We start from the raw sequence: 55156 nt of genomic DNA, 5'->3' as shown, positions 1-55156 counted from the left end.
CAATGGTTCCCAAAGTAATAAACTTGTGTACCTGCACTGTGCGGGTTTGCCCCAAGCGATAGGCACGATCGGTAGCTTGATTTTCCACTGCTGGATTCCACCAGCGATCAAAGTGTATCACCCGATTCGCCCTCGTTAAGTTGACCCCGATTCCGCCCGCTTTAAGCGAAAGGACAAAAATAGGCGGTCCCTGTTCCTTTTCCTGAAACTCCTCGATCATTTCATCGCGCCGCTTTTTCACAACTCCCCCATGCAGGAACAGCACTGGAACACCTAGAGACTTTTCTAATGTGCTTTTCAGTAGCTCTCCCATTTTTGCAAACTGGGTGAAAATCAGCATACGATCCCCTTCTGCCAGCATTTCCCCTGTCATATCCAGCAACCGGTTTAATTTCCCTGACCGTTCCGGCTTAAACAAGGCATCCTTCAAAAAGAGCTGTGGATGGTTGCAAATCTGCTTTAATCTGGAAATTGAAGCCAAGATCAACCCTCTTCTCTCCATTCCCGTTGCCTGCTTTTCCTGTGTCATCAGTTCATCGACGACCCGCTGGTAAAGTACGGCCTGCTCATGTGTTAACATGCAAAATTCTTTGGACTCTATTTTTTCCGGAAGATCAAGTAAAATCGCCGGGTCATTTTTCGTTCTACGTAAAAACAAAGGTTTAGTTAACCGTTTTAGTGTCTCCAAACGCCCTTTATCTTGTTCCTTTTCCACCGGGTTAATAAATTCCCGGCGAAAACTAGAAAAACTCCCGAGCAACCCATGGTTCAAGAAATCGAAAATCGCCCAAAATTCCGCCAAGCGATTCTCAACTGGTGTACCTGTTAGAGCAATGCGATGCTCCCCAGCTAGTTTGCGGATTGCTTTGGCTTGCAGGGTCTGTGGATTTTTAATATGCTGGGCTTCATCAAGCGTGATCGTGTCCCATGGAATGCCCATAAAAAACAGAAAATCGCGATGGATCAAAGAATACGTGGTCACCACAAGATCCTTCTCCATGATCGCTTGCTTAAAGTCCTCTCCATTCAAACGATCTGCTCCATAATGGATAAACACCTTCAAGTCTGGAACAAATCGTTCGATTTCCTTTTGCCAATTACCGAGTACGGATGTCGGACAAATCAATAGGGTGGGCCCCTTCAATTCATCGTGTTCCTTACAGTATGCAAGATAAGAAAGAAACTGAATCGTCTTCCCTAATCCCATATCATCAGACAAACAAGCCCCCATCCCCCATTTACGCAGTTCAATTAGCCAGCTCATGCCAATTTCCTGATAGGGTCTTAAGATACCTTGAAAACTTTTCGGGGTAGGAATAGGATTTAACTGCACACCTTCTTTCATAAAACGGAACCAATCCTCAAGCCAATCCTTTACTTCAATGGACTCAATCCACACCGGGAGCAGGGACTGCTCCTCTCTTTCCGCATTCAGATACAGAACATCTCGTAAAGGAAGCGCCGGCGATGATCCCTTTTCCTCTAACCAATGTAAGGATTCTGAGAGTTCCTTGCCATTCACTTCCACCCATTGCCCGCCTACACGCAAGTATGGGTTAGGGTTCGTTTTTAATTGTTCCAGTTCTTCAGCTGTAAGCTCCTGTCCTCCTAATGAGGCCTTTAGGTTGAAATGGAGAATGGTCTGTAGGGAAAGCGAGCCCACATGCTGTTCCGGAAACTCCTGCAATTCCAACCGAACCTTGACACGTCCTTGCGAAGGCTGTAGCAATGTGCGCGGAGCCAGGACAAGTACCCCCTGTGCGCGGAGTTGTGGTGCTACTTCCTTAACAAACCGATAAGCCTCAATTAAAGTAATTCGACAATAAAAAGGGACATGCTGCCAATCTTCAAAAGCAGGGAAAGTGGAGGCAACCTCCGTGATTTTTTGCATGAATTGATGCCGCAGCACATCGGTTTCCAATTGTCCCCATTCCAGCAGACGATCCTCAGGGTTCACCCAGAGAAAACGAATTTTCCATGAATCATCATCCTGTGCTGGTTCAACCCGCAAGCACAATTTTCCCAGCACCTGCCCCTCATCCACTGCTTTTCCCTTGCCCCATCCACTCATTTGCGTGAACATTTCTGCCCATCTTCGGCCACTCCCGGGAAGATATTCTTCCATACAAAGACGATGAAGCCACTCTTCATGCAAATAAAAGGGCTTAAACTTTAACAACCGGCCAAGCTCGCTATGATTTAAAGAAATACGAGTATTGATGACAAGGCGAATAAAACTGTCTAGCACATCTTCCACAAAATCCATCACTTTTTTCCTTCGTTGCTCTACAGGAAGAAAATCTTTGCTTCGCCTTGCCCAATCCTCCAACTCTTCCTTTACCTTGGGGTCAGAAGGATCAAAAGTCCACTTAGCATAAAAATTTTCATCCTCATGAATCAGATCGGGAAAAAACCGTCCTTCTGCTGCCAAAGCGTTCGTCCAGGAAAAAAGTTGGATCCAGAATTGAAGCTCTTCCGCATGCGCCAAGCTATAAGTCGAAAGAATCATTAAACCTTCTGCAAGTCGAATCCGGGGAAGTAACAGAACCTCGTTTTCTCCACCGGGTTGCAGATCCTCCAGCAGTTCTCTTAGCTGAACTGGAAGATCGATGACAAGTCCTTTTTCTTCCATCCACACCTTAAATACGTATTCGTCAGTCATTTTTTCTGAAACATAGGCTCCGTGAAGGATCATCATCTTGATCTATCCCATCATCATTTGATCATCCATTTATTATAACATAAATTGGTAAACAACAAAAAAGATGCCCCAGGTCATTCCCTGTGCATCTATTTTTCTCTTTCAAATAGGAATATTTCACCAATTTTGGTGGTTTCTTTCACAACAAAGCCGAGTTCCCGCAAATGCTTCACCATTGCTTTATTATCCAGGCTGGTTTGACAGCTGATATGTCTTGCGTTTGAGAATGTATCAAATAATTGCGCAATCAGCATTTGCAATGCCTGCCTTACATATCCCTTCCCGCGAAATTCCTTGAAAATACAAATCGATGTAATATCAATAGAAAGACCGTGAAAATCGAAAGGCCTGGAGAATGCTTCCACAAATCCAACATGTTTGTTACTGACATAAATCATATAGAAAAGATAATCAGGAGGGAGCTGCAGCTTTGATGTTACATCCGTCATTGGATCCTTGACGTGGAATATTGTATCTTCAAGCCATTCACAATGCTCTTCATGCTTCTGCAAGGCAGGTTCCTTGATCCAATACTCCAACATTCGAGCGACCTCTTCCGCATGAATTTTTGTCCTGAGTTCCATATTCAAGGGATACCATCCTTCCCATTTACCTCGGTCAATTTTCTCTATTATACATAAAAACGCCGCAAAACGGCGTTTTTATGTATAATTTAGAATTATCGATATGCAATATAACCCTGGAGCTTCCTCTTTAATTGTTCTTTAGTCAGGTCAGAAGCCTCCGTAAGAGAAGGATCCTCCTTTTCCAACTTTTGTACATAAGCGACATAATTTGAGTACCAAACCGCATTCCGGCTTTCCCTGACAAATTCCTCAAATGCTTTCACTTCTGAACGCTTTGCCATGGCTACTTGTACTTTATTTTCTGTATCCATTTCGTCTTCCTCCTTACAGATACCTTTCATCCAAAAATTTTACCATAATTTTATGGGTATCGCCAATAACGTAAAAAATTATAATGATCCGTTGGAATTTCCCTCACCATTTTCCCGTTGGTGTCTACATATTTTTCATATTCCCTATACTTTTCGACAGACCATTCCCCATCCCTGTACCGATCTACTAGCCTCCATTCAAGGAGCATTTGCGGTTCAGCTATAGAACTTACCGGAGTTGGGTTTGCCTGTTCTTCGGCCTCAATTAGAATCTTACGTGGATCATAATGATCCGGAACAAACAGCAGCATCCCCAAACAAATATTTACAATTAAAAAAAATAGTGTCGCCGCCTGCACAAAATTGGATTTTCCCTGCTCTTTCATCCTCTCACCTCACCACATTATATGTACAGGCTTAAAACTTTTACCTCTTTTTTTCTGCAAATTCCTTGCTACCTCACCTTTCCCTATTTTTACCTGCTGAATTACCTAACCTTGTCCATTATCATAGAATAGAAAGGTTTAATAGAAAAAATATAGGAAAAAGGGAGAGCGAGATGAAGAGATGTTTGAGTTTGGTGATGATCCTGACTTTATTACTGACAATAGGATCCGCCTCCGCCCAAGCGCCAGAACACAATAATATTATTTATTTATTTGGTGCTAATTCTAGTACATATAAAAAACAATTGGAAAAAACAAACGGATTGGTAGGAACGCTAGCTCCCAATTATTTTAATCTCTCACAGGATGGAAAACTGCTGACAAGTGTTGACCGTGATTTTGTAAAGTATGCCCACCAAAAGGGTTATCGAATTACTCCTTTTATTAGCAATCATTGGGATCAACAGCTTGGAATTAAGGCAATGAAGAATAAGGATCAACTCGCTGAACAAATCGCTAATGCAGTACTGCAATATGATTTAGATGGGGTCGATCTGGATATTGAGAATTTAACAGCGGCAGAACGTAATTTGCAAACCGATTTTGTCAAGCAGTTAACCCAAAAATTACATCCACATGGGAAAACCGTCACCATCGCAGTTGCCCCCGCCCAATCCAATACAACACGAGGTTGGATAGGTTCATATGATTATGAATCCATAGGAAAATTAGTCGACCATGTTTATATCATGGCCTATGATCAAAGCTATCCAGGTGGTCCAGTGGGACCTGTGGCAAGCGTCAACTGGGTTGAAAAGTCGCTAAAATATATGGTTACAAAGATTGATTCAAAAAAGTTAGTGCTCGGCCTGCCTCTATATGGCCGTTATTGGACCGAACAGATTAAAGGCGATGGTCTTTTCTATTCAAACACCATGAAGTTACTGGAGAAGTCCAATGGAAAAGCCGTTTATGATGCAAAAACGGGATCGATGACAGCAAGCTTCAAAGGTTCGAACAACCAGAACTATACGGTTTGGTTTGATAATGCAAAAACCCTGATGGAGAAAATAAGACTTGTTGATCAATATGATTTGCGCGGCTGGGGAGCCTGGCACTTGGGTCAAGAGGACCCTGCTCTTTGGACAGCATTGAGTGGAGAAACACCCCTTTTCAGAGATATTTCCCAACACTGGGCAAATGAAGAAATCGTGGATATCGCAGACCAGGGAATTATTAAGGGGTATCAGGATGCGACCTTCCGCCCAAACCAAAGTATTTCTCGTGAAGAAGTGACGGCCTTATTGCTGCGCTTGATGAAATTCCAACCGAAGGATGAGATATATTTCCAAGATATCAATACCTCTCGTTGGTCTGCCGAAGCCATCCAAACCATGGCAAGTTACGGTATGGTGACAGGCTATCCGGATCAAACATTCCAGCCGAAAAGACCGATTACGCGTGCAGAATTGGCAGTGATCCTCGATCGCTGCTTCAAGTTCAGTGATTCCTCCATAAAAGGATCCGTGTCAATGTGGGATGTGGATTCCCATTGGGCGAAAAAAGAAATAATTGAGCTGCAAAAAGCAGGAGTTGTCACGGGATATAAAGATGGCAGCTATCGACCGAACGCTTTTGTTTCCCGTGCCGAAGTTGCTGTGATGATTGATCGGATTATTGATTGATTGGTTAAACCTACCACTTATAGTTCTTGGTCCTCCGGACAAAATAGAGATGTGGCATTGATGAACCTCTCTTCTAATCACATTCTTAAGGAGGAATTTCAAATGCAACAACAATCCGATAACAACAATTCAAATCAAAAATTGGTGCCAAGTGCTTCTGGGGCTTTGGACCAAATGAAGTTTGAAATCGCTTCTGAATTTGGTGTTCAACTAGGAGCAGACCAGACTTCACGCGCCAATGGATCGGTTGGTGGAGAAATTACAAAACGTCTTGTACAATATGCTGAGCAAGCACTTGCAGGGCAAAACATCCATTAATATAACCAACTGAATAACATGGAAAACAAGGGGTGCTCTAAGCACCCCTTGTTGTGTTTTCCTTGCACGCCATGATAAATCGCTGAAACAAGCGCAGCATCCGCTCATCCTTACGATATAAATTTTCCGGATGCCATTGTACTCCTACTACAAAGCGATGGGTTTTACTCTCAAACGCCTCGATCACCTGATCGGATGACCGTGCAGTAATGGTAAAACCGTTCGGTAAATGACGGATCGCCTGATGATGAAAACTGTTTACCTTAACTTCGGTTTCCCCCATCATCTCATGGAGTAAACTTTCCGGGACAATCTTGATCAGGTGGGAAACATGCTCTCTAGGTGCCTGCTGCGTGTGTTGCAATAAAGGTCGGTCAATCTGAGTGTATAGATCCTGGTACATATTTCCGCCAACGGCAATATTTAAAATTTGACATCCCCTACAGATTCCAAGGATCGGCTTGTTTTGGACAAGCATTGCTTTAACTAAAGAAATTTCAAAATCATCGCGTTCTGGGGTAATCTGACCAAGTCCGGGAATTGGTTCCTCATCAAAATAAAAAGGATTTATGTCCCCGCCACCGGATAATAACAACCCATCTATTTTACCTGCTATTTCGGTAATTTGCTGGGCATCTGTCAAATAAGGTAGGATGACCGGAATCCCCCCTGCCGCCAACACTGCGCCAACATTATCCTGAGGCAGTGAAAATGAATGTTTCTCTAAGGAAGGAGTGATGCCAATCAACGGTTTCACTATTGTCACATCCCTTCTCACCATGCAACGGCCTTATGTTAGAATATGCAGGGAAGAATAAAAGGTTAAAGCCTGGTTCCATCTCCGCATAGGAAAGTATGCGCTTCCTTTAAAGAGGAATACATCTTCTTCGGATATATTTCGATAGAAGCTTTTCTTACAGTAGCGGCGACATCAGCCTTGCTACAGATTCCTTTAGTTTATCCAGCAATGGACGTCGGGAGAAGGTCTTCAAAGAAAGTTCAGAGCTATCCACCATATCCTGGGAGAAGTCCCCTTCCAACCGTTCCGCCACGTCCGTATCGTAGACCACACTGCTTACTTCAAAATTATATTGAAAACTGCGAATATCAAAATTAGCGGTACCCAAGGTAGAGATTTCTCCATCGACGATCATGATCTTCGCATGAATAAACCCTTTATGATAGGTATAAATCTTTACACCCGCTTCCAATAACTCCGTATAGTAAGAGCGAGAGGCCCAGAATACCACCATGTGATCCGGCACGGCGGGAACAACAATCCTTACATCGACTCCACTTAGTGCGGCTGTTTTTAGCGCCATGATGATACTATCATCGGGAATCAAATAGGGGGTTGTAATATATACCGTTTTTTGGGCACCTGTAATGAGTGAGAAGTAAACTTTTTGAATGTATTCCCAATCGGAATCAGGGCCACTAGCTGCAATCTGCACGTAGTGCTTCTCTTTAATATTATGGTGCGGAAAATACTCACGACTAAGTGTAATGTCCTCTTTTGAGATAAAGTTCCAATCCATCAAAAAAATCAGCTGTAAAAGATAAGCGGCATCTCCCTCAATTTTCATATGGGTATCCCGCCAGAAACTAAATCTTTCACTTTTTCCTAGGTATTCATCGCCTACGTTTAGCCCACCCAAAAAGCCGATCGTCCCGTCCACAACGGCAATTTTCCTATGGTTTCGGTAGTTTACCTTTCTTAAATATGGAAAGAGAATTGGAGAAAAGATAATCACCTGTACACCAGCCTCTTTGAGGTCCTGGATATAGGTAGAAGGCAACTGCCTGCTTCCCAACCCATCGATAATCAAACGGACCTCAACCCCCGCTTTCGCCCTTTCCATCCAGATTTCTTTCATCTGCCGTCCGATCCCGTCGTCGCGAAGTATAAAGGTAATGAAGTGAATATGATGCTGAGCTTTTTCCATCCCCTCTAACATCGACTTATAGGTTGCTTCTCCATTTGTCAACACTTCGACTCGGTTATACCTGGTCATTGGTGAGCTGGCGCTCTGCCATAAAAAGTTGATAATCCGCTGCGGTCTCCCAGGAAATCTCTTCAGTTTTTCTGGTTCGTTTAGATCATATGGAATTTGAATCAATTGCTGCATCTCATTTAAATCAATCGTTTTATGCTTATACCGCCTTCTCTTCCTTACATTTCTCCCGACGAAAATGTAAAAGATAAATCCGATGATTGGAAACATCGTCAGGATTACGAGCCAAGCCACTGTCTTGGATGGATTTCGGTTTTCTAGCATGATCACGGAAGCAATGAAAATGATCGACAATGAAAACATGATAGTAAAAAAATGGGTAAATAAATACGCCAAGATATTCCAGACCTGTGAATCCTTTTTAACTGATATATAATGAAAGGGCGATAAATCCGTAATTTGTTCTAATAAATAATGGTAATAGATACCAATGAAAAATCCGGCTAAGAGGATCAATACTATGGGAATCTTTGATTTCATTTTTCACCTCCTCTTCCTTTTTTATAATCTGCGGAATTGGGCATTGCCATCATATTCTCCTTTTTCCTATAGAAAATGTCAAATTCCATGCTCGAAACGTTATTATTGACAATTTTATTTGTAATTATTACATTTACAGTATATACTATGATAAAGAAACTAATAGTACTTACCACTACTTCTTCTAGATTTTCTAATGGAGGCAATGTGTGATGAAAAAAGATAACCTGATCGACGTTGTGATGGAAAAAATTAAAGAAAAAGGTGGTCGGGTTACAATTCAAAGGCTTGCCATTATTAATGTTCTGCTCAAGCTGGATCATCCCACTGCCGAAGAAATTTATCAGTTTATGCGCAATGAATTTCCTACCTTGTCTTTCACAACGGTTTATAACACCCTTCATTCCCTACATGAAATGGGAATTCTTCGAGAATATCGTTTTGGTGAGGCTTCCCGTTTTGAAATGGCGGAAACCAACCATCACCACTTCTTGTGTCAAAAATGCGGAGGGATGAAAGATATTGAGGATTCAAATATTACCGTCCATTTGGATGAAAAACTCTCCCGCCATTATCATATCCTTAACACCGAGGTTGTGTTAAAAGGCCTTTGTCAAGATTGTATGGGGGAAGGGATCTGAACGAGAAAGGAAAGGGATACAAGGGATGTACGACCGCCTTTATATCGAGTTTTTATATTATTTTAACATGGAACGGGATTATTATGAATGCCATGAAGTACTTGAAGAATATTGGCTGCGTGAGGGGAAGAACAAGTGGCTTCAATCTCTTTTGCAAACTGCTGTGGCTCTGCACCATTTCCGGAATGGCAATATCAATGGCGCGATCAAGCTGTTTGAGCAAGCTTTGGATAAGTGCCAAGACAGCTGGGATGGGAAGAAAGGCATCCATGATGAAAAACTTTTTTCCGAAGCCGCCAGCTACCTCCTAAAGCTTAAAAACTATAAGGAAAGACCTTTTCCTTTTTATGATCTAACCATAGAAATCATCGATCCTACTTTACAAACATTGGTTAATCATTGTATTCCAGAGGGTGTTAAGGAGGAGGATAAATTTTAGCCTCTGCCCTTCGACCCCCCGGTAATTTACAGAGATTCTTCTTCCCTGTCCATCATCGTAACAGCCTGACTCCCCATTTGTTTCCAACTCTTGATAAAAGCGGTTCTTTCCACCCTCATCGCTTTGTTGCCGCTTAACGGATCATTGAGATAGACAAATTGGTTATCATAACCAACAAGTAAAACTACATGTTCCTTGAAGGTGGCGCGAATAGTCCGGTCATTTTTCTTCCATGTAACCCATTCATTGGTTAGGGAAAAGTTAGCCGTGGTCCATATCACGACTGGGTTTCCATTCGTTAAGGCCCATTCCAGCGCTGTAAACTCCTCGCCTGTCAGATCAACCGCCTGGTCATTTGCGTATTCTTTTAACAATTCAAATAGTGGTCCATGGTAAACCCCATAGCCTTTTCTCTTTCCTGTTATATCACCAACAAATCCTTCATTCGGATCTCCCCACTCGGAAATGGAAAGAAGGGAACGGCCTTTAAAAGGGGTTGGATCCTTTTTAACCTTCTCGGCTAGTTCTAATTTATCCACCGGAATTCCGGCAAAGTTTAAAAGCATGGACAAACTGGTGACCTCACATCCATTATATAAGTCTGGCAGTTGCTTGATGATTGGCACATCCAGTAAAACAGAAGCTGCCCGCTCCTTGTCCCCTCCCTCATTGCTAGGCCTGAGCACTTCTATTTCTTCAGGCTCCGGTTGAACTGCGCTTACATGCTGAACAACAGGACTGACGGTGACTTCTGGAATGAAAAAGAAAGATAAAAAGAGAACGAAGTAACAACTGACGAATATTCTCATGTTATATCTCCAATTTTCTGGGTAAGTTTTGTTCGTTTAAGGGTATTCGACAAAACCTCGAAAGTTCCTGCCATGACCAAGCTGACAATACTCGCCAAAATTTCATGAATAAAACTGAATTGGCAATGGGAAGATATATGGAGATGCGATATACTATTAGTAGCCTCACCAGAAGGTCGAGGAATGGAAAGGGGTTTTAGAAATGGATATCGAGGTCGGCGAAATTTTTACTTTAGTAGATGAAAACAACGAGGAACAAGAAGTAGAAGTATTAGGCGCATTGGAAATTGATGGCAGTGGTTACATTGCAGTTAGCTTTGTTGAAGACATTGATGAGAACAGCGACGAAGATATTGATGTATTCTTCTTGCGGGTAGACAATGACGGAGAATTATCGGCAATTGAATCCGATGAAGAGTTTGAAAAGGTTGCTGCGGCTTTCGAAGCGGCAATGGATGAAGAACAGAGTTGTGATGACCCAACCCATAATCACGATTAATTTTCTAAGGCTGATCCGCATGGATCAGCCTCTGTCCATTGGAGGGAATTAGTAGCTGGCGTTTAACTCTTCAACCAGGAACTGCATATCATCAGAGTCTATAATCCATAGCAGATATCCATCCTTTCCCTGCTTTTTTCTTCCCTCCTCAATATAAAACCATGGATGGGTCCGTTCTGCCCCATTGTAAAAAGTGATTAGACCGTCGCTCTTCTGTATCATATAAGTATTCCGTGTGCTTAACTGCCAAGGATGACTGTACTCCTTTTTAGTAATGTAATCGACATAATCAGCCCTCCCCAAAACCTCCTGGTAAAGTTCCTGCACGTCTTCCTTCCTATGCTTCTCCTGGGCAAAATAAGGCAGAAGCATCGCCAATTTTATCTGGGGATAATCCTTTTTCAGTTCCAAAAGCCAGGATGCGCTGTACAATTCCAACCCCTGTGTCCCACTGTTTAAAAACCACTCTACTGACAATTCCTCAATCGCCTGGATGATCTTTCGCTGATAAGCGATTTTCAGGTAGGGAAAAGCCGGATGCTTCTCCCCCCAAAGCCCGATTTCCTGCCTTTTATGTCCGGTTAGTACCATCGTTTTCATCGCAAAACACCTTCTTCTGTTGGTTTGTGCACTACGCCCAGAATGCTTCTTTCACAAACCTGTAGTTGTCCTTTAGCTTTGCCAAGACTTTTCCGTTATTATAGCATGGTTAGGAAAGAAAAAGGATTGCCGAGCTCGGTCACAGATTTGTCATAACTAGGGTATAGTGACGGAATGTTATGAACAGAAATCTGTATTACAATAGACGGATAAAGTTATTTCCTTAGAGGTTACGATCAATGAATAAAACAACCCTTGTCCTGATCCTTGGTGATCTGCTGGCCTTAATGGCTTTTGTTATTTCCGGGAGAATTGAACACGGCTTACAAATCAATTGGCACGAAACCACGACAACTGCTATTCCTTTTATTGTCAGCTGGCTTGCCGTCGCAAGTTCTGTCGGGCTTTATAAAGAAAAAGCAGTAGCAACAATCCAGGTGACGATCAAAACTACCCTACTGGTGACCATTGTCGCTGTGCCCCTCGGGTTATTTTTGCGGGCCCTATATCTTCACCGCGACGTCCCTTTTCCCTTTTTGGTCGTGGCGTTGGTTTTCACGGCAATTTTTATGGTCGGATGGCGGACAATTTTTGTGTGGCTTAAGAAAAAAAGAGCGTAGGTCGATTTAGGCCTGACGCTCTTTTTGGGTGGGGCATGAAATAGCGGTATTTTTTTCATTATCACTCATCCAAATGATCATCAAGCAAGTCTCGAAGCATACCTGAATCAATATTGGATCCTGTTGAAACCAAAACCGTTGGTACCCTGCAGTCGATTTGATCCTCGATCACAGCAGCCAAGGGTGCTGCTCCCGCGCCTTCAACTAATATTTTTCCGTACATGAGTTGTAAAACGATTGCTCTTTTAATGGATTCCTCTTGGACCATATACACATCATCCACCCACTGCAAGATTTGGTCCAACAAAAAAGGTTCTGCTTTCTTATTAGACAATCCGTCAGCGATTGTATTTACTTGATCCAACACCACGGTTTTCTTTTCCTTAATCGTTTGGTAGAAAACCGCAGATCCAGAGGGCTGTATGGCAATGACTCGAATTTTTGGATTGATCGATTTAACCGCTGCTGCAATTCCTACAGCAAGTCCCCCACCACCCAAAGGAACGATCACTTGCTGCACATCTGGTAATTGTTCCATGATCTCTAACCCAATAGTACCCTGCCCAGCGATGACCTCCGTATCAGCTACCGGATGAACATATCTGGTCCCGTATTCTTTTTCTATTTCTCTTGCTTTGCTGTAGGCATCATTATAGTTTTCACCGTATTCAATCACCGTAGCTCCAAGTGCCTGACAAGTTTCCTTTTTTATTTTAGGTGCCGTTTTCGGAACAACTACCGTCGCTTTTTGATTCAGAATTTTACATGCATAAGAAACACCCATCGCATGATTACCGGCGGAGGCCGTTATGACTTCAAAACCGCTTTTTTCTTCGGATATCGCTGCAATTTTATTGTAAGCCCCTCTTAATTTAAAAGAGCCAACAGGTAGTAAGCTCTCCGCCTTGAAATAGAGGTTTTGCTTTATTTTCATATTAAGGAGTTCCATACTGACGACAGGAGATGGTGTGATAACATTTCTTAATCTTTCTTTGGCTTTTTGAATATCTCCTAATGTGACTGGATCTAGCCTTTGTGTTCCCACAAGGTCCCCCTCCTTTTTCAATTACATCCCAGTTGTATATCATACAATCTTGAATATAATAATATGTTTGTTTACCTTGAAAAGGGACCCACCAGTATAGTTTAGTAGAATTTTTTTGTTAATTTCCTCCTCCAATCCCCATCCCTATCACCCTCTCCCGAATATACTTCATCTCATCCTGATGCCTATACCCAGTAGATTCGGGTGTCTCCAGGACCGCCGGAAGCCCCGCAATTTCTTCACTTCCCAATAATTCCTTGAACGGCTCTTCGCCAATATATCCTTTTCCTATATTTGCATGGCGATCGCGAAAGGAACTGGTTTTGTAGGCGGAGTCATTAAGATGAATTGCTTTGAGATGCTCAAAATAACCAAGCTCTCTCCCTTTTTCGGCAACATCTCGCCAATTGGTCCCATCCCAAAGTCCACTTGCAAAAGCATGGCAGGTGTCTAAACAAAAGCCAATTTTTTCTTTCACGTCAGTCAGTTGTCGAATCTGAACCAGTTCTTCCAAGGTGGTACCCATTTTCACTCCCTGCCCCGCATTATTCTCAATTAAGATCAAGGCTTGGCCCATCCAATCATCCAACACTTCATTGAGCATTTCGATCATTAACTTGTATCCCAGCAGCGGGTCTTTTCCCTTGTATTTGCCGAAATGAACGACAAGCCCTAAAGAACCGCAAGCCTCTGTAATTTCCAGATCATTCTTTAAAGAGGTGCGGATCGTCTGCCGCATCTCTTGTTCCTCTACGGATAGATTGATCAGATAGGCTGTATGTGCAATAGAGATGATGCCATGTTGCCGCGATAGTGCGGCACAATGCGCTGCATCCTTTTCATCAAATTTTTTCAATTGTAAACTGCGAGGATTCTTGGGGAAATACTGAAAGGCCTGTGCTCCCATGCGTATAGCCTGTTGAACGGCCCCCGAATACCCGTTTCGGGTGCTGATATGACTGCCAAGCTTCACATTTTTTCTTCCCTTCTTTTAATGAAAAAAAGAAAGAGCCGTTCCCTTTAATGGGCCCGGCCTTCCTTGCATTTCATGTGGTTATACCCGCTCTTTGTTTCTGTCGCGCACAAAATACCGTATCCCGTACAAAACTACCGCCCAAACCACTGTAGCTAACAAAGCCGTACCAAACCAATTTGGTGTGCCAAATGTATAGTACAAGATGGAATGGGCAATCAGAATAAACAGAATCCAGCCTAGCAGGTTATTCATTTGGTTCACTCCTATCTCTTTCTTTCTTCAGTTTGCCAATTTGCCCGCAAAAATATTCCTTAATTAGGCAAGAACGTCCGTTTGCATATTTCTCAAAAAATCGTGTATAATAAAATTAGAACAAACGTTCTTCGAGGTGGTAAGATTGTTTGATTATACGAAGATGCCCCATCGCTCCATTTTGATGATTGATGCGAGGAGCTTTTATGCTTCAGCCCACTGTGCTTTGCTTGGTTTGGATCCGCGTGCGGCCCATTTAGCCGTTGTCGGTGATCCGGAACGAAGTGGATCGATTGTCCTTGCCGCATCCATCGCCTTAAAAAGAGACTTTGGGGTCAGCAATGTCTCCCGATTTTTCGAACTTCCCAAGGACCCACGGATCCAAATTGTCAAAGCCCAGATGGGCAAATATATTGAAACCAGTACGAAACTAACCAAAATCCTGAATCAATTTGCCCCGTACGACAGCATTTTTCAATACAGCATTGATGAAGCCTGGGTTGATATTACCGGAACAGAAAAATTATTCGGAGATAAATGGACCGTTGCGCGCCTGATTAAGGACAAAATTTGGAAAGAATTGACCATTCCCGTTGCCATCGGTATGGGTCCCAATATGCTCATGGCTAAATTATGCCTGGATATCGAAGCAAAGAAGGCTTCTGAAAATATAGCGGAGTGGAGATACGAGGAACTCCCTGACAGATTATGGCCAGTCCCAATTAAAAAAATGTGGGGGATCGGTTCGCGGATGGAAAGAAACCTCCATCGCATAGGAATTCGTACGGTCGGCCATTTAGCCAATTATGATGTGAATTTGCTGGAGAAGCGCTTTGGGATTATTGGTGTGCAGCTTTATAACCACAGCTGGGGGATTGATCTAAGCGAAGTTAAGCCGAACTATGATGTCGCCCATAAGAGCTATGGAAACGGGATCACCCTTTTACGCGACTATAGCAAACCATCGGAAATTAAAATCGTCATTCAGGAGCTCTGTGATGAAGTGACGAGAAGAGCCCGCAAGGATGGATTAATGGGGAAAACAATCGGTCTTGGCATCGGGTATTCCGACGGTGTAATTTCCGGCGGCGGTTTCTCTCGCTCTGTCAGCATCGATACCCCCACCTATTTTGAAGATGAAGTGTATCGCATTTGCCTGCAATTGTTTGAACGCTATTATGAGCCAGGACATGACGTCCGCACGGTGTACGTTTGTTTATCGAATGTTTGCTCTGATCGGGAAGTGCAATTAGACTTCTTTAGTTTTAGGAGCAGGGAAAGGAAAAGGAATCTGTCGATGGCGATCGACGACATTCGCGAACGGTTTGGGACAACGGCGATTTTGAAAGCATCGAGTTATCTTGATGGCGGAATTGCCATAGAACGAAGCAGGAAAATAGGTGGTCATTATGGATAAGTATGGGAATGGCTTCATACGCGACAGAAAAAATATCAAATGGGCTTCGATGATGCTTACCGAACACAAGCAAGCCCTAAAGGAATGGGGAGAATCCCAGGATGACCTAGAGCCGCCTGATAAATCTGAGGAAGATCTAACAGAAATAGCCGAGCAAATTGCCAGATCCATAAACTCAGAGCTCCATTTCACTTACTATCGAGCGAAACGCAGCCACCATGTCACAGGCATGGTTAAACGATTCGACCAGACGACCCAGGCCCTTTATATTGAATCAAATCACAAGATGGTGATCATTCCGGTCAGAGACATCTTGAGCGTGGAGGAAGAATAACCTTCCCCCAACCCTATTTTCGAAGGAATTGAATTCCTTGTTGCACATTCTTCAGCAATTTTGCCGTAGCAGGCGGCGTATCAAAGGAATGCGGCGCATCATCAACAAGAAGCAGCTTTTTCCGTACCGAACCGATCGTTTCAAACAACTGCACCGATTGCCGAGGCGGGACAACCGGATCTGTCGCCGAATAGATCACCGCAGCGGGAGAAGATATTCCCACGTAACGGTGAGGCTCTATCTGCTCCAAATCGCGATAAAACTCATAACTTAGCGGGTAATAGGCCTTATCCTTCTCTTTATAGATGGGAATGGTCTGCTCCCGTTTCCATTTCTCCAATCCTGTTTTACTGTCACCATACGTTGCTTTGGCAATCTCTAAAATGATATCCTTCATCGAGTACGGTGGAGCGATGAGCAGCAACCCGGAGGGGGAAAAATCTAAGGAAAATTGCAACGCTACTGTACACCCCATACTGTGACCTACTAAATAAATGGATTCATAGGCATCTCTATACGAATGAAAAATAACCTCGAGATCGGCAACTTCTCCCGATAAGGTATGGTTCACAAATTGACCATCTGCTTCATTAAGATTATTGGTAAAATCTACAGAAACATTGGAAAGTTGTTGTTCCGTCAACACATTACGTGTAGCCGAAATGACATGGGATTGTATACTTCCCGTAAATCCGTGACAAAGAATAAATAATTCCCTGCCCGGAAAGAGATTTTCCTTCACATGAATATTTAGTCCAACCTTACCTGGAATGAATCGATTCAACTTCGTTACACCTCTTTTCCGAAAACTTCCATATCCCCCACTCATATATCATAAACAAAAAACATAGAATAAACAGCATGATTTATTATTTTTTCACCAACATTTAACTGTTATATAACTATATTGAACCAAGTTTTATTTGTATAATAACAGCCATAAAAAAGAGTATTTTGAAGAGAAAAGCATTATAAATCATTATTTTGCCTCAAAACAGAGTTTTAATTATCCCCTCTGTTATATTACACTGTTCTTAACATCAAATCGAAATCAAGGAGTGAGAATAATGCTAATCCCGATCAATGAATTTTTTAGAACCCTACCCCAAAAGTGTTGTGCAAAATGCGGAGAGGTCGTGGAAGAACAAGCGGATTGCTACACTACCATCTGTGAAAACTGCCATGATTTCGTTACTTATCCTATCGGTCAAAAATAAGAGAAACTTCTATCGAAACCTCTCCTATACGAAGAAAAAAGGCTGTCCTTTGGTCATCTGAACTTGACCATAGTACAGCCTTTTTCAATTATTTACTTGGTGCTTGATGAATCGGAAGTCCAAGCGCGCTTTCCGCTGCTTCCATCACCATCTCCCCTAAGGTTGGGTGAGCGTGTATAGTTAAAGAAATATCTTCGAGCGTCGTCCCCATTTCGATGGCCAGACCCACTTCAGCGATTAAGTTGGATGCTTCAGGCCCAACAATTTGTGCCCCTAAGATCAATCCGCTTTCCTGATCGCCAACTAGCTTTACAAAGCCATCTCCGGCATTCATGGATAATGCACGTCCATTGGCAGCATAAGGGAATTTTCCTGTTACAACTTGAAAACCCTGCTCCACTGCCTCTGTTTCATTTAGTCCAACACTAGCCACTTCCGGATCCGAGAAAACAACGGCAGGGATCGCTTTATAATCGACTGCACTCGCTTGTCCCGCGATCACTTCCGCAGCCACTTTTCCTTCATAAGAAGCCTTATGGGCCAAGGCTGGACCAGGAACAATGTCCCCGATGGCGTAAATATTGGCCACGCTAGTCTTACATTGCTGATCAACCTCAATCAATCCCTTGTCTGTCAGCTTCATCTTGATCGCTTCCAAGCCAAGATCATCTAAGTTCGGGCGACGTCCAACGGTAACTAGAACGTAATCTGCCGTTACCTTCTTTTCTTCCCCTTTAGCTGTATAGGTCACAGTAATATCGGATTCCGTCTGTTCAGCCCCTTGTGCTACTGCCCCCGTCACGACATCCATCCCTAACTTTTTCAATTTCCGATTAACAAAGCGGGTAATTTCCTTTTCAAAACCCGGTAACACAGAATCAGTTCCTTCGATGACGGTCACCTTTGTACCAAGCTTGGCATAAGCTTGACCCAATTCGATCCCAATATAGCCGCCGCCGATCACGACCATACTTTTAGGCACTTCAGACAGATTCAATGCTTCCGTAGAAGAAAGGATTCTTCCACCAAACGGAAAAGCCTTCAATTCCACCGGTCTTGAACCTGTGGCAATGATACAGTGATTAAATCGGTAGCGGTTGGCCTCGTAGTTATCAATGACCCGAACTTCATTTTCATTGACAAACAGTGCCTCACCTTTTAATCGCTGAATTTTATTTGCCTTCAACAAGGAAGCTACGCCACCGGTCAGTTTTTTCACAACGCCATTCTTCCATTCCTGTACCTTATTGAAATCCACTTTAACCCCTTCAACCTGAATTCCCATTTCACTTGCCGAAGACATGGTTTCATATTGGTGTGCTGCAGAAATGAGGGCTTTCGAAGGAATACATCCGCGGTTCAGACATACTCCACCTACTTCATCCTTATCGACAATCGCTACACTTTTTCCCAACTGTGCTGCCCGAATAGCCGCTACATATCCTCCAGGACCAGCCCCAATGACCAGGACATCTACTTCTGTGGTAAATTCACCTACTACCATTAGACTATACCTCCATCACAAGTAGCTGAGGATCTTCTAACAGCTGCTTCAGATAATTAATGAAATGTTGTGCCGTACCCCCATCGATGATCCGGTGATCAAAGCTTAGGGACAAGGACATCATCGGTGCAATCGTAATTTCCCCATTTTTAACGACCGGTTTCTCCGTAATCCGGCCCGTTCCGAGGATCGCAACCTCAGGGAAATTAATCACAGGTGTAAAGAACAGTCCACCGGATGAACCGATATTCGTAATGGTAATCGTGCTTCCTTTCAATTCATGAGCCGCCAGCTTGCCCTCGCGGCCGCGAGTAGCCAAATCCTTGATTTCAGAAGCGATCGTCCACATGTTTTTGCGGTCCGCATCATGAACAACAGGAACTAACAAGCCATTGTCAGTATCCGTTGCAATTCCGATGTTATAGTATTTTTTATAAACAATTTCGTTTTTCTCTTCATCAATCATCGTGTTCAACACAGGGAATTGCTTCACACCAGCCACTAACGCCTTCACGATAAATGGTAAATAGGTCAACTTTACCCCTTTTTGCTCGGCTAGTGGTTTTGCTTTTTCGCGAAGGGCAACCAAATTGGTTACATCTACTTCATCCATCATCGTAACATGTGGTGCCGTATACATGGATTTCACCATCGCATTGGCTATCACTTTGCGAACCCCTTTGAGCGGCACCCGTTCTTCCACACGATCTCCTACGACTGCAGGAGCAATTGTTGCCGTAACAGGTTGTTCTACGGTTTCTGCTTTTTCAATAGAAACCGCTGCAGGAGCAGCTCCGCCAGAAACAAATTGTAAAACATCATCCTTGGTAATCCGCCCATTTTTCCCTGTTGCCGGGATTTCTGCCAAGACTACACCCTGTTCACGGGCAAGTTTTCTCACACTTGGAGTGGCCAACACTTTTCTATCAGAAGGCACCGAAGCAAGAGGTGTTTCCACCTTAACCTGAGATACATTCTCTGCCACACTGCTGCCTACTGCGCAATCCTCTTTTACCTCTTCAGACTGGGGCTCTGGTGTGCCCGCTCCTTCTACTTCAAATGTCACCAGAACATCCCCAACAACCGAAACGGTTCCTTCAGGAACTTTAACCTCAACGACTTTCCCGCTTACAGGTGAGGGAATTTCAACAACCGCCTTATCGTTTTGTACATCCATAATAATTTGATCCTCTTGTACTTGATCGCCAGCCTGGATATGCCATTTGACGATTTCACCCTCGTGGATCCCTTCACCGATATCGGGAAGTTTAAACTCGAATATTGCCATAGACCCTTTGACCTCCTCTTCCTTCCATTATCTCTTTTCTACTATATCTTAAATAGATACCTTTTGGAATAATGTAGTAGATTTCCTAGGAAACCTATTTAGAAATCAAGCACCTGGTTGAGGGCCGCAATGACACGCGCCGGATTTGGCAACCATTCATCCTCAATCGCCGCAAATGGGAAAACCGTATCAGGTGCTGAAACTCTTAATACAGGTGCTTCTAAGTGAAGAATCGCTTTTTCATTGATTTGCGCAATGATCTCCGCAGCAGCACCGGCTGTTTTTTGGGCTTCCTGAACAACGATCGCACGGTTGGTTTTTTCGATAGAAGCGACAATGGTGTCGATATCAATTGGGCTGATCGTTCTGAGGTCGATGACCTCAACTTTAGCCCCTCTTGATTTTTCAATTTCATCCGCTGCCTTCAGAGAAGTATGAACCATTGCCCCATAAGTAATAATGGTCACATCGCTACCCTCGCGGACAACATTTGCCTTTCCGATCGGAACGGTGTATTCCCCTTCTGGAACTTCACCACGGAATGAACGGTACAATTTCATATGTTCAAGGAAAACGACTGGATCGTTATCACGGATCGCTGAAATTAACAGCCCTTTCGCGTCATATGGATTGGAAGGAATAACTACCTTCAAGCCAGGCGTTTGCAACATTAATCCTTCCAAGCTATCGGAATGCAACTCAGGAGTTTTCACTCCACCGCCAAAAGGCGCCCGGAAAGTAATTGGGCTGTGGTAACGGCCACCAGAGCGATAACGCATTCTTGAAGACTGCGCAGCCACCGAGTCAAACACTTCAAACACAAAGCCGAAAAATTGAATTTCGGCAACGGGACGAAAACCTTGTAACCCTAACCCAATCGCTAGTCCGCCGATTCCCGATTCAGCAAGTGGTGTATCGAATACACGAGATTCTCCAAACTGCTTTTGCAAGCCTTCCGTTGCACGGAATACGCCTCCGTTTTTCCCAACATCCTCACCAAACACTAGAACATTTGGGTCACGTTCCAGTTCTACACGCATAGCATCTGTAATCGCTTGAATCATCGTCATCTGTGCCATAATTTATTTGCCCTCCTTTGCCGAAAATGCTGCTTTTTGTTCTGCTAAATGCGGCGGCAGCGTTTCAAACATGCTGTCGATCAATTGCGGGATGGTCATTTTTTCCGTCTCATCCGCTTTCTTAATTGCATCTGCTACAGCCTGTTTTGCTTCTTCCACTACACGATTTTCATCTTCTTCAGTCCATAGACCTTTGTTCTCCAGGAATTTGCGAAAACGAATCAGCGGATCCTTTTGCTCCCATTCCGAAGTTTCCTCATTGGTACGATAACGGGTCGGATCATCTCCAGCCAATGTATGTGGACCGAAGCGATAGGTCAAAGATTCTATCAATGCTGGGCCTTCACCGTTTCTAGCACGTTCTGCAGCGTCTGATACTGCTTTATAAACAGCCAACACGTCCATTCCATCTACTTGCACGCCAGCGATTCCTGCAGCTACTGCTTTTTGTGCTAAAGTGGAAGCTGCCGTTTGCTTTTCGATTGGTACAGAAATGGCATAACGGTTATTTTGCACAACGAAAACAGCCGGCGCCCGAAATGCCCCTGCATAATTCAATCCTTCATAAAAATCCCCTTGGGAAGTACCACCATCGCCAATGTAAGTGATGGCAATGTTTTTCTTATCTCTCATTTTGAAGCCTAAAGCTACACCCGTGGCTTGAATAATTTGCGCCGCAATAATAATCTGTGGCATTAAAACATGGACATCCTCAGGAATTTGCCCCCCCTGCTGGTGGCCGCGAGAATATAGAAATGCTTGATAAAGCGGCAGCCCGTGCCAAACAATTTGTGGAATATCCCGATAGCTTGGAAGAATAAAGTCCTCTTTTTGCAAAGCAAATTGGCTTCCAATCATGCTTGCCTCTTGCCCAGCAACAGGAGCATAAAAACCTAAACGCCCCTGCCGGTTCAAACTAATGGCGCGTTGATCCCAAACACGTGTAAACACCATTCTTCTCATTAATTCACGCAACTGTTCATCACTTAAATCCGGCATTGCATCCTGATTCACAACAGATCCATCGGGAGCCAGAACGGACAACGTCTGAATGTCCTCGACTCGAATTTCCGATACGATGTTCCCCATTTCAATCACCTCATCATGTTTTATCTACAGCTTGTTACACTCTGTTATAATCTAAAAAACGAACTGTTTCAAATCATCATCTGGAATATATCAACAAAACAAGCAGTGGAATATTATTGTTTTTGTAACAGTTTAAAACCATTATATAGCACAACACATCCAAGGTCTACCCCATTTTTTTCAAGATATGTGCTCAGATGTGCTACATTGTTATATAAGATCCAAGAAATTCGGAAGTACAGTGGGCATTTGTAGGAAAAGGGAAATGATGATGCATGGACGAAACAGTTACGGGTGCTGTTTCAGTTTAAGGAAGAGAGGAGAGCGGCACATCAAGGTGATGTATTTCGGGAGGAGGGCATGAAAAAAGTCCTTCATCAGGGTATGAAGGACAATAGCAGGAAATTCTTCCGTTATTCAAGATTACAGCCTTAGTTAATCTAAAAAAACGGAATATCACTCCGTTAAAAACTCTGCAAACGATTACAATTAGTAATCAAAGCGCATGATAAATCCCAACCACTACCCCCGTCCACCTCTAACTAGTCTAGTTTCAACCAACGCATCCACTACCTGTGGACTATATAGTGTTTCCTTCTCTCTTTTTAACTCTTCAATCGCCTGGGAAACTGTTTTCAAGCTATGGTAGGGTCTGTTATTCGTCATCGCGTCAAAGCTGTCAGACACAGCTACGATTAATGCCCCCAACGAAATTTGCTCCTTTTTCAAGCCAAAAGGGTAGCCTCTTCCGTTTACTCTTTCATGGTGGATGAGGATAATCTCACGAATATTCAGGCTAAGCGAAAGTCCTTCGAGCATTTGATACCCCAGTAGGGGGTGTTGTTGAATGATTTTCCATTCGTCTAATGTTAATTTCCCTGGTTTATTCAGGATCTCAGTATGTATTTTTAATTTCCCGATATCATGAAGAATTCCGCCGTAGTAGATTTCTTCCTGTTCTGCCTTTGTGCATCCTAATTGTTTGGAAATCGCTAGAGACAGCCCTGCAACCCGATGCGAATGGAGAAATGTTTCATAATGATGATTCTTTAATTGTTCAAGGTATTCCAAAGCACTTTTCACGGAAATAATCCTCCTAACAAAATAAAAAAAACCATCCTTCAAGATACAAAGAAAGATGGAATGGTAGTTTTATCTCCACTTTTCGGCAACCCAGCCGCCATGGCACGTGAAGTGCTTTAGACCTGTGGCTTTGCGTCCCCACCTTTCGGTGGGTTTGCTATTATCGAAGGATACTAAGTCATATTTTGTTGAAAATTGTCAAATATTTCTTCTTTATTTTACTCCATATTTCACTGGGTTTCAATACCTATTACTTTTTACCTATAAAATCTGATCGAACGAAAGAATCCACGTCTCTCCCTGCATCTTCGCTAGGAAGGTTGGTCAAATCCGCTTGGCAATTCGGACAGATCCATGGACCCTCGTCTGTACTGCTGAATGAGGGGATAGAACATTGACTACAGATTTTTTTCAGCATATTTTAACCTCTTTATTTACGATAGTTAGTGATAATTTATCATAAATAGATCCAGACCACCATAGAAAACACTTGTCAGTCAAACAAAAAAGCCGATCCCCTTTAAAGATCAGCTTCACTCACATTAAAACTCAAGATCCAGAAAACGATTTACCCGTCCAAAAGCTATAAATGCGGAAATCGCCATGGTTAATTCAACGATCTCGCTATTTGAGAAATCTCTTTTTAAAATGGTATAAATTTCTTCCCTGCCCGTTAGATCATTAGCCACGATTTTATCAGTTAATCTCAGAACATTTTTATGTAGATCTGGGAGATCAGCGGTTTCAAAGTTTTCTACTTTCTGCAGCATCTCTTCCGTCAATCCTAATCGCTTGACCCAAGCGATTCTTGCATTCTGTCAGTACATGCATTGGCCATCAAGGGCGACACGGTAGCGAACCATTTCCTTTAATTTGGGATCGATTGACCCCTTCCAAACCCCCCCGTAAAATTGAAGAAAGGATTGTAATAGTTCAGGATTGTGGGCATACGTCCGCACCATATTATCACTTCCGGAACCTCTTTTTGACTTTTCAAAAATCGTTCTCAGTTCCTCAGAAACTTCAGAATCTGATAAAGGTGGTAAAATCGGCATATTCATTCACGCCCTTTCTTTTATTTCTATCCCTTCCTCCATAATTGCACGATAAATGTTTTGTTCCTTTTCCTTCGTACCAGGTTGCCCCATAAAGCCGCAATCTTTCCACAGTTCCTCTTTTGCCTGCTGCCAAGGGAGATCCGGAGCAATAATATCCATATAAGCTTTTACTTCATCATCCGAAAGTCTGCGACGGGTCCCAATATCTCGAACATCACCGATGTTCCAAATGCCCGGCGGTCAAGCTGGGTGGACAATGCTATACCCATCTTCTAAGAGAAAAATGCCATACTGACGATTTTCTTTAATCACTTTCATTGCAGTTACCTCCTCTTTTCAGTTCGATAGGAACATGTATATAATTTAAATTCAATATTTAGTACCAACTTTCCTTCTTGTAAGTAAAACAATCATCCTCTTCTTTCATACCTGCTCCGCAGCATAGGTATGGCGTCCCGAATCTCCTCTTCAAAGGGATGCAAAAAAGATGAATCTACAACAACACCACCCGCAGCAGAAAAAAGGTCCATTAGCGGTTGCATAAATTGATCTAGCGTTTCAAGCCCAACTAATTGTTCTAAGCTTGCCATCTGATCAGGTTCCACAGCTGGAAATGCCCCCTTCTGCTGTCCCCCTGTAGCAACCTGATAGAACTGGCGAACCAAATCGGCCATCTGCGTTCCATCCCCCGTCACAACAATAAAGGCTTGTACGACAAAAGCCTTCGTCTGACGTCTTTGGGCAATTCCGCAAAATTTCCGGCCGTCAATACTTAAATCGAAGTCCCCAGGGCAATAAGAACCCTTGATCTCACCTTTAGAGATAGCCGTAATTCCCGCCAATGCTCTACGAATGATCTGAAACATTGTTTCAAAGTCCTGGTGAAATTCCATGACCCCCTGAGGATTGGGCAGAATTAAGGAAAGATTGAGCACACCAGGAGCCAGTGGAACAGCTGCACCACCTGAATTTCGCACAGACACCTGATACCCCTGTGCTTCCAGCCAAGCCATTGCATCCTCTGCATTTGGAAGTTTGCGATCCCGCAGTCCAAGTACAAATGCTTTTTGATGTCGCCATATATGAACAAGTGGAGGCACGCTGCCCTCCCCTATTTTTCTACATAACACCTCATCCACGGCAAAAGGGTAAAGAATATCCCCTTGATACAAGTCCTGACAAGCATTCATGAGGTGGAATGAAGAAGGTAATTGTAGTTCTTTCATAGATCGATCCTTTCCCGCGACTTGATTTTCCTTCATTATAACACAAGAGAAAGAGCGCCCTTTCGGACGCTCTTTCCTAGCTATGATTAGTCTTCCCCAGCACCTACGATAACCAATAGGATAAACAGCACCAGGATAATCAAAAAGCCCTCATCATCAAAAATTCCACTAAAGCAACTCATTTGGGAATACCTCCTTTATGTTGTTGATCTATCCTATGTACAGGAGCGGAGGTCTGTATGGGTATATGCCCAAACGAATAAAATTGGGCTTTCGCCCTGAGGTTGAGAATAATTCCCGGAGAAAGGCAAAACCTATTTATATGCCTTAAAAGCCTTCACCAGGATAGAACTTTCTTCTTGGCGGAAAAATAATTTGAGGTAGTACAGAAGGAACATATGAAGGAGGAATTAAAAATGGAACCAAAAGATTTGAAACACGAGGGAAAAGAAGAGTGGTTTATGGACATAGATCGGATGACCAATGAAGGTCTGGCTGGAGGGCATGTTGGACCAGATTATCATAACGGAGAAATCGACACCGCTACGGAAATCGAAAAAGAATCCCCGCCAAAAACAACAGACTAAAAGAGGATCACATGAAAATCAAGATCACCGGATTTGCCCTTTTATTTGTCATTCTTACAGCTTGTCAAAGTTCGCCACAACAAACTAAACAGGAACCCGCGCATACAAGCGCGAAGACATTAAGCACCAAACAAAACAACTTATATAATCCGAGGCTTTCAAAACAAGCGGAACAAACTGCCAAGAAAATAAAAGGTGTTGACGAAGCGGTATCAGTTGTTCTAGACAAGGATATTTCCATTGCAGTTAAGGTGACAGGGTTTGATCGTTTCAAGTTAAAATCAATAAAAAAGGAATTACATGAAAAAATTAGAAGAGAAGCAGACAAGAAGTATACCATTCATATTACAACGGACAAAAAAATTTATAAGGAATTAAGTGACCTTCGAAGCAAACTGAAGGCTGGATCGATCGCTCCAGAAGAGCAAAAGAAGAAGTTTGAAAAACTAAATAAAGATATGCACGGCTAGAGCCTTCCCCCCCCTTCTGTATCAGGCTTGTTCGTGTTATAGTGGATACATAAAGGGGGGATGTAGGATGGCTAAAAAAAGGAAGACATATTACCTTGATGAGGCAGTCATTCAGAAAGTAAAAGATTATGCCCAGGAGCTCAATATTAGCGAAAATGATGCCTTTGAAAGAGCACTGGATACCTACACCAAATTTTTTCATGAATCGAATCGGTTTATTCCTTTGCCGAAAGAATATCAACCCCTGCTTCTCGAATCGGTTGACAATCTGATCTACCAAAGTCAAAGAATTTTGGAAACTTCGTCACAATCAGGATTAAATTCTATTGTCGAGAATAGCATCCGCAGTCGCATTGACTTCCTATACGAAATTCGAAAAAGTCTAACTGAATGAAAAAAGCATCCATTCACTTAATGGATGCTTTGTATGCTTTAGATACTAAACCTTAGTTACGTTAGCTGCTTGCGGTCCGCGGTTTCCTTCGACGATGTCGAATTCAACGGATTGACCTTCTTCAAGCGTTTTGAATCCATCAGTTTGGATAGCGCTGTAGTGGACGAATACGTCTCCACCGTCCTCACGCTCGATAAAACCATATCCTTTTTCTGCATTGAACCATTTAACTTTTCCTAGCATCCTTGAGACCTCCTCGGGCTAATTGTACAAAAATCGGAAACAAACGAAAAATCTTCAGCCCCAAAACATCACTGCAAGGTACGGCCTCAAGATAACGTTCTTACCGACTTTGAATCAATATTATTATATTAGATTTCTTTGTTATTGACAATATAAAATACTCAGAACAATGTCCTCTTTTCCCCGGGATGGATGCGAACTTTACTGTTCTTTAAAATACTTCCATCATATTGAAATTCTCCAACCCATTTTTCCAGCTTTTTAATCTTGGCATGACAGCACGAGCTTCGATAGCGGTCAGAATTCATCCGTTTCACTACACCGAGGTTTTGCCCGCAGTTAGTACAGTAAAGCTGAAAGATCTTTTCCGGAAGCCGTACGGTGTTTGTGGAGATGGCCCCGACGCGAAGAAGTTCGCGTTCAAAGTGCGGATGATGGTCATGGAAGGGCTGACCCTTGCAAAAAAGATGGAAGTGACATAATTCATGAAGCATTACAGCAATAAAAATTTCTCGATCGATAAACTGTGCCGCATGTTTGCTCATTTCGATTTTCAGGGGTTCCCGCTGTTTGCCCTTCATCCGATAAACAAACCTCCCCATACTACGGGTTAAGCGGCCGTTCCATTCCACCGGAATCCCTACCGGCTGCCCCCAGAAATGCTGGGAGAGCTTCTCAGCAATGGCTTGCAATTTTTGCGGATTAAAATCAATCTCCCGTTTCTGATCCATGTATATAACCTCCGACTACTGTCTCTATTATACTTCCTTTGTAGCCCGAAATTCCATTGGATTCTCCTTTTTACTTGATGCCACACCAGCACTGAGACAAAATTGTAAGGCATCTTCTACCGGTGTCTGGACATAAGTGATGAGATTTCTAGGAATTAGCCTTAATTCGCCCGAAACCTGCAAGCCATGGGGAAAGTAAACGGCAACATAGTCATCACCAAGTTCGAATTGATGCACGTCCTCTGCCGTTAAAAACCCAATCCGCATCACATCCGGATGCTCCTGATACAATACGACTTGTGAGAAGGCCTTTTTTTCCCCGCCAAAGGAGGATAACGTTTCTTTTGTCATCTTATACAAGGTCTTAATGATAGGGAATTTTCCAATTACCTTTTCTATCCAAGCTAACCCTTTTTTTGCAACCCACCATTGACTTATATAACCTACGACAGCTATAAATAAGAATATGTAGAGAATACCCGAACCTGGGAACATGGGCAGCGGCAACCAACTAGAAATTGAGTTTAACCATGTATAAATTAAATAAATCGTATAGAGGGTTATCCCTAATGGAACAGTAACCATCAAACCGCTAAAGAGGATTCGTTTCATAGGTTGCACTCCTTAATTTTATAAGATATTCATCCTTCCCTTAAATACGTAAAAACACTTGAAAGGTTTCTGACATAGACATATACATACGCACATAATTGAACTGGAGGGATAGAACATGGATGTTTACATTGGGAGCATTCTCTCCGCCTTTGCCACCGGCTTGGGAGCTTTGCCCATTCTTTTTTTTCGGAGTGTAACGCATAAATGGCGTGATATATTACTTGCCTTGACAGCAGGGATTATGGTTGCGGCTTCAACGTTTAGCTTAATCCCCCAAGCCCTGGCCATTTCGAATATGGTGGTTATTTCAGTGGGGGTAATTCTTGGAACGCTTGCCCTCACCTACTTGGAATATATCGTCCCGCATATTGATTTGCAACATACGGTCGTCAACATTGCAATGGATGCAAAATCATGGCTAATCCTGTCAGCGATAACCCTGCATAACTTGCCAGAAGGATTGTCCGTGGGCGTCAGCTATGCAAGTGAACATCAAGGATTAGGTCCCTTAATCGCCTTTGCCATCGGTGTGCAAAATGCCCCGGAAGGATTCCTCATTGCCTTATTCTTAATTAATCAAAAGGTTGGGAAATGGAAGGCCTTTACTCTCGCTTCGTTAACCGGTTCTGTAGAAATTGTGTCGGGTATCATGGGTTATCACTTAACGGCCTACGTTTCCGGATTAGTCCCTTATGGTCTTGCTTTTGCCGCTGGGGCCATGCTTTATATTGTGTACAAAGAATTAATTCCCGAAAGCCACGGAGACGGTCATGCGAAGGCAGCAACCCTTTCTTTTATTATCGGTCTCTTATTGATGCTTGGCATCATTCAATGGTTGGGATAAATGAAAAGAGGCCATAACTAGGCCTCTTCTTCCTCTGCAAATACTGCGATAATATCTGTCGTAAATGGATCCTTCTCCCCCCGATTGTACCGATCGATTACTTGATCCAGAAAACCTTCGAACAGCCCATTTAGGAAAGTGGCGGAAAAACGTTCCTTTTCTCCTGTGCCATAGTGAAAAACTATTTCATCTGGCTGCTCCAGCAATAATTCCCAATCTTTTTTTGGCAAAGCTAGATAAAATTCTCCATTTGCATTGCGCAGCTGAAAACCAATCAAGGACTGTCCGTCGACAGAGCCCCCGTCAAACCCCAGGGCAGCTTGTGTTGCCCCGTCTAACAGCTTTTTAAAATGCTCCGCACTGGTCGGGACAAGGCAATGCAAGACTAGTTCCTGCCCATCCCCGGGGGTAAGTTCAGCTTGTTGAATCAGATGATAAATTTCCCACATCTTGAATACTCCTTCGTATGTTTTATACTCCATGTTAATCTTCTTGCCAATCATTTGCAAATTTTATTTCCTCCTTCATCTCTTTCAGACAAACGAGTGGACGGATGATTCCTGCATCGGTATAGTAGAAAAGGAAACAAGATTCGAAACGAAAACAAAGCAGGTATCCATATGACTACTTTTTTATACGATATATTTAAGCGAAATGGCCTTCTCTCTACACTGTTGCATCCCTACCAGCCGCGCAAGGCACAGTACCAAATGGCAAAGACGGTCTGGTCCTGCCTGGAATCAGAAACACACGGGATAATTGAAGCCGGCACAGGCACGGGAAAATCCTTCGGGTATTGTCTGCCAGCGGCATATTGGGCAATGAAAGAAGAAAAACGGGTCATTATCTCCACCAATACGATCACACTGCAGAATCAGCTTCTACAAAAAGAGCTGCCACTGGTGAAGCAAATACTGGGGAAAATCGATTCGGAATGGGGCGATCATTTCCGTTTTGAGCTGGCCAAAGGACGTGGAAATTATATATGCAAGCGAAAGTTGGACCTTGCGGTCAGTGCTTCGTTAACAGAAGAAACAAGCTACTCTGCTACCGCGCAAAAACTGCAATCACAGTTGGAAGGCCTTAAAGTTGGCGATCGCAACGAGGTGCCCTTTTTCATCCCCAATGAATTGTTTGAGGAGATTCGCGGGGATGCAGACGACTGCATGGGCAAGGAAAGTCCCTTTCACGAGCATTGCTTCATCCAAAACGCCCGACGTAAACTGCAAAAAGCGCAGGTGATCGTCGCGAATCACGCTCTCTTTTTTACCGATCTGGCCTTACGCTCGCAGGGAGCGAGTATTTTGCCTGATTATGATTTTGTGATTATGGATGAGGGGCATCGGATTGAAGATCAAGTGACCAAGCAGTTTCAATTCACTGTCAATCTGGACTTAATCTATAATTTGTTCAGCCGCTTTACCCGGAATCGCACCCATTGGGCAAGAGGGGTGGAAGACCCAGATTTGAAGGCCCATGTCGAGGCACAGTATAACCGCTTGTATGCGGATTTAGTAGAATTATTTGCCCCATTGGGAAGAAACCTTGCTACACGCGAGCGTACCCAGTATCTATTGAACCGCCCCATCGTTGAACATTATCCGTTTGAAGGGATCTTCAAAGAGGTCATTCAATCGGTACAAGACAAAAAGGAATTTTTAGAATTGGAACATGGAGAAACGGAAACGACGATTGGTCTTGGACGATATATCAACAACCTCATCCAATTTGATGCAATGTTTCGGCATGTCCTGCTGCGGCTGCAATCCGATGAATGGGCGACCTGGGTAGAGTATACTCCCCCGGCTAAAAAAAACTTACTGCAGGATGATGCCTATTGGGCGCACTGTCTCACGCTCCATTCGGCACCGATTGAAATCCATGAGTTACTTCGAGAAAAGCTGTTTACAAAAAAACCAGTGGTTCTCACTTCGGCTACCTTAACCGCGCAGGGGAATTTCGATTTTGTCGCGAAAAGGCTGGGAATTGATGAATACACAACATTCCAGGCAGCGAGCCCTTTTTCGTATGAAGAACAATCGCTTTTGGTCGTGCCAAACCATGTTCCCTTGCCAACGGAGCGGAATTTCGACGCTTTTGTTATGGCGGCGATGAAGGAAATCTTGCTGCAGACAAAGGGAAGGACCTTCTTACTGTTTACGTCCTATGCGCAAATGAATAAGGTTTATCTTGAATTGGAAGATTGGTTAACTGAGCGGGGAATGCGGGGGTTATTGCATGAATCCGGGGCTTCGAGAGAAAAGCTGCTAACTGATTTTAAACAGGACCCCCATACTGTTTTGTTCGGCTGTGAATCATTTTGGGAAGGTGTGGACGTGCCGGGTGATGATCTAATCTGTGTGGTCATTGCAAAGATGCCTTTTCCTGTTCCCACAGAGCCGATTACCCAGGCGAGAATTGACCGATTAGAGAAAATGGGGAATAACTCTTTCGAAGATTATTCCCTCCCCTTTTCCATTCTTCGCCTCAAGCAAGGGTTTGGACGATTGATCCGAACCAAGCAGGATAAAGGGGTTGTGGTCATTCTGGACGCCCGCCTGCACAACAGGAAATATGGGCAGAAGGTTTTCAATAGCTTGCCCCCAAGCCCGATCTCGCAAAACTTGCAAGACATTGGCAAGGCGCTGGATAATTTCCAAGTTTGAAAAAGGCTGACCCAAGGGTCAGCCTTTTCTCGTTGTTTAGTCTAATTTTACTTTTGAACGTAGAATATATGGTGTTTCTTGGTACACATGATAGTTCAACCAGTTGGCAAACAATAAGTTCCCATGCGATTTCCAACGTTGAACCGGTGGTTTGGTTGGATCATCGTTAGGGAAATAGTTTTTCGGGACGGCTGTATTCAATCCCGCGGCCTTGTCACGGTCATACTCCAACTTTAGGGTAAGCGGATCGTATTCGGAATGCCCGGTGACAAAGATTTGCCTTCCGTCCTTCGACGCCACGATATAGATCCCTGATTCTTCAGAGTCAGATAAGATCTCCAACTCAGGCACCTTCGCAATATCTTCATGACGAACTTCCGTATAACGGGATTGCGGCGCGTAAAACTCATCATCGAATCCTCTAAGCAAGCTCGTATTTGACTTTAATACGCGATGTTTGAAGACTCCAAACATCTTTTCTGGCAGCGGATATTTTTTCACCCCATAATGGTGGTAAAGTCCCGCCTGCGCCCCCCAGCAGATATGCAGTGTAGAGGTCACATTTTCCAGTTTCCAATCCATAATTTCCGTTAATTCCTGCCAGTAGTTTACTTCTTCAAATTCCAAATGTTCAATCGGTGCACCCGTAATGATCATCCCGTCAAAGCTTTGATCTTCGATCTCATCAAACGTTTTATAGAATGCAGATAAATGTTCCGCAGACGTATTTTTCGGAATATGTGTTTTGGGATGCAGCAAGACCGCTTCCACTTGTAACGCAGAGTTCCCTAACAAACGCAAAATTTGTGTCTCTGTTGTTTCTTTTGTCGGCATTAAATTTAGAATAACAATTCTTAGCGGGCGAATGTCTTGACGGAATGCCCGACTTTCTCCCATGACAAAAATTCCTTCTTTATGGAGTATCTCCATAGCTGGTAGATGGTCCGGTATTTTGATTGGCATTATATACACACTCCTTTTGCCCACTTAATCCTTACAATTTAAAACTGCATCCGGAAAATGGTTAGTAACGATGATGAACTCCAGCAATAGAAGTTATATTATGTATTCTATATCAAAAAGTCCAGTGAGAACAGATCAAAATAGGAGTTTACCCTAAAAAAATGCTTTTAAATTTACATTTATTCTATTTTCCGAGTCAATCAGATAGAATATGTCCGTAAAAAATTTAAAAAAAAGAAATCTCTATTCCCCTTGAGATTTCTTCATACATTGGTTGCAGATTAATGGTACGCGTTGCTTTGACACATAGATATAGGCCATAACTCGTGAAAATGAACGATTATCTTTCTTGCGGCCACATGTTTCACATATTCTCATTCAAGTCACCTAACGATTTTTTAATATATGCCGGAGAATCCCTTCAGCCGTTTCCTTTGGCGCCTCCAAAGGAACAAAGTGACATGCTCAAAAAACTCACCCAAGCGATCTGACCACTCAACCTTCATTACCGGATCTGCTTCGCCCCAAAACACAGAGGTCTCATGAAGAATAGGTGAACCCGGACTACTGACACTTGCTTGTTTGGTTTTGTCTGCGGCTCTGGCTCGGTAATACATAATACTGCTCAGCATGGCTCCTGGCAGTGCATACATTTCCAGTATGAACTGCAATTCGTTTTCTTCCATTGTTCCCTTTTCTCCCGACCAATGCTCATAAAAATAGCGTACGTATTTTTGCGCAGCTAAGGGCTCATCAGCAAACAATTGTTCAAATAAATCTAGGTTGTGTAAATGCTGGTACCAGAATTCAGTTTGAACCTCCGGTTCAAACCTTCTTGCTCCAATCCCGGGATAAGGCGGGTTAAAAAGAACCAATGATTTCACTCGCGAAGAGTATGTTTTAGCCAGCGTTTGAGCGATCGTCGCTCCAATATCATGCGCTGCGACAATCACTTCGTCCAGTCCCAAATGATCTAAAATCTCTATGATATCCTTTGCCAATACGGCAGGACCATATCCTCTGACGGGTTCAATTTTAGGTTTATCCGATAACCCAAAGCCGCGGAAATCCGGAACAATTACATCGGCCTCTTTACTTAACAGTGGAATAACTTTGCACCAATCATACCAAAATCCAGGCCAACCATGCAGCAATAATACGGGAGTCCCCTGACCTTCACGTACGTAATGGATCCTATATCCTTCAGCAACCTCCACGTAATGATGTTTCATTATACTCAACCTTCTTTCTAAAATTATAGAAAACTCGTGGTAAGCTAGACTCACAATGTTTGACCGCTGTCCACGGTAATCATTTGACCAGTGATCGCTTCTTGTTGCAGTGCCGCGCAGATCATATGCGCAATATCGTCCGGTGTTGAAATACGTTGCAGCAGAAGATTCGGAGCTAATTTTTTCATTTGTTCTTCCTGGCCTGCCCACCATCTTGTCACAACCGCTCCAGGCACAATACAATTAACTCTGATCTCAGGTGCCAAAGCGCGTGCCAATGATTTCGTAAGTCCATGAACAGCTGCTTTGGATACGGCATAAGGAAGCGAGGAGCCTAACCCAGTCTGTCCCGCAATGCTGCCAAGATTTACAATTGCACCTTGTTGGTTCTTTTTCATGAAAGGGGCAACCGCTCGCGCGCAATAGAACATACCTTTTACATTCACATCGAATAATTCGTCCCATACATCCTCCGTTGCCGAATCTAAGTCATCCATCGGAATATGTTTGGTGATACTGGCATTATTCACAAGCAAATCCACTGTACCAAATTGTCGCACGGCCGCTTGGATCATGTTCCGAACTGCCTTGTCTTGCGTTACGTCTGCTTGTATGGCGATCGCCCGACCGCCCTCTTGCTTGATCAATCTGACAGTCTCTTCTGCATCGAATTCAGAACGCGAGTAGTTCACAATTACGGTCGCTCCCCGTTTGGCAAGTGCGATACTCGTTGCTTTACCAATCCCCGTACCCCCGCCCGTAACTAAAGCCACTTTGTTTTTGAATTCCACTTTGCATCCACCCCTTTGTATTTCTGATAATTTCATTGTAATTGCTTATTATAGTTTTGTATAATTGAATTAATTGAATGTGGAATTCATTTTTTTTGAATTATATAGGGGGATGCCATATGGATCTGAAATCACTTAAAACATTCCATATGATCGTGAAGTATGGAAGCTTTATCCGCGCGGCACAAGAAATGAACTATGTACAATCTACAGTCACGATGCAAATCCAAAAGCTGGAATCGGAATTAGGCGTACTCCTAATAGAACGCGGCAAAGAAATCGGGCTGACGGAGGCCGGCAGGCTATTTTACAACCAGAGCTTACAAATCGTAAAGAATATGGAGCACCTTCAAGTAAGCTTATCGGACCTAAAATCTGGCGAAGCAGGACATTTACGTATAGGAGTAACAGAGCCAACGGCCAGTTATCGTTTACCCGGTATCCTTGGGAAGTTTATGACCGATTATCCGAATATCCGCGTTTCTGTGGAAATCGCAAACACCCCCATACTTAGCGAGAAGATCCTCAAAGGAGAAATCGACTTCGCTCTTTCAACGGCACCTGACTTGGGTACTGATTTATATTTTGAGCCAATGTTTCAGGAAGAGTTCTTGGTGTTGATGCCCAAGAATCATCCACTTGCGAAGAAAGAGACGATCGAGCCGGAAGATTTTCAAGGTTACCGACTGCTTATCACATCAGTAATTTGTCCATACCGTAGAAAACTGGAGATGGTTTTGCGCGAAAAAGGGAATGTGATGCTCGACACCATGGAGATCAGTAGTATGACGGCCTTGAAATTTTATGTGGAGAACGGTTTAGGGATCGCACTTGTTCCTAAAATCATCGTGGACCCCATTGCGCCTAGGACAACGACTAGGATGATCAGCGGAAGCCTCATACACATGACATTCGGAATCTTGTGCAAGGAGACAGCATACCCGCTCCAGATGGCAAGCCAAAAGCTATATAACTATCTAAAGCAAGGATTGGTTTCGCATATTGAGTAAGTTTTTCCGTTAGCTTACGCTTCATACCTCGAAAGTTCAATCAAGTTTCCATCCGGATCGCGTATATACAATGACTGTATTTTCCCCAATGCCCCTGTTCTCGGTACAATCCCTTCTTCTACGGGAACAGCACGCTCTTCAAGACGTCTTTTAACCACCTCAAGGTCTGTATTCACAATAAAACAGAGATCAGCTGAACCACTAAGTGGATGTTTGGCCTTGGGTTCAAATTCCTTTCCCGCTTGATGCAAATTGATCTTTTGTTGTCCAAACACAAGAGCTTTCCGATTTGATCCAAAGGTTACCACTTGCATCTCCAGCACTGTCGTATAAAACTCAATCGTCCTATCGATATCTTTCACAGTCAATACGAGATGATCTAACCTATTAATCACATGAATCCCTCCTAAATTTAAATCACAGAACCTACTACAAACATCAACCCAAAAAGAATGAACACCATTCCCACAGCTGCCACAGGACTAACTAACCTACTGGTTTTCGTCATCAGATTCTCCACTTTTAATTTTTTCAAAGCATAAATACTATAAGGCAAAACGACGAGAACGGCTGTGACCACACCCGGTGTGTACATTTTTAAAAGAATACTCTGACCAAGGTGGGTGAAAACATTGACAAACAAAATTAGTATAGTAGAAATATACAGGTTCATACTTATTCCTGCTTTGAGATTTTTAGCAGCAAAATATGAAATGATGCAATATAAATGAGTCACAATTCCGACCACGATGCCAAATTCCAATGGAGGGAATCCCAATTTGTCGACAATGCCATCTAGCAAAGTCCCTTCTATTAATTGTCTGTTTTCATCCAGCCATTGCTGGGCCCACAGTACTTCTTCCAAATCATGAATGAAAAAAATAAGTGGTCCCAACAAGATTACCTTTCTTATAGACATTGTCTTCACCTCTAAAGGGTTTGTCCGGGTAGGTAACTTTCCAATAGCCGTGTCATTATGTTGGGCACAGCTTGCATGCCCCTTTATAATAGATTTATTTACCAGTTTCCTCTTTGACCATTCTCTTCATTTTATTTCATTATATTCCGAAGATTGGGCGTTGTATAATTGTTTTTAATTAGAGTGGGATTGATAAGAATGTTATAATGTGAGCACGATTTAAACAAAGGAGGAACATCATGCAAAAAGTGACCCCATTCTTAATGTTTCAAAATGCCGATGCTGAGGAAGCAATGAATTTTTACGTTTCTTTAATCGAGGATTCCGAAATAACTAGTATTGTTCGTTACGGGGCGAATGAACCTGGGGATGAAGGAACAGTGATGCAAGCGACTTTTTCCTTGAAAGGGCAGGAATTTATGTGTATCGACAGTAATGTGAAGCACGCGTTTACTTTCACCCCTTCCCACTCTATCTTTCTCACCTGCAGCACGGAGGAGGAGCTCGATGATCTTTATCAGAAACTGCTTGAGGGTGGACAAGCGCTTATGCCGTTGGATAATTATGGATTTAGCAAGAAATTTGGCTGGGTGAATGACCGTTTTGGTGTCTCTTGGCAGTTGAATCTTCCGGTTTAACGGAAAAAATTTCCGCTATTCACTTAAACCGAGTCTCAAAAGGTGGAATAGCGGAAAAATTTTCCTTTATGAAGACGAGTCATTCTTTTGCAAACGATTACAATGTGCAATAACGGAATTATTTTCCGCTATTTAAATATCATCAGATCAGAAAAGACGAATAACGGAAATTTTTTCCGTTAACTGCTCTCACTCGCTAGGAAAGCCATCACGCCAGCGAAATCATGTGGCTTTCCTCCCAAAACTTACTCCAGATCCTCAAAAAATTCCGGACCTAATTCCTCCTCATAGTCACAGTCGAGACAAGTTAAATAGATCGCCCCGTCTTTAATCACAGGCCTTAGAGCCTGGTGTCCCGAATCTTTTTGGCAAAGAAACAAATTTTGATAAGGGTTTCCTACAAAGGCCTGCAATCTTTTCAGAATCGCTTGCAATTGTGCCGTATCGTATTTCTTTTTCATCCAAATCACCCTTGCACTCAAAGTTTTCATTTATCAAATTTTCCCCAAATCCCCAAGATTTACCCAACCAAACAAAACGGCTGTCCCACCCAAAGAACAGCTCATTATTCATCATTATTTTCACGATCGCTCCGCAACTGACTTATAATACCAAATTGCCTGGTTCATAAGTGCAAGCATAATTTCACCTCTATTACCTACGCATGATAGAAATGGAAGATTCATAGTATTAATTAGTATACAACAAAAAAGAGCTCCCGTCCTTAGTCGAGAACTCTCTTTAAAACCTAAACTCAACGTTCCAACAATTCAAAGCGATCCGGAAATCCTACCACAACGACATCAGCAAGCTGAACGAAAAGACCTGTTTCGATCACTCCCGGCAGTAATTTCAACTGTTGGTGCACACCCACTGGATCTGTAATTCCATCAAATTTGCAGTCCAAAATATAGTTTCCATTATCCGTGATAAAAGGGGTATTCTCCGCTTCCCGCAAGGTAATTTGACAGCCCAATTGTAGCACTCTGGAGAAGGTCTGCTCCCAGCCAAATCGGACAATCTCAATCGGTAAAGGAAAGCCCCCTAATTCTTCCGTCAGTTTTCCTGAATCCGCAACAATGATTCGTTTCTTTGAGGCAAGGGCCACCAACTTTTCGCGAAGCAGCGCCCCTCCCCCACCTTTGATTAAATCAAGTTCAGCACTAATCTCGTCCGCTCCATCTATCACTAGATCCAATTCCTTTACGTCTTCAAGGGTCAGCAAAGGAATTCCCAGTTTTCTTGCCAATTCTTCCGTTGCTGTCGAGGTCGGAACCGCCTGGATTCGCAAACCTTCCTTTACCCGCTCGGCAAGCTTTTGCATCGTCCAAAAAACGGTCGAACCGGTACCAAGGCCAATTAGCATATCCTGTTCGATGTAGTCGACTGCTTTTTCTCCGGCAAGTTTCTTGCTTAATTCTTCAGGTTTCAATCGATACACCTTCCAATCCCATCATCTATAAGGGTTTATTATTTCCTAAAGGTGGGATTTTATAAGGGCCCTAAAGTGGAAGAAGGTCGATGGTTCCTTTTTTCTTCAGGTCTTCAATCATCTCATACCAGGATTGTGGTTTATTGGGTAAAACCGTGTAATAGCGCTTTAAAAATTGGACAATCAAGTCGCTACCCAGTTTGCTTTGCTGTTCGTCTGTCGGGAGAAAGCAAAGATCGAGTCCACTCACCGCTTCTCCGTCGTTATTCCAGGAAGGATGAAGATAAGAAAAGTCCAGACGTTTATAGCCTAAATGGGAAAGGACCTCGCGCCTGACATAGGGATCCATCGTTTTTACCCCACCAAACTCATATTGCTGGACACGATAAGGATCATAAATTTCAGCAAACATGCCAGACAACTGCTTCCCATTATCTGCAGCGAGCGCATTTAAGTCAGCCATTCTGTTCTGCGCCAAGAAGCGCCCAATTCCCAGCCCAGCCTCGCCAATGATCGTAAAATCGGTCATCGCCACATTAAAATCTTCGTAATATCTGTACTCTGTCGCCCCCACCACCTGGTCCTCGTGAACGGCAACAAATACGCGAATTCCGGGATCCTCCAAAGGTTCCTTCCATAGATCGAAGGCTAATACCTCCTCGGGAGGAAATACCTTTTTCATTAAATCATGCATTTTCTTAAACAACGGGTCATTGATACGATTAATTCTGATATATTCCATTTTCTCTTAAGCTCCTTTAAAAGGGTTCTTCCATTCCATCAAGGTGCCATAATGGCAAGATTCTTCGTCGTCCAAATAATTGGCAACGACTTTTACCGGGGTCCGGCCACAGCGAAGCAAGAAGGTAATCACGGGATCCTTCCACTCTCCTTTGATGACGCCATCAATGTAACCCTCTGCTGTCATCTGGGAGGATTTCGCTGAGTACCCGGGCATTCGCCCGCCTCCTAACAAGCGATCAAGGTTGCGATGAACTACCACATCATACATCGCGAACATCAACCATTTTCCTAGTCCCAATTTGCGATAGGTAGGCCTCACTCCGATATCGACAACATAAAGGGTATTCCCGTTTGGGTTATGATTGCGGATATATCCGTGATCTGTGATTTCCTCCCAGGTATGCTCGGGATGCTGTGGATCAAAGTCGACAATAAGGCCGGTCATCGAACCTGCCATTTCGCCATCCACTTCAATGCATAAAGCCCCTTCTGGGAATAGGGTTACGTGGTTTATTAGCTGCTCCGTATTCCACCACAATTCCGACGGAAAAGGAGGCGGAAAACTTTCCTGTTGGATCCGGATCAATGCATCGAAATCCTTTTCGGTATAATTCCGAATGACAGCAGGAACGGGGCGTTCCTTATCAAAAACGAAAAATTCTTTTCGATACACTTAGGCCCCCCCTTTTTTATTTCCAATCTGTATAAAGATCTGTCCGGCGATCCCGCCAGGTCGTTACAGATCCTTTCTCCCTGACCTGATACAACAGCTCTAGATCAAGATCTGCAGTGACAATCATATCATTGTTGATTTCCCCCTCAACCTGGATCCCTTGTGGTGGGAAAGGAATATCATTCGGGGTAATGACCGCTGCCTGACCAAAATTGGCCCGCATAAAATCAACAGTTGGCAGCGATCCTACCGTTCCTGTTGTGACCACATAGACCTGATTTTCAATCGCCCTTGCATGACTCGTATAGCGGACCCGGTGGAAACCATGGCGATCATCTGTACAGGAAGGACAGAAGATCACATCCGCCCCTTTGGCTTTGACCATTCGGACAATTTCCGGGAATTCGATATCATAGCAGGTTAACAGGGAGATCGTGCCGAAATCCGTTTCAAACACCCGGATGTCTTCCCCCGGTGTCATCTTCCATTCGTGGACCTCAGTTGGAGTGATATGAAGTTTCGGTTGAACAGCAATCCGTCCATCTGGATAGAATAGGTGGGCAACATTGTATAATCGATCGCCTTTCCGAGTAACATGTGTGCCCCCAATAATATGCATCTTCGTTTGTTTGGCTAAGGAAGAGAATAATTCACAATAACGTTCCGTGAAATCTGGCAGATCATTTATCGATAATGCCTTCCCCTGTTCATCGCCAATCGATAGCAATTGCGTGGTGAAGAACTCCGGAAACAGCACAAAATCAGCAGAAAATTCTTCCGCCGTTTTGATGTAATGTTCAACTTGCTGGGCAAACTCTTCAAACGAATGAATCGTGTGCAGATGGTACTGCACAGCAGAAACTCTGATTTTCATATGCGCCTCCTTTTATTTGGGTCAAAAAGATAATTCAACCCTTATCATATCAAAAATATGGCATTTTAAAAGGTCTTGAGGTGTTTCGTGAGCTGGAAAAAAGCACTCCCGTCATTTCAGGCGGGTCCATTGGCTATCAAGGACTTTTCCTGAGTCGTTTACAACAGAAAAGTCCTTGAGAACCTCCTTCAAGGACTTTTCCTGAGCCGTTTACAACCGAAAAGTCCTTGAGAACTCCATCAAGGACTTTTCCTGAGTCATTTACAACCGAAGAGTGCTAGAGAACCTCCGTCAAAAACTCTTACGGTCTACTATTCTTATACCCATCACGTGCCCGGTACTGCTGGGGCGCACGGAACGGATAGCGTCCGGGGAAACTGAACATATGGATCAGTTGCGTAAAAGGGATCGATGCAAACAGCAAAAACGATAGAACTACGTGCAACCTAAAAATGAATGGCACATCGCTCATCAACTGGTATTGCGGTTGGAACACGAACAGGCTGCGGAACCACGGTCCAATTGTCGCACGGTATTCGTAAGCAACAACTGTCGTATTGAAAATAATCGTCATATAGGTTCCAATGCCCGCGACAAGCAACAACAAAATGATTGTGTAGTATTCTGCAAATGTCGTATGGACTTGAACAGATGGAATGGAAAGTTTGCGAACAAGCATGACAAGCAGGCCAAACACGACCATAAGACCAGGAATAGCTCCACCGAGAATAGCAAAAAAATGATACAAGTGATCGGATACCCCGATGGAAAGGTAGAAGCTTCTCGGAATCAAAATCCCCATCACATGACCGATAAAGGCAAAGATAATCCCCCAATGAAAAAAGGTGGAGCCGATCCGCAGCCATCTTTTTTCAAAGATTTCTGTGGATGGGGCATACCAGCTAATCCCACGAAAGGCATAGCGGTAAAACGATCCTAAAATTAGAATAGCGAAAGCGATATACGGAAAAATTACCCACCAAAAAATTTCTGCCATCTCTGTCCTCCATCAATAGGCTTGTGTAGATAAATTCCATATCTTCACAAGCCCAAATAATTGTTTCCTTCAAGCCCCTAAGCACTTCAAGCCCTATTGATACAGCATCGGATAAGGCAATGGATCCAAGTCGGCTTCTTCCCGTTCAAAGGCTAACTGCTCCATCTCATCCTCCAACGGTGCCGCAAAAACATCCTTTGAAAGCAGTTCCAAGACATTCCGATAGGAATTACTATGAGGAAGATGGTTTACAATTCGATGGATCGCAAAGGCTAACCTCTTCTCCAGTCGGCTCAGGGCATCACTCTCAGAGGCCACAGCAAGCAATTCCAAAAGCCTCGGAATGTAATCAATCAATTCTTTACCTACTGGTACGAAGCCGGTATCCAAAATTAGATTTTGCAATTCAATCAAGGCTAAACCACGCTTACGGCTGTCACCCAACTCATGTGCGGTTAAATACAAACTGGTTTTTTCCTGATGGTCGAAAGTCTCCACGTATAATTCCTGAAGATCCCTGGTTTTCATCTTGTAAAGCGGGATGATCCGTTTAACCATTTCTTTTCGTAAAGCCAGATCTGCTACGGATTCTTTAATCGAAGCGATCAAACTCGAACGTCCAGCATGAAAATCAGCATTAGGATAGTCCAAAATTCGTGAAACGATCAAGAGCATCGTTGCTTTTTCTTCTGTCATGGCGTATCCCCTCTTTCAAATGGGTAGGTCACCATACCCTCAGGCGGTGCTAACTCCTCAATGCTGCAGGCGCCACGTTTATAATGCAAATCCTCGTCCATTTCACGCCGCCCTGTAGGAATCACAAAGCGTTCGTTATACTTGGAAACTGCCAGCAAACGCGCCATGTCCTCCAATTCTTCCACCGTTGTCCCCGCTTCCTGCAGCAGCTTGCTTTTCTTCATTTCATCCATACCACCGACGGATTTGTCCCGCATGTGGACACGCATCGCCGCCATTTTCAACAACACCCTGCGGATCACACTGGTGTCATCGGCCGATAATATCGACGCGAGGTATTCCATCGGGATTCTCATTTGGTCAACTGCCGGAATATAGCCATCAGCACTTAAGTCATGCTCGTTTGTCAGATGATTCATAATCGGGCTAAGCGGTGGAACATACCAAACCATCGGCAGGGTCCGGTATTCAGGATGGAGCGGCAGAGCGATTTTCCACTTCATCGCCATCTTATAGATCGGCGACTGCTGGGCGCTGTCAATCCAACTCCGATTGATCCCTGCTTCTAAGGCCCTTTCAATCACTTCCGGATCTTGCGGATCAAGGAACACGGACAACTGTGCTTCATATAGATCTTTCGGATCCTCCACAGAGGCTGCCTTTTTCACCCGGTCTGCATCGTACAAAACAACCCCAATGTAGCGAATCCGACCGACACAGGTTTCCGAACAAATCGTTGGAAGCCCAGCTTCTGTTCTCGGGTAGCAGAAATTGCATTTTTCTGCTTTATGCGTGTTCCAGTTGTAATACACCTTATGATAGGGACAACCATTCTGGCAAAAGCGCCAGCCCCGGCAAGCCTCTTGGTCGACGAGCACAATCCCGTCTTCATCCCTTTTATAAAGCGCACCAGTGGGACAAGAAGCCACACAGGATGGATTGAGACAATGTTCACAAATCCGCGGCAAGTACATCATAAAGGTTTTTTCATATTCCATGGCGATGTGTTCCTGCAGCTTTCGCACGTTGGGATCCATTGGAACGACTTCACTTCCTCCGGCTAGATCATCATCCCAGTTCGGTCCCCACTCCGGTTTATCCATATATTTTCCGGTAATCGTCGATTTCGGCCTGGCCACTGGTAGATGTTCCTTCGAAGGTGCTTTGTGTAGATGTTCAAAATCATAGGTCCAAGGCTCATAAAAATCGCTTAGATCCGCCATATTCGGGTTATAAAAAATGTTTGCAAGTTTCGCCACCGGACCGCCCGCCCGCAAATGCAACCGGCCATTTCGAAGGGTCCATCCCCCTTTGTAGCGATCGGTATTTTCCCATTCTTTTGGGTAACCTGGGCCCGGCCGTGTTTCCACATTGTTAAACCAAACGTATTCCATGCCTGGGCGATTGGTCCACACGTTCTTACAGGTTACCGAGCAGGTATGGCAACCGATACACTTGTCGAGGTGCATGACCATGGCCACCTGTGCTTTAATTCTCAAGCCAATCGACCTCCTTTAGTGGACGGATCACCGTCATCGTGTCCCTTTGGCTTCCGGTTGGCCCATAATAGTTGAAACCATAGCTAAGCTGCGAATAGCCGCCAATCATATGGGTTGCTTTGGGATAGATTCTAGTGACACTGTTATGGGTTCCACCGCGCTTTTTTGTGATCGTATTGCCCGGTACACCCATCGTCCGGTCTTGGGCATGGTGCATGAAAGCAATCCCTTGTGGCAGACGATAGGTAAGAACCGCCCTGGCAACAACCACACCATTGCGATTGTAAACCTCGATCCAGTCATTATCCTTAATTCCGATAGAAGCTCCGTCCTTCTCGTTTAACCAGATAAACTGCCAACCTCGGAAAAGCTGCACCATGTTGTCCGTATCCGTAAACATCGTATGAATCCCCCATTTTTGGTGTGGACTCAAAAACCGGACAGTAAGCGATTTTTCCTTGTTCTCGACCTCTGTTTCACCTTTCATAAACGGTCCCTTATTAATCGGTGGACGGTACAGAGGAAGCCCTTCTCCATAATCCAGCATAACCTCGTGGTCGAGATAAAAGCTTTGTCGCCCGGTCAGGGTATGCCAAGGAATGTTAAATTCCTTATTGACGGTGAACGGTGAGTAACGGCGATTATCATTCTCTAGACCGCTCCAAACGGGTGTGGAGATCGCTTGTCGAGGCTGGATTGTCAACGCATCCAATGTATAGTCCTCTTCCTCCCGCCCTTCGGAAATATGACGGAGCGTCTTTCCGGTCTTCGCCTCCATTGATTTCCAGCCTTCTACCGCCCGTCTTCCGTTTGTCGCCCCAGACATCAGTAGAATCGCATTGATCGCCTGCTTATCCGAGTATAAATCCGGCTGTCCTTTGCCAATTCCCTCACGTTTGCAAGTGCCTAAACGGTTCAACAGATCATTGTAAACCCTTTCGCCCGGGATCTTTACCCCTTTGGTCCCATATCCGCTTTGAATATTCGGTCCAATGGTCGTCCACATCTCGTATACGTTCGGGTAATCCCTTTTCACAAAATTGAAGTTCGGCATCGTCTTCCCCGGAATCGGTTCGACCTCACCCTTGCGCCAATCTTTAACTTTCCCAAAAGGCTGGGCAATTTCGTTGATCGTGTCATGTGCAAGCGGAGACATCACCAGATCCTCTTGCGCCGGGAGATGTTCCTTGGCCATATCTGAAAAAACTTTGGTAATTTCCCTGAAGGTATCCCAATCGCTTTTTGTTTCCCACGGCGGATTGATTGCGGCATTGAACGGGTGGACAAAAGGATGCAGGTCTGTGCTGCTAATATCATGTTTTTCATACCAGGTGGCAGCAGGCAAGATGATATCGGAAAAAAGCCCCGAACTCGTCATCCGGAAATCAATGCTGACAAACAAGTCAACCTTTCCTTCCGGTGGCTTTTCCGCCAGATTGATCGTTTCCGGCTGCCAAGACTGCTCAAAATCAGAGAGAACCGAATCAGATCCGCCGATCAAATGCTTGACAAAATATTCATGCCCTTTCCCGCTATCTCCAAGCAGATTCGAGCGCCAGTTAAAGAAGACTCGAGGGAAGTTTCGCGGGTCATTGGGATTCTCCACAGCCCAATCCAAACTACCATCCGCAAGCTGTCTGGCAATATCTTGCACAACAGCTTGATCATCCGGATTCCGTTCACGGGCTTCACGCAAAACATCCAAAGAATTTTGCGAAAGCTGTGGGAAACTCGGCAGCCAACCCAGGCGCGCAGACAACGCATTAAAGTCCGCAGGGTGCATGTTGGCATATTTCCCGCCCCAATCTGCTTGGACTTCATCTTGATCGTACTCATACCGGAATTGTTCGGTCACAAAATAGAAAAACGATGTCCCATTCATGAACCGCGGGGATTTTACCCAATCATTCGCGAAGGCAATTTGTGAGAATCCTTCCAAGGGACGCACTTTTTCCTGGCCAACATAATGCGCCCAACCTCCGCCGTTTACTCCCTGTGAACCAGTAAGAAGAACCAGGTTGAGGATCGCGCGATAGATCTGATCACTGTGGAACCAGTGGTTCGTCCCGCCTCCCATGGCAATCATTGATTTCCCTTTGGTTCGAGCTGCATTATCGGCAAATTCTCTGGCCACCTGGATGACATGTTCTTTTTTCACACTTGTAATACTTTCTTGCCAAGCAGGTGTATACGGTTTGTTTGAATCGTTGTAATCCGTTGGGTAATCTCCTTGCAGCCCACGGTTGACACCAGTATGTGCCAGCATCAGATCAAATACAGTTGAGATCACCAGCTCGTTTCCTGAGACATCTTTGATCCGTTTCGCCGGGACTCCACGTTGGACTTTGCCCCCTGTATTCTCAGCAAAATAAGGAAATTCCACCATTGCGACTTCATCGGAATCAGCAAGAAAACTCATTTTTGGATTGATGGTAGACCCATCTGCTGCCGTTAAGTCCAGATTCCACTTGCTTCCTTGGTCCCAGCGATGCCCTTGGGTTCCATTTGGAATTACCATTTTCCCGCTTGTTTCATCCCAAACAACGGTTTTCCATTCTCCGTGCTCCTCCCCAGAAACAATATCTGAGGCCCGCAAGAAACGATCTGTACGATAGTTTCCTTCCTTAGGGTCGAGAATAATGAGGAATGGCAGGTCCGTATACTGTTTGGCGTATTCCATAAAATACGGCGTTTCTTGATCAACATAAAATTCTTTCAGAATCACGTGTGTCATCGCCATCGCCAAGGCGCCGTCTGTTCCCGCTTTTGCCGGCAGCCAGATATCGGCGAATTTGTCATATTCCGCGTAATCAGGGCTAACCCCGACCACTTTTGTTCCGTTGTATCTCGATTCCACCATAAAGTGGGCATCAGGCGTTCTCGTTTGCGGGATGTTTGTTCCCCAAATAATAAAATACTTGGTGTTGTACCAATCCCCACTTTCCGGAACGTCGGTCTGATCCCCCCAAACTTGCGGCGAAGCAGGCGGAAGGTCTGCGTACCAGTCATAGAAACTAAGAATCGTCCCGCCGATTAAAGAAAGAAATCTGGCTCCACCCGCGTAACTGACCATGGACATAGCCGGGATCGGACTAAACCCTACGACGCGATCTGGACCATACTTTTTAATGGTATAAATCGAAGATGCGGCAATCATATCGCAAACATCTTTCCACGACCCGCGAACAAATCCGCCCTTCCCTCTAGCCTTCACATATTTTTCACGCTTCCCTGGATCAGATACGATGTTTTCCCACGCTTGCACGGGATTACCCGCCGATTCGAGCTCTTCTTTCCACAATTCATATAATTGTCCTCGTACATATGGATATTTCACCCGTGTAGGACTATAGGTATACCAGGAGAAACTAGCTCCCCGTGGACATCCTCTTGGTTCGTAGTCGGGAAAATTATCACCTGTCGAAGGATAATCCGTTTGTTGGGTCTCCCAAGTGATAATCCCATCCTTCACATGAATTTTCCAGCTGCAGGACCCTGTACAATTCACCCCATGTGTGGAACGAACGACCTTATCATGCTGCCAACGCGCTCGATACATCTTTTCCCAATCCCGTGGACGTGGACTTTCTTCTGTCCAGCCATCATTAATTCGATTGCCCCAGCTCAAATGTTTCAAACTATGTAAGAGCTTGTTTTTCTTTTTTTGCATTTGTCTATCCTCCCTTTCAGGGTTTAGCCAATTGGGTTAAATCCTTCTCCAAGCAAACGGAAGGATTCATTACCTGCCTGCATTTCCTCTTTAAAAACACTCCAACTGACCGCATTCGCCGCCGCAAGAATAAGCCGCTGCAAGGTGTTCATATCGTCGATCTGATAGATTTCTTCAATCATTTCACCAGGGATATCCCCGAACCTCATCCGCAAAACCGCAATCAAGTCCTCCCGATCGTTGACGAGCATGGCGTCTTTTTCAAAGGAAAACATCTCTTTTTCACCCCTTTTATGGCTTAATCATTTTGAAATAGTTTGTGATTAATTCAGATTTGCATTGTTCCGCAGTTTTTTCAAAGAAATGGGTAACCTCTTGATCCGGTTGGCTTGCTTGTTTCATACTAAAAGTCGTTTCCGCCTTCCGGGAAAAATCAGGGGCAAACCTTAAGATAATATGCAAACCATCCTCTTTTGGAATGGCAGTTCCTTGCGTATCATAAGGATGGATATGATATTTTTCGAACGTTTGAATCATCCTCTGATAGATAACAGGTGCAGCGATCCGCAATGAAAGTTCTTTCATCATCTTGACCCCTTTACTAGCTTCCATATTTCACCATTTTAGTTTGAACTGAATTCAGTAATTTATTCATTTCATCTTCATTGTGGATTTCATCTACCAGAATCAACGTCTCCATATGAACCGCCATTCTCTCATCCACTTTCCCGCTTAAGAGCATATCTTTCATCCGTTCAACCACCCGGCGCATCAGATCATGATCACGAGTCAGTTGGGTGACTAGGCGTTTTAATCCCGGGTTTTCTTTCACCATCTCCTGATAGAGCCCTTCTTCCTCAGCTTCTGCGTGTTTCAGCGTGCGCGTTTCCCAATGTTCAACAGCAACTTCCGCCACTTGCAAGGCTTGTTCTCTCTTGTCATCTTTTAGGCATTGCCGAAACAAATCTTTTAATTCTTTTGCTTCATATAAAGCTGCCTCATGAATCGATGAATGGGAATCTTCTTTTCTTAGACTTGGTCCCGACATATCATGACACTCCCTTCCGGAAAATCATCAATCAGTCTGCCCATCCAAGTTATCAATAAACTTGAAAATAGAAAAAAGCCCTCTTCAAAAGAAGGGGCTTAACATACTCCTTATTTACAGTGCCTTGCTCAGCATTTCTACCAAGCTCTTTACCGTTGGTACTCTAGGGTTATTACGCATTAAGCGGTCAATTTTTAGGGCTTCTTCGGCAATCCCGGTTAAATCTTTTTCTTCAATCCCAATCTGTGAAAGTTTTGTCGGCAGATTGATTTCCTTTAACAGCGAAAGCACGGAGTCCGCAGCGGCCTGTGCTGCTTCCTTCTTGGACAGACTAGCGATATCCACGTCAAATACCTGGGCAATCCGAATCATCTTTTCCTCTTCCACACGGCTATTAAATTCCATCACATAAGGTAGCAATAGACCGGTTACTTCTCCATGCGGCGATTTCGTCAGACCTCCAATCGGATAAGCGAGAGCATGTGCTGCTGCCGTTCCAGCGTTGGAAAAAGCCAACCCTGCCAGCATACTGCCAAGCAGCATATTGGACCTGGCTTCCAGGTTGCTACCCTGATGAACAGCTAGTGTCAGGTTTTTCACGATTAGTTCAATTGCATGAAGAGCTAAGGCGTCACTGATTGGAATCGAGCCTTGGAAAAGAATATTTCCTTCCGCTTGGATATAAGCAGATGGCTTTGCTGTATAGGCTTCGATCGCATGGGCCAAAGCATCGATACCGGAACAAGCCGTCACATAAGCAGGAAGCCCGATCGTTAATTCGGGATCCAATAAGGCTACCGTAGCTCTCAGGTAATTATCGGATATTCCTACTTTCAAATTGTGTTCCACATCGGTTAATACGGCGACTGAGGTAACCTCAGAACCCGTTCCAGCGGTTGTCGGGATCGCGATCAGGGGAGCAATCGGGCCCGGCACTTGGTTTTCTCCTCCGTAATAATCGAGCGGGTGTCCACCGTAAGCAACCAGCAAGGATACTACCTTTGCCATATCAATGCTGCTTCCTCCACCTAACCCAATTACCGCGTCGATATTCAACTGAGCTTTGGCAAACTCATAACAGGCCATTGCCGATTCAACAGGTGGTTCAGGGATTACCTCATCGTAGACGACAACCTGGTAATCTTTCAAAACACCAAGGACCTTATGCAGAACTCCGGCCTTTTTAATCCCTGGGTCCGTGATGACTAAAATATTTTTTGCTTTCAGTTTCTCCAGGATGGAATCTAATTGATGAATCGCCCCATTTCCAAACACAATTCTTTGCGTTGAAAAAAACTCCCATGTTGATCTCATTGTTTTCTCCCCCATCTATAAATTAATGACAACCAATTTCTCATCGGTCATTTCCTGAATAGCGTAATGCGGCCCCTCTTTGCCGACACCACTGTCTTTGACACCGCCATATGGCATGACATCGGCTCGGTAGGTGGAAACATCATTGATAATGACCCCGCCAAAGTGAAGCATTTGCGCCGCCCGCATCGCCAATTGCAGGTTGGAAGTAAATAACCCTACTTGTAATCCCAAATTGGAATCATTCGCTTTCCGCAAAGCATCCTCGATATCGTCAAATGGAATAATGCTAATCACTGGTGCAAAGACCTCTTGACAGACAACTTTCATCTTTTCCGTTACATTTGTTAGAATGGTCGGTTGTAAGACAGACCCTTCCCTTGTACCGCCTGTAACGACCTTTGCCCCTGCTGCTACCGCCTCCTGGATCCAGGCTTCTGCCCGCTTCGCTTCAGATTCCGAGATCATCGGTCCAATATCTGTAGCCGGATCCTCTGGGTTACCTACTTTCAGAGATTGAGCGACCATCATAGCCTTCTCCACAAAACGATCGTATACATCACGATGAACATAGACCCTTTGTACCGAAATACATGCTTGACCGGCATTCGTAAAGCCCCTGGTTACACAAAGCTCTGCTGCTTTCTCAAGGTCTGGAGCATCCTTGTGCACAAGGTTCGGTGAATTATTTCCCAATTCCAAGGCCACTTTACGAATCCCTGTCTTACTCTTAATATGTCTTCCGATCTCCGGACTGCCGGTAAAGGTATACAACGCAATTCGCTCGTCTTCAAGCAGATACTCTCCTGTTTCTCTGCCTGAACCATTGACTAAATTTAGGAACCCAGCTGGCAGACCCGCTTCTGTGAACATCTCTACCAATTTACAAGCGATGATCGGAGTCACTTGTGTTGGCTTTAAAACAACTGTGTTGCCCGCTGCAATTGCTGGCCCAACTTTGTGTATGGTTAAATTAAATGGATAGTTGAAAGGGGTAATGGCACCAATGACGCCAACAGGAACGCGGATGGTAAAAGCCATTTTATTTTCACTACCCGGCTGGGCCAAAGGAACACCTGTCCCGGCAATCCGTTTTGCCTCTTCAGCGGATGCGATCAAAGTCTGGATCCCACGATCAATTTCCGCTAGGGCATCTTTCAATACCTTACCTGCTTCACTAACAAGGATCATCGCTAATTCCTCGCGTCGCACTTTGGCAATTTCAGCAACTCGCATTAGAATTGTATAGCGCTCTGTTTCAGTCAATCTTTTCGTTTGAAACGTGTACTCAGCATTCTCCACTGCCTGGGAGACGATTTCCTTTGAAGCTTTTCCGATGCGTGCAAACTCTTTTCCTGTATATTTGTGAAACACTGATATCGTATCTTCGCTTTGGATCCATTCCCCGTTAATAAAATGACCATAGTTTTCCATCTTTTTTTCTCCTCCATAAGTTTCATCTATTAGTAAAAGTAGCTTTATTCAGTTATTTCATTTGAAAAAGGGTCAAACACTTGTAATTGCAATGGTTAACACATCTGCCACACACTGCTCGTGCCCCTCGTCAACACCTGTCTTAGGTTTCCTTCGTCCATTTCTCTAATAGACGTTTTGAAACATCGTGAATATGGCTGGCAACGGCTTCCTCCGCCCGGTAAATATCGCGCGTTCGTATGGCATCAATAATCTCCCGATGTTCTGCGGCAGCGTCACGTTGATCCACTTCACCTCTTACATAATAAAAACGCGCAATGTGTAGATGACAGTACATTCCTTCGTAAGCTTCCGATAAAAACGTATTGCCCCCTGCTTTCATCAGGATGGAATGGAATTTCTGATCCAGGTGGACAAAATCAAGGACTTCCTTATAAGAGTGCCGAGTATCCACGGAATACATCTTTTCCGTTATCTCGGATAACTCATGGATAATCTCCAACCGATTTGCGCGTATGATCTGGCGGATCGCATACGTTTCCATTAATGCTCTTGCTTCAAACATTTCTTTCATTTGCTGTTTATCTAAAATATCACTAACCCAATACCCCTTATTTGCCTCAAAATGCACAAGCTTCTGTGAATGCAACCGCGATAAAGCTTCCCTTAGGGGGATCGCGCTGACGTTGAATTCCCGGGCTAGAAGGCTGATATTAATCTTTTGTCCTGGAGATAAACTCCATCCGAAGATACGTTCCTTTAAGAGATTGTAGACATACTCCGTTGTTTCCCCTCTCTCGTTTTCCTTAGTCATCACTTCCTCTTTCATGTCCCCTTAATCCATCCTTCCTGTAATTCTTGGTGTGAAATCGTATATTATTTAATAAAAACTTAACATATTATATACGATTTTGTAAAGAGTTAGTTCGATAAATTCTGAATTAGTTAGTTTTATTTAGTAATAAACGCTAATTTCATATCTATTTTGATCTAATCGCAGATAATCTTAGAAATAATTTTATATATTATTATATAAGATAGTATATAATAGTTGGTATGAAATGGGAATTATATTAAGATAGTTTGGAGTTTGGCAAAACCAAAGAAAAGGATTTTCTTTATAACTAAAAATCTGAGCCTGTTGATGCTTTGTGGGGATTGAGTAAAAGATCTTATACCTTGTCAGAAACCAAGCTGATTCGGACAGGCTCAGTTTAAATCGCTATTGTCACATCAAATCGAAATAAGAATCCCTTTTCCTATTTCCAGGTGCTGAATCATTTTTCTCGATGCCTCTTCTCCACTCCCTTTTGAAATAAGCTCAAGGATTTCAACATGATCATCATAGTATCGCTGCAACCTCAAGGAATCTTTACGGAAAACCCTCAAGGCCAAGAGTTGCAGCCGATCCTGGATCTTTTCCATCATCTCGATAATTTCTTCGTTTCCATAGATCGCAGCGAGTTCTTGATGGAATTCAGCGTCTTTTTTCGTAAATTCCACATCATTCTTCTCATCTAGGAACCTCTTTTGTTCTGCCAAATTATCTGTTAATCGCCGATAGGATTCTTCATCCCACTGGGTCACAGCGAGTTTCTTCACAACATGAGATTCCAAGGCAATCCGAAAATCATAGATATCGACAGCCCTTTTTAAAGAAATTTCCGCAACGATTGGTCCCTTATTTGGCGAATTATTAATCAAACCCTCCGCTTCTAAACGCTCCATAGCAGACCGGATGGGTGTTCTGCTCATTTTCAAACGCTCTACTAGTTCACGTTCCGTTAAAAATTCCCCAGGTTTTAATACACCATTTAGAATTAACTTACGGATCTCGTAATAAGCTTTTTCCTTTAATGTCACCGGTTGCATGCCTTCACCTCTCTGGACCTCGCATTTGATCCTATTGTAGTAACAGATAAGAAAACTTAAACTTTCCTATGCGAAAAAAAAAGAGGTGTGATCACCTCTTTAACACCATACTATTATAATCCACGACCACCATCTACATTAAAGGTAGCACCCGTAATAAACGAAGCTTCCTCCGAAGCCAGATAAGCCACCATATTGGCAATATCTTCTGGCTGGCAAAGTCTTCCTAGGGGAACGGATTCCTCATATAATTTTCTGCCTTCTACTGGATCCATACTGGCAAAGAATTTAGGAAGCATCGGGGTTTCTGCTGGCCCTGGATTGATCGCATTGACGCGTACTTTGGAATTAGCCAATTCAATAGCTAAAGCCTCTGTTAGAAGAATAACAGCACCTTTTGATGCACAGTAAGCAGATAGTCCTGGACGAACACGTCTGGAAGCAATGGAAGAAATGTTGATGATAGAACCCTTTCCATTCTTTTTCATATAAGGAACGGCGTATTTACTGGTTAAGAAAGGTCCCTTTGCATTTACATCCATCATCAAATCCCACAGTTCCTCGCTTACTTCTTCAACAGGGGTAAAGCTCATTGGTGCACCCGCATTGTTCACAAGAATATCCAGTTGTCCTAATTGGCTCACTACTGTTTCAATGGCATTCTTAACAGCTTCTGGATTGGATACATCCACTTGCACCGCGATCCCTTTACCGCCTGCTTGCTCGATTAAATGAAGCGTTTCCTGTGCAGGACCCTCACGAAGATCTGCAATGACCACTGTTGCCCCTTCACTTGCAAGTTTCATAGCAATCCCACGCCCTAAACCAGAACCTGAACCTGTAACCAAAGCCACTTGATTCGTTAGTTTTCCCATTGTAATTTCCCCCAATTATTTCATCTTCAGAAAATCGTTGTAATTATTATAACCATTCAGAAATTACAAACTTCTGATACTTAAAGATTAGCACCTTCAGTATACCAAGTCAATACATATTGTATACAAATTGTCAGTATAATATAAATAAAAAAGAAGCCTGCCCCGAACTAAAATGTACCCTTTGTAAAGGACGCTATAAAAAAGTCTAGGCAGCTCTAAGAAGATGATCTCTGAATTGAACAGGGGTCATCTTTTTTAAACCC

At 43.7% G+C, this 55156-nt stretch carries 65 protein-coding genes and 1 riboswitch (1 of these 66 cut by a window edge); of the genes, 16 read left to right on the top strand and 49 right to left on the bottom strand.

Going from position 1 to position 55156, the window contains the following annotated elements; all coding sequences use genetic code 11:
* The 4 genes from J2Z37_RS17715 to J2Z37_RS17700 form a co-directional block, all read right to left on the bottom strand.
* Positions 1 to 2698, bottom strand: partial view of a DEAD/DEAH box helicase gene (locus tag J2Z37_RS17715; RefSeq protein ID WP_209811638.1) — the 5' portion only. The gene continues 143 nt to the left of window position 1, outside the view; the window shows 2698 of its 2841 coding nt (coding positions 1-2698); its start codon is at positions 2696 to 2698; its stop codon lies beyond the left edge, outside the window.
* Between the two features lie 92 nt (positions 2699 to 2790).
* Positions 2791 to 3285, bottom strand: a complete 495-nt coding sequence (locus J2Z37_RS17710; protein WP_245203911.1) for a GNAT family N-acetyltransferase — start codon at positions 3283 to 3285, stop codon at positions 2791 to 2793.
* Between the two features lie 95 nt (positions 3286 to 3380).
* The gene (locus J2Z37_RS17705) at positions 3381 to 3599 is read right to left on the bottom strand and encodes a hypothetical protein (protein WP_209811636.1); all 219 of its coding nucleotides are present in this window, start codon (positions 3597 to 3599) and stop codon (positions 3381 to 3383) included.
* A 50-nt stretch (positions 3600 to 3649) separates the two neighbouring features.
* Positions 3650 to 3985, bottom strand: coding sequence for a hypothetical protein (locus tag J2Z37_RS17700; protein ID WP_209811635.1), 336 nt, complete (start codon positions 3983 to 3985; stop codon positions 3650 to 3652).
* A gap of 173 nt (positions 3986 to 4158) precedes the next feature.
* On the opposite strand from J2Z37_RS17700, the gene J2Z37_RS17695 reads away from it, so the two are divergent.
* Positions 4159 to 5670 (top strand): S-layer homology domain-containing protein, encoded by a 1512-nt coding sequence (locus J2Z37_RS17695; RefSeq protein WP_209811634.1) that lies wholly within the window; start codon positions 4159 to 4161, stop codon positions 5668 to 5670.
* A 102-nt stretch (positions 5671 to 5772) separates the two neighbouring features.
* Positions 5773 to 5988: an alpha/beta-type small acid-soluble spore protein gene (locus tag J2Z37_RS17690; RefSeq protein WP_209811633.1), complete on the top strand. Its 216-nt coding sequence runs from the start codon at positions 5773 to 5775 to the stop codon at positions 5986 to 5988.
* A 37-nt stretch (positions 5989 to 6025) separates the two neighbouring features.
* Here J2Z37_RS17690 and J2Z37_RS17685 read toward each other — a convergent pair whose 3' ends face one another.
* Together J2Z37_RS17685 and cls are read right to left on the bottom strand one after the other, a co-directional pair.
* Positions 6026 to 6745 carry a gamma-glutamyl-gamma-aminobutyrate hydrolase family protein gene (locus J2Z37_RS17685; RefSeq protein WP_209811632.1) on the bottom strand — a complete coding sequence of 240 codons (720 nt, stop codon included), beginning with the start codon at positions 6743 to 6745 and terminating at the stop codon, positions 6026 to 6028.
* Between the two features lie 157 nt (positions 6746 to 6902).
* A complete protein-coding gene (gene cls / locus J2Z37_RS17680) occupies positions 6903 to 8483 on the bottom strand; it encodes a cardiolipin synthase (RefSeq protein ID WP_209811631.1) in 1581 nt (526 codons plus the stop codon).
* Between the two features lie 212 nt (positions 8484 to 8695).
* Here cls and J2Z37_RS17675 point away from each other — a divergent pair, with 212 nt between their 5' ends.
* Both J2Z37_RS17675 and J2Z37_RS17670 read left to right on the top strand, forming a co-directional pair.
* On the top strand, positions 8696 to 9124 hold the full coding sequence (locus J2Z37_RS17675) for a Fur family transcriptional regulator (protein WP_209811630.1): 429 nt from the start codon (positions 8696 to 8698) through the stop codon (positions 9122 to 9124).
* A gap of 25 nt (positions 9125 to 9149) precedes the next feature.
* Positions 9150 to 9563 carry a DUF309 domain-containing protein gene (locus J2Z37_RS17670; protein ID WP_209811629.1) on the top strand — a complete coding sequence of 138 codons (414 nt, stop codon included), beginning with the start codon at positions 9150 to 9152 and terminating at the stop codon, positions 9561 to 9563.
* Between the two features lie 26 nt (positions 9564 to 9589).
* Here J2Z37_RS17670 and J2Z37_RS17665 read toward each other — a convergent pair whose 3' ends face one another.
* Positions 9590 to 10372 carry a C39 family peptidase gene (locus tag J2Z37_RS17665; RefSeq protein WP_209811628.1) on the bottom strand — a complete coding sequence of 261 codons (783 nt, stop codon included), beginning with the start codon at positions 10370 to 10372 and terminating at the stop codon, positions 9590 to 9592.
* A 202-nt stretch (positions 10373 to 10574) separates the two neighbouring features.
* On the opposite strand from J2Z37_RS17665, the gene J2Z37_RS17660 reads away from it, so the two are divergent.
* Positions 10575 to 10871 (top strand): DUF1292 domain-containing protein, encoded by a 297-nt coding sequence (locus J2Z37_RS17660; RefSeq protein ID WP_209811627.1) that lies wholly within the window; start codon positions 10575 to 10577, stop codon positions 10869 to 10871.
* A gap of 48 nt (positions 10872 to 10919) precedes the next feature.
* On the opposite strand, the gene J2Z37_RS17655 is transcribed toward J2Z37_RS17660, so the two are convergent.
* Positions 10920 to 11471: an SLOG family protein gene (locus J2Z37_RS17655; protein WP_209811626.1), complete on the bottom strand. Its 552-nt coding sequence runs from the start codon at positions 11469 to 11471 to the stop codon at positions 10920 to 10922.
* Between the two features lie 239 nt (positions 11472 to 11710).
* Between J2Z37_RS17655 and J2Z37_RS17650 the strand changes: the two genes are divergently transcribed.
* Complete coding sequence (locus J2Z37_RS17650) at positions 11711 to 12091, top strand: DUF3054 domain-containing protein (protein WP_209811625.1); 381 nt, start codon at positions 11711 to 11713, stop codon at positions 12089 to 12091.
* A 61-nt stretch (positions 12092 to 12152) separates the two neighbouring features.
* Here the strand turns inward: J2Z37_RS17650 and J2Z37_RS17645 are convergent, their stop codons facing one another.
* From J2Z37_RS17645 to J2Z37_RS17635, 3 genes are all read right to left on the bottom strand, one after another.
* Positions 12153 to 13136 (bottom strand): threonine ammonia-lyase, encoded by a 984-nt coding sequence (locus J2Z37_RS17645; RefSeq protein WP_209811624.1) that lies wholly within the window; start codon positions 13134 to 13136, stop codon positions 12153 to 12155.
* Between the two features lie 118 nt (positions 13137 to 13254).
* Positions 13255 to 14109 (bottom strand): deoxyribonuclease IV, encoded by an 855-nt coding sequence (locus tag J2Z37_RS17640; RefSeq protein ID WP_209811623.1) that lies wholly within the window; start codon positions 14107 to 14109, stop codon positions 13255 to 13257.
* Between the two features lie 81 nt (positions 14110 to 14190).
* Positions 14191 to 14364: a hypothetical protein gene (locus J2Z37_RS17635; RefSeq protein WP_209811622.1), complete on the bottom strand. Its 174-nt coding sequence runs from the start codon at positions 14362 to 14364 to the stop codon at positions 14191 to 14193.
* A gap of 136 nt (positions 14365 to 14500) precedes the next feature.
* Here J2Z37_RS17635 and J2Z37_RS17630 point away from each other — a divergent pair, with 136 nt between their 5' ends.
* Both J2Z37_RS17630 and J2Z37_RS17625 read left to right on the top strand, forming a co-directional pair.
* Positions 14501 to 15781: a Y-family DNA polymerase gene (locus tag J2Z37_RS17630; RefSeq protein ID WP_425340337.1), complete on the top strand. Its 1281-nt coding sequence runs from the start codon at positions 14501 to 14503 to the stop codon at positions 15779 to 15781.
* The gene (locus J2Z37_RS17625; protein WP_209811621.1) at positions 15774 to 16115 is read left to right on the top strand and encodes a YolD-like family protein; all 342 of its coding nucleotides are present in this window, start codon (positions 15774 to 15776) and stop codon (positions 16113 to 16115) included. Before J2Z37_RS17630 ends, J2Z37_RS17625 begins: the two co-directional genes overlap by 8 nt.
* Before the next feature lie 13 nt (positions 16116 to 16128).
* On the opposite strand, the gene J2Z37_RS17620 is transcribed toward J2Z37_RS17625, so the two are convergent.
* Positions 16129 to 16899, bottom strand: a complete 771-nt coding sequence (locus J2Z37_RS17620) for an alpha/beta hydrolase (protein WP_209811620.1) — start codon at positions 16897 to 16899, stop codon at positions 16129 to 16131.
* A 283-nt stretch (positions 16900 to 17182) separates the two neighbouring features.
* Between J2Z37_RS17620 and yhfH the strand changes: the two genes are divergently transcribed.
* The gene (yhfH, locus tag J2Z37_RS17615; RefSeq protein ID WP_209811619.1) at positions 17183 to 17332 is read left to right on the top strand and encodes a protein YhfH; all 150 of its coding nucleotides are present in this window, start codon (positions 17183 to 17185) and stop codon (positions 17330 to 17332) included.
* Positions 17333 to 17420: 88 nt separating this feature from the next.
* On the opposite strand, the gene lpdA is transcribed toward yhfH, so the two are convergent.
* The 11 genes from lpdA to J2Z37_RS17560 form a co-directional block, all read right to left on the bottom strand.
* The gene (lpdA, locus tag J2Z37_RS17610; RefSeq protein WP_209811618.1) at positions 17421 to 18836 is read right to left on the bottom strand and encodes a dihydrolipoyl dehydrogenase; all 1416 of its coding nucleotides are present in this window, start codon (positions 18834 to 18836) and stop codon (positions 17421 to 17423) included.
* Positions 18837 to 18840: 4 nt separating this feature from the next.
* Positions 18841 to 20124: a dihydrolipoamide acetyltransferase family protein gene (locus J2Z37_RS17605; RefSeq protein ID WP_209811617.1), complete on the bottom strand. Its 1284-nt coding sequence runs from the start codon at positions 20122 to 20124 to the stop codon at positions 18841 to 18843.
* Between the two features lie 98 nt (positions 20125 to 20222).
* A complete protein-coding gene (locus tag J2Z37_RS17600; RefSeq protein ID WP_209811616.1) occupies positions 20223 to 21203 on the bottom strand; it encodes an alpha-ketoacid dehydrogenase subunit beta in 981 nt (326 codons plus the stop codon).
* Between the two features lie 3 nt (positions 21204 to 21206).
* A complete protein-coding gene (pdhA, locus tag J2Z37_RS17595; protein ID WP_209811615.1) occupies positions 21207 to 22292 on the bottom strand; it encodes a pyruvate dehydrogenase (acetyl-transferring) E1 component subunit alpha in 1086 nt (361 codons plus the stop codon).
* A 522-nt stretch (positions 22293 to 22814) separates the two neighbouring features.
* Complete coding sequence (locus J2Z37_RS17590) at positions 22815 to 23375, bottom strand: HD-GYP domain-containing protein (RefSeq protein WP_209811614.1); 561 nt, start codon at positions 23373 to 23375, stop codon at positions 22815 to 22817.
* 81 nt (positions 23376 to 23456) lie between these two features.
* Positions 23457 to 23544, bottom strand: a riboswitch (cyclic di-GMP riboswitch).
* Between the two features lie 81 nt (positions 23545 to 23625).
* Complete coding sequence (locus J2Z37_RS26150) at positions 23626 to 23793, bottom strand: Sjogren's syndrome/scleroderma autoantigen 1 family protein (protein WP_209811613.1); 168 nt, start codon at positions 23791 to 23793, stop codon at positions 23626 to 23628.
* Between the two features lie 124 nt (positions 23794 to 23917).
* Positions 23918 to 24145 (bottom strand): carboxymuconolactone decarboxylase family protein, encoded by a 228-nt coding sequence (locus tag J2Z37_RS17580; protein WP_209811612.1) that lies wholly within the window; start codon positions 24143 to 24145, stop codon positions 23918 to 23920.
* 48 nt (positions 24146 to 24193) lie between these two features.
* Complete coding sequence (locus J2Z37_RS17575; protein ID WP_209811611.1) at positions 24194 to 24430, bottom strand: carboxymuconolactone decarboxylase family protein; 237 nt, start codon at positions 24428 to 24430, stop codon at positions 24194 to 24196.
* Between the two features lie 6 nt (positions 24431 to 24436).
* Positions 24437 to 24592 (bottom strand): hypothetical protein, encoded by a 156-nt coding sequence (locus J2Z37_RS17570; protein ID WP_209811610.1) that lies wholly within the window; start codon positions 24590 to 24592, stop codon positions 24437 to 24439.
* 251 nt (positions 24593 to 24843) lie between these two features.
* Positions 24844 to 25695, bottom strand: coding sequence for a lipoate--protein ligase family protein (locus J2Z37_RS17565; protein WP_245203895.1), 852 nt, complete (start codon positions 25693 to 25695; stop codon positions 24844 to 24846).
* Between the two features lie 50 nt (positions 25696 to 25745).
* The gene (locus tag J2Z37_RS17560; RefSeq protein ID WP_209811609.1) at positions 25746 to 25841 is read right to left on the bottom strand and encodes a YjcZ family sporulation protein; all 96 of its coding nucleotides are present in this window, start codon (positions 25839 to 25841) and stop codon (positions 25746 to 25748) included.
* 234 nt (positions 25842 to 26075) lie between these two features.
* Between J2Z37_RS17560 and J2Z37_RS17555 the strand changes: the two genes are divergently transcribed.
* The 3 genes from J2Z37_RS17555 to J2Z37_RS17545 all read left to right on the top strand — a co-directional run bounded on the left by J2Z37_RS17555 (position 26076) and on the right by J2Z37_RS17545 (position 27110).
* Complete coding sequence (locus J2Z37_RS17555; RefSeq protein ID WP_245203894.1) at positions 26076 to 26246, top strand: hypothetical protein; 171 nt, start codon at positions 26076 to 26078, stop codon at positions 26244 to 26246.
* Between the two features lie 11 nt (positions 26247 to 26257).
* Entirely contained in the window at positions 26258 to 26716 is a 459-nt protein-coding gene (locus J2Z37_RS17550; RefSeq protein ID WP_209811607.1) for a YhcN/YlaJ family sporulation lipoprotein, read from the top strand.
* A gap of 67 nt (positions 26717 to 26783) precedes the next feature.
* Positions 26784 to 27110 (top strand): hypothetical protein, encoded by a 327-nt coding sequence (locus J2Z37_RS17545; protein ID WP_209811606.1) that lies wholly within the window; start codon positions 26784 to 26786, stop codon positions 27108 to 27110.
* Between the two features lie 45 nt (positions 27111 to 27155).
* On the opposite strand, the gene J2Z37_RS17540 is transcribed toward J2Z37_RS17545, so the two are convergent.
* The 3 genes from J2Z37_RS17540 to J2Z37_RS17530 form a co-directional block, all read right to left on the bottom strand.
* Complete coding sequence (locus J2Z37_RS17540; RefSeq protein WP_209811605.1) at positions 27156 to 27353, bottom strand: cold shock domain-containing protein; 198 nt, start codon at positions 27351 to 27353, stop codon at positions 27156 to 27158.
* 161 nt (positions 27354 to 27514) lie between these two features.
* On the bottom strand, positions 27515 to 28084 hold the full coding sequence (locus J2Z37_RS17535; protein ID WP_209811604.1) for a SprT-like domain-containing protein: 570 nt from the start codon (positions 28082 to 28084) through the stop codon (positions 27515 to 27517).
* Between the two features lie 27 nt (positions 28085 to 28111).
* On the bottom strand, positions 28112 to 28696 hold the full coding sequence (locus J2Z37_RS17530; RefSeq protein ID WP_209811603.1) for a DUF502 domain-containing protein: 585 nt from the start codon (positions 28694 to 28696) through the stop codon (positions 28112 to 28114).
* A gap of 118 nt (positions 28697 to 28814) precedes the next feature.
* On the opposite strand from J2Z37_RS17530, the gene J2Z37_RS17525 reads away from it, so the two are divergent.
* Positions 28815 to 29543: a ZIP family metal transporter gene (locus J2Z37_RS17525; RefSeq protein WP_209811602.1), complete on the top strand. Its 729-nt coding sequence runs from the start codon at positions 28815 to 28817 to the stop codon at positions 29541 to 29543.
* A 17-nt stretch (positions 29544 to 29560) separates the two neighbouring features.
* Here the strand turns inward: J2Z37_RS17525 and J2Z37_RS17520 are convergent, their stop codons facing one another.
* Positions 29561 to 30052 (bottom strand): hypothetical protein, encoded by a 492-nt coding sequence (locus J2Z37_RS17520; RefSeq protein WP_209811601.1) that lies wholly within the window; start codon positions 30050 to 30052, stop codon positions 29561 to 29563.
* 111 nt (positions 30053 to 30163) lie between these two features.
* On the opposite strand from J2Z37_RS17520, the gene J2Z37_RS17515 reads away from it, so the two are divergent.
* Entirely contained in the window at positions 30164 to 32209 is a 2046-nt protein-coding gene (locus tag J2Z37_RS17515) for an ATP-dependent DNA helicase (RefSeq protein WP_209811600.1), read from the top strand.
* A 36-nt stretch (positions 32210 to 32245) separates the two neighbouring features.
* Here the strand turns inward: J2Z37_RS17515 and metA are convergent, their stop codons facing one another.
* The 3 genes from metA to J2Z37_RS17500 all read right to left on the bottom strand — a co-directional run bounded on the left by metA (position 32246) and on the right by J2Z37_RS17500 (position 35195).
* Positions 32246 to 33172 carry a homoserine O-acetyltransferase MetA gene (metA, locus tag J2Z37_RS17510; protein WP_209811599.1) on the bottom strand — a complete coding sequence of 309 codons (927 nt, stop codon included), beginning with the start codon at positions 33170 to 33172 and terminating at the stop codon, positions 32246 to 32248.
* Between the two features lie 398 nt (positions 33173 to 33570).
* Positions 33571 to 34458 carry an alpha/beta hydrolase gene (locus J2Z37_RS17505; RefSeq protein WP_342453851.1) on the bottom strand — a complete coding sequence of 296 codons (888 nt, stop codon included), beginning with the start codon at positions 34456 to 34458 and terminating at the stop codon, positions 33571 to 33573.
* Positions 34455 to 35195 carry an SDR family NAD(P)-dependent oxidoreductase gene (locus J2Z37_RS17500; RefSeq protein WP_209811597.1) on the bottom strand — a complete coding sequence of 247 codons (741 nt, stop codon included), beginning with the start codon at positions 35193 to 35195 and terminating at the stop codon, positions 34455 to 34457. The genes J2Z37_RS17505 and J2Z37_RS17500 overlap by 4 nt, the downstream gene beginning before the upstream one ends.
* 119 nt (positions 35196 to 35314) lie before the next feature.
* On the opposite strand from J2Z37_RS17500, the gene J2Z37_RS17495 reads away from it, so the two are divergent.
* The gene (locus J2Z37_RS17495) at positions 35315 to 36205 is read left to right on the top strand and encodes a LysR family transcriptional regulator (protein WP_209811596.1); all 891 of its coding nucleotides are present in this window, start codon (positions 35315 to 35317) and stop codon (positions 36203 to 36205) included.
* 14 nt (positions 36206 to 36219) lie between these two features.
* On the opposite strand, the gene J2Z37_RS17490 is transcribed toward J2Z37_RS17495, so the two are convergent.
* Both J2Z37_RS17490 and J2Z37_RS17485 read right to left on the bottom strand, forming a co-directional pair.
* Positions 36220 to 36600, bottom strand: a complete 381-nt coding sequence (locus J2Z37_RS17490; protein WP_209811595.1) for a VOC family protein — start codon at positions 36598 to 36600, stop codon at positions 36220 to 36222.
* 17 nt (positions 36601 to 36617) lie between these two features.
* Entirely contained in the window at positions 36618 to 37124 is a 507-nt protein-coding gene (locus tag J2Z37_RS17485; RefSeq protein ID WP_245203892.1) for an HXXEE domain-containing protein, read from the bottom strand.
* Positions 37125 to 37363: 239 nt separating this feature from the next.
* Here J2Z37_RS17485 and J2Z37_RS17480 point away from each other — a divergent pair, with 239 nt between their 5' ends.
* A complete protein-coding gene (locus tag J2Z37_RS17480; RefSeq protein WP_209811594.1) occupies positions 37364 to 37762 on the top strand; it encodes a VOC family protein in 399 nt (132 codons plus the stop codon).
* A 245-nt stretch (positions 37763 to 38007) separates the two neighbouring features.
* On the opposite strand, the gene J2Z37_RS17475 is transcribed toward J2Z37_RS17480, so the two are convergent.
* From J2Z37_RS17475 to J2Z37_RS17395, 17 genes are all read right to left on the bottom strand, one after another.
* The gene (locus tag J2Z37_RS17475) at positions 38008 to 38223 is read right to left on the bottom strand and encodes a hypothetical protein (RefSeq protein ID WP_209811593.1); all 216 of its coding nucleotides are present in this window, start codon (positions 38221 to 38223) and stop codon (positions 38008 to 38010) included.
* Positions 38224 to 38516: 293 nt separating this feature from the next.
* Positions 38517 to 39194, bottom strand: coding sequence for a ribose-5-phosphate isomerase RpiA (gene rpiA / locus J2Z37_RS17470; protein ID WP_209811592.1), 678 nt, complete (start codon positions 39192 to 39194; stop codon positions 38517 to 38519).
* 70 nt (positions 39195 to 39264) lie between these two features.
* Entirely contained in the window at positions 39265 to 39936 is a 672-nt protein-coding gene (locus tag J2Z37_RS17465) for a GNAT family N-acetyltransferase (RefSeq protein ID WP_209811591.1), read from the bottom strand.
* 6 nt (positions 39937 to 39942) lie between these two features.
* Complete coding sequence (locus tag J2Z37_RS17460; RefSeq protein ID WP_209811590.1) at positions 39943 to 40611, bottom strand: GNAT family N-acetyltransferase; 669 nt, start codon at positions 40609 to 40611, stop codon at positions 39943 to 39945.
* 16 nt (positions 40612 to 40627) lie between these two features.
* Positions 40628 to 41485 carry a carbon-nitrogen hydrolase family protein gene (locus J2Z37_RS17455; RefSeq protein WP_209811589.1) on the bottom strand — a complete coding sequence of 286 codons (858 nt, stop codon included), beginning with the start codon at positions 41483 to 41485 and terminating at the stop codon, positions 40628 to 40630.
* Positions 41486 to 41786: 301 nt separating this feature from the next.
* Positions 41787 to 42482 carry a respiratory nitrate reductase subunit gamma gene (gene narI, locus J2Z37_RS17450; RefSeq protein ID WP_209811588.1) on the bottom strand — a complete coding sequence of 232 codons (696 nt, stop codon included), beginning with the start codon at positions 42480 to 42482 and terminating at the stop codon, positions 41787 to 41789.
* A gap of 93 nt (positions 42483 to 42575) precedes the next feature.
* Positions 42576 to 43178 carry a nitrate reductase molybdenum cofactor assembly chaperone gene (narJ, locus tag J2Z37_RS17445; protein ID WP_209811587.1) on the bottom strand — a complete coding sequence of 201 codons (603 nt, stop codon included), beginning with the start codon at positions 43176 to 43178 and terminating at the stop codon, positions 42576 to 42578.
* Positions 43175 to 44677, bottom strand: coding sequence for a nitrate reductase subunit beta (gene narH / locus J2Z37_RS17440; RefSeq protein ID WP_209811586.1), 1503 nt, complete (start codon positions 44675 to 44677; stop codon positions 43175 to 43177). Before narH ends, narJ begins: the two co-directional genes overlap by 4 nt.
* Positions 44667 to 48347: a nitrate reductase subunit alpha gene (locus tag J2Z37_RS17435; RefSeq protein ID WP_209811585.1), complete on the bottom strand. Its 3681-nt coding sequence runs from the start codon at positions 48345 to 48347 to the stop codon at positions 44667 to 44669. The genes narH and J2Z37_RS17435 overlap by 11 nt, the downstream gene beginning before the upstream one ends.
* Positions 48348 to 48370: 23 nt before the next feature.
* Positions 48371 to 48622, bottom strand: a complete 252-nt coding sequence (locus J2Z37_RS17430; RefSeq protein ID WP_209811584.1) for a hypothetical protein — start codon at positions 48620 to 48622, stop codon at positions 48371 to 48373.
* Positions 48623 to 48638: 16 nt separating this feature from the next.
* Positions 48639 to 48932, bottom strand: coding sequence for a hypothetical protein (locus tag J2Z37_RS17425; RefSeq protein WP_209811583.1), 294 nt, complete (start codon positions 48930 to 48932; stop codon positions 48639 to 48641).
* Between the two features lie 16 nt (positions 48933 to 48948).
* Positions 48949 to 49395 carry a hemerythrin domain-containing protein gene (locus J2Z37_RS17420; protein WP_209811582.1) on the bottom strand — a complete coding sequence of 149 codons (447 nt, stop codon included), beginning with the start codon at positions 49393 to 49395 and terminating at the stop codon, positions 48949 to 48951.
* A 114-nt stretch (positions 49396 to 49509) separates the two neighbouring features.
* Complete coding sequence (locus J2Z37_RS17415) at positions 49510 to 50709, bottom strand: hydroxyacid-oxoacid transhydrogenase (RefSeq protein WP_209811581.1); 1200 nt, start codon at positions 50707 to 50709, stop codon at positions 49510 to 49512.
* Between the two features lie 15 nt (positions 50710 to 50724).
* Entirely contained in the window at positions 50725 to 52143 is a 1419-nt protein-coding gene (locus tag J2Z37_RS17410; protein ID WP_209811580.1) for an aldehyde dehydrogenase family protein, read from the bottom strand.
* A 142-nt stretch (positions 52144 to 52285) separates the two neighbouring features.
* Positions 52286 to 52972 (bottom strand): GntR family transcriptional regulator, encoded by a 687-nt coding sequence (locus J2Z37_RS17405; protein ID WP_209811579.1) that lies wholly within the window; start codon positions 52970 to 52972, stop codon positions 52286 to 52288.
* A 404-nt stretch (positions 52973 to 53376) separates the two neighbouring features.
* Entirely contained in the window at positions 53377 to 54015 is a 639-nt protein-coding gene (locus J2Z37_RS17400) for a GntR family transcriptional regulator (protein WP_209811578.1), read from the bottom strand.
* Positions 54016 to 54128: 113 nt separating this feature from the next.
* Positions 54129 to 54890 carry an SDR family NAD(P)-dependent oxidoreductase gene (locus J2Z37_RS17395; protein WP_209811577.1) on the bottom strand — a complete coding sequence of 254 codons (762 nt, stop codon included), beginning with the start codon at positions 54888 to 54890 and terminating at the stop codon, positions 54129 to 54131.
* Between the last annotated feature and the right edge of the window lie 266 nt (positions 54891 to 55156).

Origin of the sequence: Ammoniphilus resinae (assembly GCF_017873965.1) — a bacterium.
GTDB classification, from domain to species: Bacteria; Bacillota; Bacilli; order Aneurinibacillales; family RAOX-1; genus Ammoniphilus_A; species Ammoniphilus_A resinae.
This window is presented reverse-complemented; position numbering and strand designations above follow the sequence as displayed.

Excerpts from the sequence above, each read along its gene's own strand:
- J2Z37_RS17395 (WP_209811577.1), bottom strand. The coding sequence starts at position 54,890 with ATGGGAAAACTAACGAATCAAGTGGCTTTGGTTACAGGTTCAGGTTCT.
- J2Z37_RS17530 (WP_209811603.1), bottom strand. The coding sequence starts at position 28,696 with ATGAAACGAATCCTCTTTAGCGGTTTGATGGTTACTGTTCCATTAGGG.
- narJ (WP_209811587.1), bottom strand. The coding sequence starts at position 43,178 with ATGACAGAAGAAAAAGCAACGATGCTCTTGATCGTTTCACGAATTTTG.
- J2Z37_RS17675 (WP_209811630.1), top strand. The coding sequence starts at position 8,696 with ATGAAAAAAGATAACCTGATCGACGTTGTGATGGAAAAAATTAAAGAA.
- J2Z37_RS17710 (WP_245203911.1), bottom strand. The coding sequence starts at position 3,285 with ATGGAACTCAGGACAAAAATTCATGCGGAAGAGGTCGCTCGAATGTTG.
- J2Z37_RS17705 (WP_209811636.1), bottom strand. The coding sequence starts at position 3,599 with ATGGATACAGAAAATAAAGTACAAGTAGCCATGGCAAAGCGTTCAGAA.
- J2Z37_RS17525 (WP_209811602.1), top strand. The coding sequence starts at position 28,815 with ATGGATGTTTACATTGGGAGCATTCTCTCCGCCTTTGCCACCGGCTTG.
- J2Z37_RS17575 (WP_209811611.1), bottom strand. The coding sequence starts at position 24,430 with ATGCCGATTTTACCACCTTTATCAGATTCTGAAGTTTCTGAGGAACTG.
- J2Z37_RS17670 (WP_209811629.1), top strand. The coding sequence starts at position 9,150 with ATGTACGACCGCCTTTATATCGAGTTTTTATATTATTTTAACATGGAA.
- J2Z37_RS17420 (WP_209811582.1), bottom strand. The coding sequence starts at position 49,395 with ATGTCGGGACCAAGTCTAAGAAAAGAAGATTCCCATTCATCGATTCAT.
- J2Z37_RS17465 (WP_209811591.1), bottom strand. The coding sequence starts at position 39,936 with ATGGAATATATCAGAATTAATCGTATCAATGACCCGTTGTTTAAGAAA.
- J2Z37_RS17625 (WP_209811621.1), top strand. The coding sequence starts at position 15,774 with ATGGATAAGTATGGGAATGGCTTCATACGCGACAGAAAAAATATCAAA.
- J2Z37_RS17425 (WP_209811583.1), bottom strand. The coding sequence starts at position 48,932 with ATGAAAGAACTTTCATTGCGGATCGCTGCACCTGTTATCTATCAGAGG.
- metA (WP_209811599.1), bottom strand. The coding sequence starts at position 33,172 with ATGCCAATCAAAATACCGGACCATCTACCAGCTATGGAGATACTCCAT.
- narI (WP_209811588.1), bottom strand. The coding sequence starts at position 42,482 with ATGGCAGAAATTTTTTGGTGGGTAATTTTTCCGTATATCGCTTTCGCT.
- J2Z37_RS17695 (WP_209811634.1), top strand. The coding sequence starts at position 4,159 with ATGAAGAGATGTTTGAGTTTGGTGATGATCCTGACTTTATTACTGACA.
- J2Z37_RS17400 (WP_209811578.1), bottom strand. The coding sequence starts at position 54,015 with ATGCAACCGGTGACATTAAAGGAAAAAGCTTATTACGAGATCCGTAAG.
- J2Z37_RS17560 (WP_209811609.1), bottom strand. The coding sequence starts at position 25,841 with ATGAGTTGCTTTAGTGGAATTTTTGATGATGAGGGCTTTTTGATTATC.
- J2Z37_RS17515 (WP_209811600.1), top strand. The coding sequence starts at position 30,164 with ATGACTACTTTTTTATACGATATATTTAAGCGAAATGGCCTTCTCTCT.
- J2Z37_RS17535 (WP_209811604.1), bottom strand. The coding sequence starts at position 28,084 with ATGGATCAGAAACGGGAGATTGATTTTAATCCGCAAAAATTGCAAGCC.
- J2Z37_RS17545 (WP_209811606.1), top strand. The coding sequence starts at position 26,784 with ATGGCTAAAAAAAGGAAGACATATTACCTTGATGAGGCAGTCATTCAG.
- J2Z37_RS17600 (WP_209811616.1), bottom strand. The coding sequence starts at position 21,203 with ATGGCACAGATGACGATGATTCAAGCGATTACAGATGCTATGCGTGTA.
- J2Z37_RS17570 (WP_209811610.1), bottom strand. The coding sequence starts at position 24,592 with ATGGATATTATTGCTCCGGATCTCCCTTGGCAGCAGGCAAAAGAGGAA.
- J2Z37_RS17430 (WP_209811584.1), bottom strand. The coding sequence starts at position 48,622 with ATGTTTTCCTTTGAAAAAGACGCCATGCTCGTCAACGATCGGGAGGAC.
- J2Z37_RS17635 (WP_209811622.1), bottom strand. The coding sequence starts at position 14,364 with ATGAATAACCTGCTAGGCTGGATTCTGTTTATTCTGATTGCCCATTCC.
- J2Z37_RS17405 (WP_209811579.1), bottom strand. The coding sequence starts at position 52,972 with ATGAAAGAGGAAGTGATGACTAAGGAAAACGAGAGAGGGGAAACAACG.
- J2Z37_RS17565 (WP_245203895.1), bottom strand. The coding sequence starts at position 25,695 with ATGAAGGAAAATCAAGTCGCGGGAAAGGATCGATCTATGAAAGAACTA.
- J2Z37_RS17495 (WP_209811596.1), top strand. The coding sequence starts at position 35,315 with ATGGATCTGAAATCACTTAAAACATTCCATATGATCGTGAAGTATGGA.
- yhfH (WP_209811619.1), top strand. The coding sequence starts at position 17,183 with ATGCTAATCCCGATCAATGAATTTTTTAGAACCCTACCCCAAAAGTGT.
- J2Z37_RS17700 (WP_209811635.1), bottom strand. The coding sequence starts at position 3,985 with ATGAAAGAGCAGGGAAAATCCAATTTTGTGCAGGCGGCGACACTATTT.
- J2Z37_RS17435 (WP_209811585.1), bottom strand. The coding sequence starts at position 48,347 with ATGCAAAAAAAGAAAAACAAGCTCTTACATAGTTTGAAACATTTGAGC.
- J2Z37_RS17410 (WP_209811580.1), bottom strand. The coding sequence starts at position 52,143 with ATGGAAAACTATGGTCATTTTATTAACGGGGAATGGATCCAAAGCGAA.
- J2Z37_RS17485 (WP_245203892.1), bottom strand. The coding sequence starts at position 37,124 with ATGTCTATAAGAAAGGTAATCTTGTTGGGACCACTTATTTTTTTCATT.
- J2Z37_RS17455 (WP_209811589.1), bottom strand. The coding sequence starts at position 41,485 with ATGAAAATCAGAGTTTCTGCTGTGCAGTACCATCTGCACACGATTCAT.
- J2Z37_RS17690 (WP_209811633.1), top strand. The coding sequence starts at position 5,773 with ATGCAACAACAATCCGATAACAACAATTCAAATCAAAAATTGGTGCCA.
- J2Z37_RS17580 (WP_209811612.1), bottom strand. The coding sequence starts at position 24,145 with ATGCTGCAGAAAGTAGAAAACTTTGAAACCGCTGATCTCCCAGATCTA.
- J2Z37_RS17605 (WP_209811617.1), bottom strand. The coding sequence starts at position 20,124 with ATGGCAATATTCGAGTTTAAACTTCCCGATATCGGTGAAGGGATCCAC.
- J2Z37_RS17665 (WP_209811628.1), bottom strand. The coding sequence starts at position 10,372 with ATGAGAATATTCGTCAGTTGTTACTTCGTTCTCTTTTTATCTTTCTTT.
- J2Z37_RS17415 (WP_209811581.1), bottom strand. The coding sequence starts at position 50,709 with ATGAGATCAACATGGGAGTTTTTTTCAACGCAAAGAATTGTGTTTGGA.
- J2Z37_RS17660 (WP_209811627.1), top strand. The coding sequence starts at position 10,575 with ATGGATATCGAGGTCGGCGAAATTTTTACTTTAGTAGATGAAAACAAC.
- J2Z37_RS17555 (WP_245203894.1), top strand. The coding sequence starts at position 26,076 with ATGGAACCAAAAGATTTGAAACACGAGGGAAAAGAAGAGTGGTTTATG.
- cls (WP_209811631.1), bottom strand. The coding sequence starts at position 8,483 with ATGAAATCAAAGATTCCCATAGTATTGATCCTCTTAGCCGGATTTTTC.
- J2Z37_RS17480 (WP_209811594.1), top strand. The coding sequence starts at position 37,364 with ATGCAAAAAGTGACCCCATTCTTAATGTTTCAAAATGCCGATGCTGAG.
- lpdA (WP_209811618.1), bottom strand. The coding sequence starts at position 18,836 with ATGGTAGTAGGTGAATTTACCACAGAAGTAGATGTCCTGGTCATTGGG.
- pdhA (WP_209811615.1), bottom strand. The coding sequence starts at position 22,292 with ATGGGGAACATCGTATCGGAAATTCGAGTCGAGGACATTCAGACGTTG.
- J2Z37_RS17655 (WP_209811626.1), bottom strand. The coding sequence starts at position 11,471 with ATGAAAACGATGGTACTAACCGGACATAAAAGGCAGGAAATCGGGCTT.
- J2Z37_RS17540 (WP_209811605.1), bottom strand. The coding sequence starts at position 27,353 with ATGCTAGGAAAAGTTAAATGGTTCAATGCAGAAAAAGGATATGGTTTT.
- J2Z37_RS17550 (WP_209811607.1), top strand. The coding sequence starts at position 26,258 with ATGAAAATCAAGATCACCGGATTTGCCCTTTTATTTGTCATTCTTACA.
- J2Z37_RS26150 (WP_209811613.1), bottom strand. The coding sequence starts at position 23,793 with ATGCTGAAAAAAATCTGTAGTCAATGTTCTATCCCCTCATTCAGCAGT.
- J2Z37_RS17475 (WP_209811593.1), bottom strand. The coding sequence starts at position 38,223 with ATGAAAAAGAAATACGATACGGCACAATTGCAAGCGATTCTGAAAAGA.
- J2Z37_RS17650 (WP_209811625.1), top strand. The coding sequence starts at position 11,711 with ATGAATAAAACAACCCTTGTCCTGATCCTTGGTGATCTGCTGGCCTTA.